The following is a 57,333-nucleotide window of genomic DNA, read 5'->3' on the forward strand; positions in this document are numbered from 1 at the left end:
AGCTGCTGAACAAGCTCGCGTACAACAGGAACAACAAAAAGCACAGCAAACTCAAACACAACCGGCTGCTGGAAGCAATAGTAATACATATTTCAAAAATTGTACTGAAGTTAAAAATGCTGGGAAAGCCCCATTATATAGAGACCAACCAGGATATAGCTCTAAACTTGATCGTGATGGCGATGGAGTTGCGTGTGAAAGATAGTAATAAAAAAGAAGCTTCTACTAAGCTTCTTTTTTTATTATCCTAAAGTATTGCGACGAATTACGCTTCCTCTTACTTAAATAAAACTCCTTTTATTATTCTCAAAAATGACACATAATAAGTGATTTAAATCACCACATTGATTTTAATTTATCGCTATTCTTGATTTAGATATTACATTTAAACTTTATGGAGGTCTTCATATGGAACATACATTTACTGAAACTTCAATTATCGGTGAGATTGTAACACAATTTCCGAAAGCTAGTGATCTTTTTAAATCATATAGAATAGATTTTTGTTGTGGTGGAAATAGACCACTTATTGATGCAATTAATGAAAGAAATTTATCAGCATCAGAGGTAATCACAGAGTTAAATACGCTTTATCATAAAACGAAACTATTAAACGAATCTGAAATTGATTGGAAAAATGCTTCTTATCAAGAATTGATTGATTATGTTATAAATAAGCATCATCGCTATTTAAATGAAGAATTGCCACAGTTAAGCCCATATGTGACGAAAGTATTACGCGTTCATGGGGCTAGTCAGCCTCATTTAGCTCAAATTCATAAGCTATTTCATGAACTTAAAATTGAATTAGAACAGCATTTAATTAAAGAAGAAACCGAAGATTTTCCATTAATTTTAGAATTCGAGCAAAATCCAACTGATGAAAACTATACAAAGTTACGTAAAGTAGTAGATGAGTTGGAGAATGAACATAGCCACGCTGGCAATATTATTAAAGAACTTCGTAAGGTGACAAATGACTTTACTCCTCCAGAAGGAGCTTGCGGCACTTATCGTCTTGTTTACCAGCGCCTTGAAGCTCTTGAATCTGACTTGTTTGAACATATTCATTTAGAAAATAACATTTTATTTCCACGTGCTATCGCAAAAGCTTAATTACGGCGCAGGACATGAGCATTTTTACTCATGTCCTGCTTTTCATTTTGTAAAAAATATTCACACGTTCCCCCACCGTTTCACTGGACAGCTTGATATAATTTAATTTATCGAAGGAATATATCAGGTAGCATTAAGGCGTTGTATTTATGAAAGAAAAAATGATTTAAAAACATTTACGAGAGTTCTTCCTCTTTAAAGAACTTTCAGAAGAAGAACTACAGCTTGTTATGGAGGGTTCTTCATTCCCAACGGATTATTCCTCCTTCCTCTCTTCTTTAATCTCACTAAAAAACAAGTCCTCTCATAAAGTAAAACTTCTAATTTGCGGGGTTTTGTTCATTGCCCGCAGACTATTAAGCGTCCCTCTCTCCTTTCACTTCCACTACAATCTAGTTATCTGCCCACATAACCAAATATCTCTTTCGCTTCTCCCTTCACATAAACCCGAATTTTAACAATTTGTGAATCATTATAAATATGTGATAAATATCACATCTCCCTCTTTTTTAATTTTCTATAATGGAAATATAATTCTTTGTTCAACTTTTCACATAGAAAGGGAAATGAATATGAAAAAACGTTTAGTTATGATCGGGAATGGTATGGCTGGCATACGCTGTATGGAAGAAATATTAAAACATGATAGTGATTTATATAATATTACTATTTTTGGAGATGAACCACATCCAAACTACAATCGCATTATGCTCTCTCATGTTCTGCAGGGAAAAACAAATATGCAAGATATCATTATGAACGAATATAGTTGGTACGAAGAAAATGAAATAACTTTATATACAAACGAGAGAGTTCAAAGTATTGACCGAGAAGAAAAAGTCATTGTCACAGAAAAAAATCGTACTCTTACATATGACAAACTCATTATCGCAACAGGATCTAGTGCTTTTATATTACCTGTTGAAGGTTCCACCCTTCCTGGTGTGACTGGATTCCGAACAATTGAAGATACACAATTTATGATTAATACTGCTAAAGATAAGAAAAAGGCCGTTGTCATTGGTGGTGGATTACTTGGTTTAGAAGCCGCAAGAGGTCTTATTGACTTAGGAATGGACGTACATATTGTTCATTTAATGCCGAGCTTAATGGAGCAACAATTAGATGCCAAAGCTGCTTCTCTATTGCGTGAAGATTTAGAAGCGCAAGGCATGAAATTTCTAATGGAAAAGAAAACTGTGAAGATTCTTGGTACCGATCATGTTGAGGGTATTCAATTTGAAGATGGTGAAATTGTAAATTGTGATTTAATCGTAATGGCTGTCGGAATACGTCCAAATACTCAAATAGCAAAAGATGCTGACTTAATTGTAAATCGCGGCATTGTAGTCAACGACTATATGCAAACAAATGATGAATCCATTTATGCAGTTGGAGAATGTGCAGAACATGATGGTATCGCATATGGACTTGTTGCTCCTCTTTATGAACAAGGTGCAATATTAGCAAAACAAATAACGAATTTACAAACGGATGGATATACAGGCAGTATCGTCGGTACGCAATTAAAAGTTGCAGGTTGTGATTTATTCTCTGCTGGCCAAATTTATGAAGATGATATAACGAAAGCAATATCAATCTTTGATGAATGTAAACGTTCCTATAAAAAAGTATTAATTCGTGACAATAAAGTCGTTGGTATCGTTTTATATGGTGATACTGCTGATGGTACACGCCTCTTTAGCATGTTAAAGAAAGAAGAAGACATACAAGAATATACAGCCGCTTCCCTTCTTCACAAAGCTGGTGAAGAAAGTGAACTTAACGTAGCTACTATGAGTGCGGATGACACTATTTGCGGATGTAATGGTGTTACAAAAGGTACAATCGTTCATGCCATTTTAGAGCAAGAGTTAACTACTTTTGAAGAAGTTAAAGGATGTACGAAAGCTGCGGGGTCTTGTGGTAAATGTCGTCCGCTTGTTGAACAAATTTTATCTCATACACTTGGAGATGCTTTTGATGCCTCAACGCAATCTGCCGGTATGTGTGGATGTACAACTTTATCACGTGATGAAGTCGTAGCGGCAATTCACGAGAAATGTTTAAAATCTCCAAAAGAAGTACGAAATGTCCTTGGTTTTGCACATGAAGACGGCTGTTCGAAATGTCGCCCTGCTTTAAACTACTATTTACGTATGGCGATTCCAGAAGAATATGCAGATGATAAATCATCCCGTTACGTTAATGAAAGAATGAATGGTAACATCCAACATGATGGTACATTTTCTGTTATTCCACGTATGTATGGAGGCGTTACAACCGCAGATGATTTAATGAAGATTGCTGAGGTTGCGAAAAAATATGACGTCCCTCTCGTAAAAATTACAGGTGCGAGTCGAATCGGCTTATATGGTGTTAAGAAACAAGATTTACCTAACGTATGGGCTGACTTACATATGACTTCTGGATATGCGTACTCAAAATCGCTTCGTAATGTAAAATCATGTGTTGGTTCTCGCTTCTGTCGGTTCGGTACGAAAGATTCATTAGGACTTGGTATGCTCCTTGAACAATCATTAGAAATGGTAGATACACCTCATAAAATGAAGATGGGTGTAACGGGCTGTCCACGTAACTGTGCGGAAGTACTTACGAAAGATTTCGGTGTTGTGTGTGTTGAAAATGGATTCCAACTTTATATCGGCGGAAATGGTGGTACAGAAGTACGTGAAGCTGATTTTGTAATGATCGTCCCTACTGAAGATGATGTCCTTCGCATCGCAACAGCTTACATGCAATATTATCGTGAAACTGGTATTTATGGGGAACGTACTGCCTACTGGACAGAACGGTTAGGCTTCGATCACATAAAAGAAATACTACAGGATACAAGTATGGTCACGATGTTAAATGAGCGTTTCCAAACAGCTCGTAGCACATATACGGAAGCTTGGGGACAGGCACTAGAAACGAAATCATTAAAAGCTATGTATGAAGTAGAAACTGTGAAATAAGGAGCTGTGAACCATATGTTACAAACGAAAGAGAAAATAAAAGTTATGCGTGCGGAAGACCTTCCTATTCAAATTGGTAAAGAAGTGCAAATGAAAGACATTTCTATTGCCCTATTTCGTCTCTCAAATGGCGATATTCGAGCTGTAGAAAATCGTTGCCCTCATAAAAATGGACCATTAGCAGAAGGTATTGTATCTGGAGAATTCGTCTTTTGCCCACTACATGATTGGAAAATTTCATTACTAACAGGTGAAGTTCAAAAACCGGATGACGGCTGTATTCAAACGTACGAAGTAGAAGTTATCGACGGAGATATTTATATATATATGTAATTTACAAAAGGAAGCCTCCCCTGGCTTCCTTTTAAATAAAAACAAACGAGGTGCGAATATGAACGGATATGTATATTTAGTTGGTGCAGGACCAGGTGATGAAGGGCTTATTACAAAAAAAGCGATAGATTGCTTAAAGCGTGCAGATATTGTCTTATATGACCGCTTATTGAACCCTACTTTTCTTAGTTATACAAAGCAAACTTGTGAACTTATTTATTGCGGTAAAATGCCTAAGAATCATACTATGCGACAAGAAATGATTAACGCCCACCTCCTTCAATTTGCGAAAGAAGGGAAAATCGTTGTCCGCTTAAAAGGCGGAGATCCATCTATTTTCGGCAGAGTTGGTGAAGAAGCAGAAACTTTAGCGGCAGCAAACATTCCATACGAGATTGTGCCAGGTATTACAGCTAGCATCGCCGCTAGTAGTTATGCAGGTATCCCCCTCACCCACCGCAACTACAGTAATAGTGTAACTTTACTAACTGGACATTCAAAAGGTCCTTTAACCGATCATGGAAAATACAATTCATCCCACAATAGCGACACGATCGCCTACTATATGGGTATAAAAAACTTACCTACCATTTGTCAAAACTTACTACAAGCAGGAAAAAAAGAAGATACACCTGTAGCAGTCATTGAATGGGGTACAACTGGTAAACAGCGCGTTGTCACAGGAACACTTTCAACCATTGTTCCTATCGTCAAAAACGAAAATATTTCTAATCCATCAATGACAATTGTTGGTGATGTCGTTTCCTTACGTAATCAAATCGCTTGGAAAGAACGTAAACCATTACATGGTAAAAAAGTATTATTTTCAGCTGCTACAAATAAAGAAAGTTCAATAAAACAAATGTTACAAGAATGCGGTGCAGAAATATATCAAATTCCAACTTTCAAAAAGAAAGAATACACATTAACCTCTGAACAAATCAATGAAATTTTCAACGTTGATCGCCTTGTATTTTGTTCAGCTGAGAGTGTAGAGATTTTGATACAATCATGCAGTAAGCGCCATAAAGATATTCGTTCCTTACAGGCAGAACTGCAATATATGAACCTTCCTGTTCAAGAAAAGCTTATGCAGTATGGATTGTTAAGTAAACCTGCAGCGTTTTCTTCTAATACAACTATTTATTTAGGCCGAAATATTAATCGAATTGCTTTCATTCAAGAAAAAATTGGTGCAGGCTCCTATATGATGACTCATGAGTATACAATCGATAATCGCTTCGATGAAATTCATTCACGTATGCTTTCTGAATTCTCATGGGATAGTATTGTATTTGAAGGGCGCGCTTCAATTGATACGTTTCTATCAGAAGTAAAGCGTCTTGGCTTTATGCATGTTCTTACTCTTCCATTCTCGTATACCGACGTTCCAACTTTACACTATGCGAATAAAGTCGGGTTACATAACATTGATCATCAATTACAAGACATTATTATGAAGAAGGATATGGTGGCAAGATGAAAGGAATTGTATATGTTGGACACGGGAGCCGGCTCCAAGAAGGGAACGAACAATTCACTCACTTTATTCAATCAGTTATGACAGAGCGTAACGAAAGGATTCAAAAAATAGCTTTTCTTGAACTAACAACACCTACCATTCAAGATGCAGTTACAGAAACAATAATAGAAGGAGCAACTGAAATAATGATAGTTCCTGTTTTATTATTTGCAGCAGCTCACTATAAACGTGATATTCCTTTTGAGATAGAGCAAATGCAAAAGAAATATCCACATATAAATTTTTCAGTTGCACCACCTTTTAGTACGCATCCACATATGGTTGAACTTGTAGTTAAAAGAATACGTGAAACAATGCCAATGCAAGACAGTAGAATTATACTCGTCGGTCGAGGTAGTAGTGACCCTCAGCCGATATATGAATTACAACAAATTGGAGCAGCTGCCGGACGAAAACTCGGTATGCCAGTATCTTGTTCCTTTTTAACAAAAGGAACTCCCTCTTTTACTGCTGAGCTCAAAAATATAACACAGGCTGCGTCACATGTATATGTCATGCCGTACCTTCTCTTTACCGGATTATTGCTTCAAAAAATTAAATTACATACAAAAAAGTATGATCACGTTACAACTTGCAACTGCCTTCAGTTTGATACATACATGAAGTTAACATTATTAGAACGAATGGAGGAATGTGTGTATGTATAACCTGTACCCTCTTATGTTTAATCTAAATCAAAAAGTGGTCGTTATCATTGGTGGTGGTAAAATTGCATATCGAAAAGCGTCTGGATTAAAGGATACAGGCGCTTTTGTCACGGTTGTCAGCCCGGAAATTTGCGAGGAAATGAAGGAGCTTCCTTATGTTACATGGAAGCAAAAAACTTTTACTAATGATGATATTAAAGATGCCCATCTTATTTATGCCGCAACAAATCAACATACTGTAAATATGATGGTCAAGCAAGCTGCTCATGATTTCCAATGGGTTAACGTTGTAAGTGATGGTACAGCATCATCATTTCACACACCTGGTGTCATACGAAATGATGAATTTGTTGTCAGTATTTCAACTTCAGGTAAAGATCCATCGTTTACAAAACGTATGAAGCAGGAACTAACCTCTATACTTCCTAAGCTTATAAAAAAACTTTCCCGTACACATAAATCGGAATCTATCTCTTAGCTAGCATATGAATTTACTTTGGACAAACGTTTTTAGAGACGTTTGTTCTTTTTTATGAAACAAGTAAAATATCGTTATCTATAGAACGATATTGATACAACCATTCATCCCCTCTCGTGTTCAAGTATAAAAAAAGGATGCCTCTACTAGGCACCCTTTTTCTCTATTAATTATTCTTTAACATCACTAACAGCTTCTCTTGACTATACATCCACACTGTAATGATTAAACAAGCAAGCGCTACTTCTGATAATGCCATAAATCCAATTGCATAATGACCTGTTAGTTGGAATAGTAGTGTTAAAATTAATGGTGGGAAGAACCCTCCTAGTCCACCTAAAGCTGACACAACCCCATTTACAATCCCTGCTTGTTCAGAGAAGTACATTGGAACAAGTTTAAAGATTGTACCATTTCCAATACCTGCACAGAATGCGACTAGTAAGCAACCAAATGTATACACGTTCATACTAGGCATAAATGATAAAATAATACCTGAAAGTGTTAAGCCGATAAATACGAAGATTAATATTTTAAATGGATTAAACTTATCACCGAGCCAGCCACCAATTGGGCGCATCATTGTTGCTAATACGATAAATCCCGCTGTCCGCATACCCGCATCTACTTTCTCTAATCCGAAGTGAGATACTAAAAAGTTTGGTAAATATACTGTGAATGCGACAAATGATCCGAAAGTTAAAAAGTAAAAGATACATAAAAACCAAAGTTTTTCATTTTTATATACACCTTTTATTTGTTCCATTAATGGTGTATTCACCTTTTTCTCCTTACGATCGCCTAATAAAAAGTTCATAAGTGCAAATGCTGCCAGTAAAACTAAATAACACTGTACTGTTGTTCTCCAGCCAACCGAAGTTGCAATGACAGGTGCTAAAAACGAAGTAATTGCTGTTCCGGCGTTACCGACACCATAAATACCATTTACAAAACCGTGACTCTCTTTCGGAAAGTATTTCGGTAAAGAAGTTACTCCTACAGAGAATACAGCACCACCGATTCCTACGAATAAGCCACCAATAATTAAATCCATCATAGAATTGGCAACGCTAATATAAAAGACAGGGAATAATAGAAGAATAAAACTCACAAAAAACAATTTTCTTGCTCCGTAACGATTTGTCCAATAACCAATTGGAATGCGAAGAATAGAACCTAAAATAACCGGTACTGCTGTGACCATAGAAATTTGTCCTGCAGTTAATGGTATATCCGCTTTAATATAAGGCATTAATGATGATAATATTACCCATACCATAAAACCAATAACTAGATTAGAAGTTTGTAAACTTAATTGAAAATTAGGACTTTTCATCCTGTTCCCTCCTATGTATGCATAGTTATATTAATTCCCTCCAGTCTAATCACGTACTAACATGATTAGACTGAAAAGAATCAACCACCACTTACTGGCGGAATCATCGCTACAACATCGCCAGTTTGAATGATGTCATCCTCATTTGCGTATTCTTCATTTACAGCGACCATAATCTGGTTTGAAATTGTTATGTTGTATTCTTTAACAAGAATATCTTTTAGCTCAGTAACAGTAATATTTCCATAATCTATTTGCAACGCTGACTTACTTGCTTCTTCTTGCAAATTTGCAAATAATAATACTTCAATCATCTTCTCATCTCCTTTTCAGGCTCCCCACTTAAATATGCTGTTTTCTCTAACTGATCTCCTATCCATGACTCACCATCTTCCCAAAACTCTTTCTTCCAAATCGGAACAATTTGTTTAATTCGTTCCATAATATATTCATTCGCCTCATAGGCTGCTTTCCGGTGCGGTGTAGCCACAGCTACTACAACAGCAAGGTCAGAAATTTGCAATGTACCAATGCGATGTGTAATTGCCACATATGTCCCCGGCCATTTCCCTTCTACTTCGGTACCAATTTTCGCAAGCTGCTTTTCTGCCATTGCTTTATAAGCTACATACTCTAAATATAACGTACGACGCCCTTTCGTAAATTCTCTGACAGTACCAATAAAAGTTGTAACTGCACCGCACTCACGCCGAATTACTTTACTTGTAACTTCTTCAATTGCAATAGGTGTATCAATTACTTCAAAATACGTATGTGTCATCTTGCACCTCTTATCTTTGTCTAAATCATTTCTTATACAGATCTAATCTGCGGAAAATCTCTCAATCTATTTTTCTATTACTTATATGATCGAAGTGGTTCTTCCCATGGCCACTCGCTTCCTAAGTTTGATTCTAATAACAGTACCGAAACAGTTATTCCTGCTTCAAATCCTCTCGTTCCTCCCGGTAGGACGATAAATGCATTCGCTTCTGCAAGTGAAGAAATTGCACTAGATTTATCTAAACCAACTGGTGTAACCTGTAATTGGCCATCTACAAGTTCTACCTTCCCTCTTACAAAACGCGTAAACGGATTTGCTTTCGGAAAGTCTTTCTGTAAAATCGCCTCTGCACGATATACGTGCGGATCTTTCCTATGCAAGTATGTTCCAATGACTGGTCGAACATATAATTCACACCCAACATAACAAGCAGAAGGGTTACCGGATAGACCAAATAATAGTTTTCCTTCTAACTCAGCTACAGTTGTCACACTTCCTGGTCGCATCGCTATTTTATTGAAAAGTACATTAGCTTGTAATCTCTCATAAATAGCAGGTAAATAATCGTAGTCTCCTACTGAAACGCCACCAGTTGTAATTAAAATATCGACTTCTTTCATTGCTCTTTTTACGGTCTCATAACACGTCTCTAAATCGTCAACGAATTGTCCATAATACTGTACAAATCCGCCCGCTCGTTCAACTTGAGCAGCTATCATATAGGAGTTACTATTTCGAATCTTCCCTTGTTTCAGTTGTTCATGTACTTCGAGCAGTTCACTTCCTGTCGTTACAATTCCAATAACCGGCTGTCTTACAACATGTACGGAACTATAACCAAACGTAGCAAGAAGCGCTGCTACTCCAGGGTTAATAGAAGTCCCTTTTTTCACAAGTATGGCATTTTGTTTTACATCTTCTCCTTTAAAAGAAATGTTATCACCAGAGGCGAAAGGACGTTTTAATTTCATATAAGTCTTTTCGTTTTCTTCAAACGCTTCCGTTAGCTCTAACATAACGACAGCATTACACCCCACTGGAATTGCGGCTCCTGTCATAATACGTACAGCTTGAAATGCTTTCACCTCTTCTGTAAAAACAAAACCTGCTCCAATTTCACCAATCACTTCAAACAGAATGGGATTACTACTACTGGCTTTTTTTGTATCTTCTGCTCGAATCGCAAATCCGTCGTATGGAGAGCGATTAAAATGAGGGACATCATGATCTGCAATAACATCTTCTCCAAGAATTCTTCCGTAACTTTCTATAAGAGAAACCTCTTCTGTTTCACCTTGACGAGCATATTCCATTACACGTGTAACTGCTTCTGCCACTGGAATTGATATACGTTTTTGTAACATTCCTTTTTCACCTCGTTTTGATAAGGAGAAACGCTCTTTCTATTCACCCTATATATTTTGCGTATAATCGTTTTGCCATTTTCATATCATTAGTCCCATGAATAAACGCCCTACCGTCTGTAAATAAAACAAAACGATAGTCATCCATTAGAAACGATAGTAAATATGGTGTTTTTTTGACATTCACACTTTTTTGTAAGCGCTTTTGAATTTCTTCTAAATTAAGAATCCCCTTTACTCCCGGACGGATTTGAACCGTATTCCGCCCGCATAACACTTCTGTTTTCATCTGTGATTCAAACGTTAAACTTGGATACGTGCGTACATTTCCACAAGATGGACATGTACTTTTTTTCTGCCTATTTACTTTTAATGAGAGGTATTGATTATTCCAAATATCAAATGATAACATTGTCCCTCGTAACGACTCATAATCATCCACCAATATTTTCATCGCTTCTGTTATTTGATTAGCAACGACCATTTGTACAGCTGGCTGAATGATCCCTGCTGTATCGCATGTTGCTCCGCCCATAGGATGATCCATCAGACAGCGAAAACATGGTGTTTTCCCAGGAAGAATTGTATACGTTACACCGTAACTTCCAATGCATCCACCGTATATCCAAGGTATATTTTCTTTTTGCGAAATGTCATTTATAAGTAGGCGCGTATCGAAATTGTCAGTCGCATCTAATATGAGATCCACTTTTTTTGTTAACACTTCCATCTCTTGCATTGTGACGTCCGTTACAATTGGTACAATTTCTACTTTAGAATTAATCTTCCCTAAATGTTCTGCAGCTGCAATTGCTTTTGGTTTACACTGCTGTGCATCTTCTTCTGTATATAACTGTTGCCGCTGTAAATTACTCCATTCGACGTAGTCACGGTCAGCAATTGTCAATTTCCTAATTCCCATTCTAACGAGCGCTTCCGCGTTTGCAGCGCCAAGTGCACCCGCACCGATTAAGAGCACATGCTTTTCTCTTATTTTTCTTTGGCCCATTTCACCAATTCCAGAAAATAAAACTTGCCTTGAATAACGCTCTTCCATGCAGAATCCTCCTTTCGTTATCCACCAATATAAGACATTTCAATTTTAGGACGATTTTTTGTACTTTCTGCCGTTCGTTCATCTGAATACCGATCTTTTCTGTACTCCCATACACCTTTTAGAATTTTTAATAATGATGCATCAGAAATATTTTCCCGAAGAAGCGTTCGTAAATCTGTTCCATCTGCTCTGAATAAGCACGTGAAAAATTTACCATCTGCCGAAATACGAGCTCTCGTACAAGAAGAACAGAATGACTCAGAAACAGAAGTAATAAATCCAACTTCTGTATCGCTCCCTACATACCGATACAATTTCGCTACTTCTCCAAAATAACGGGGCTTAATGGGCTCAATAGGATATACACGATTAATTTTTTCTATTAACTCTTCCTTCGTAATTACTTGTTCAAAGTTCCATCCGTTCGTACTACCAACATCCATAAACTCGATAAAACGGAGCTGAATTCCCTGCTTTTTAAAATAACCTGCCATCAGAAGAATTTGACTATCATTCATCCCTTTTTTTACGACCATATTTACCTTTACTTCTAGTCCTGCTGCCTTTGCTGCCTCAATTCCCTTTAATATAGGCTTCGTACTTACATTACGACCATTAATTTTTTGAAAGATATGATCCTCTATCGCATCTAGACTAATATTTACACGTTGTAATCCTGCTTCTTTTAATAGCTTAGCTTGTTTTGCTAAATGAATACCGTTTGTTGTGAGTCCAATATCCGTTAAGCCATCTAACTTTGCAAGTCTTGCAATCAACTTCGGTAAGTCTTTACGTAATAAAGGTTCCCCGCCTGTAATCCTAATTTTTTTCACTCCCATGCTAATAAATAATTTCGCTAACCTTTCAATTTCATCGAATGTTAGTAAACACTCTTCCTGTAAAAAAGCATAATCAGGTCCGAACACTTCAGCCGGCATACAGTATGTGCACCTAAAATTACAACGGTCAATAACTGAAATACGTAAATCTTGAAGTGGTCGCTCTAAAGAATCTTTCATCTTCCCTTGCATCTATATCCCTTCTTTTCTACTTAAATCCTTAGTAAGTTTTCAATTTTTCATTTGCCTTCATTATAAAAAAGAAGCTACATATTCAATGTGACTTTTCTCACATTACTTTCCCCATTTAAAAAATCTTCACAAATCCGTTCGAATTTTGTTCACATCTCTAGTCCCATTCTCTTTACATACTAAAATTTCTTAAACTAAAAAACTTATATTCGCATAATATAATCCCTTACTATAAGTAGCTTTTTAGACATTTAAAGTCGTTTTTCCTTACGGTCATTGAAATTTCACTTTATTTTCAAAAATATCTCTTGCAATTTCATCATGATTACATCCAAAATAAGAAATATACTGCTTATAAGAAGAAAGGTGATTGCTGTGGCAAACAGTACGGCATTATCCAAAGATTTAAAGGAGTTACTTTCATCTGTTGAATATAAAATGCAAATCAATAAGGGGAGTTTTATTTTTCAAGAAGGTATGGAAGCAACAGAAATTTATATCATTCACTCTGGAAAAGTGCAAATCAGTAAACTTAGTGCTGACGGACAAGAATTAACACTTCGCATTTGTTCACAAAATGATATTATTGGGGAATTAACATTGTTCACGGAAAATGCAAGGTATTTATTAAATTCGAAATGCCTTGAAGATGTTGAAGTAGGGGTTATTAAACGTGCAGCCTTAGAAATAGCATTACTTCAAAAGCCTGCACTTGTATTTGAATTTATGAGATGGATTAGCGAGCATTTAAGAAGAATGCAAACAAAATTCCGAGATCTAGTATTACACGGTAAAAAAGGTGCCCTGTATTCTACACTCATTCGAATGACAAATAGTTATGGTATTTTAAAAGAAAATGGGATTCTCATCGATTTACCTTTAACGAATCAAGAACTTGCGAATTTCTGTGCAACTTCCCGTGAAAGCGTAAATCGGATGTTAAGTGATTTAAAAAAACAAGGGACAATTTCTATTTACAAAGGTAAGATTACAATTCATGATTTACAATTCTTAAAATGTGAAATTGCTTGTGAGGATTGTTCTGCCTCAATTTGTAGTATTGAGTAGCATCTTATTTAGATGCTACTCTTTTTTCATATTAAGTTACTGGTTATTTTCCTTGTTGCTATCCCCTATATCAAGAAAGACGAGGGGTTCAATTAAACCTCGTCTTTCTTGATATATTACTAAATAGGTATAACGGCATTATTTTTTCAATTCATTAGGAATACGTCTTCTGTAAATAACGTAACTACGGCTTAAATATTTAATCGGAGCACTAAAAACATGGACAAGTCTTGTAAACGGCCATACTGCGAAAAGCCCCATCCCTGCAATAATATGAATTTTAAACCATACAGGTACTTCCATCATATATTCAACTTTCGGTTGGAAAATAAAGAGACTACGGAACCATGGACCGATTGTTGTACGATAATCAAATCCTTTTGAGTCAATATTTAAAAAGGTTGAAGTCAATCCCGCCAGCATCACAATAAGCAATAAGATAAGCGCAACATAATCTCCTGTTGTACTCGTTGCAATGATGCGTTTTACTGTTAAACGGCGATACGTTAATATAATTAATCCAATAATAGAGGCAATCCCTGCCGGAAGTCCGAAGCTAATCGCTACTATATGATACATATGCTCAGAAATACCTATTGAGCGGTATATGGCCTCTGGAATTAATATCCCCATAACATGACCGCCAATTACGAACATTATCCCAAAGTGGAATAATAGACTTCCGATCCGGAGCATTTTCTTCTCTAATAGTTCGCTAGATTTTGATGTCCAGCCAAATTGATCATAGTTGTATCTGAAAATGTGTCCACCAATAAAGATTGCAAAAATGATATAGGGAAACAGCACCCATAAAAATTGATCCATCATTTTGACAACACTCCTTTCTAATTCGTCTGTACTCCCCATGCATCGATAGCTAGGAGAACGGCTGTAAGAATTGGTTCGTGCATACAGTTTGCTTCTTTTAATTGCCCGTGCAGTGCTTGTATATTTTCCGTGTATTTACTCATAATTGGTTCGCTATCTTTTTCATTCGCGTTTGCAAGAAACTCAAGTAAAAGCGGTAAATAATCAGGTAGTTCTTTATCTGTTACGTTAAAACCAGATTTTTGATAATGCTGTTTTAACTCTAATAATTCAATTCCACGCTCTCTTTGTTCACCTGTTTTCATGTAGGTAAGATACATATTTGTCTTCTTTCCAAAGTCGAATGTATAGACGTAAGAATCAATAAGTTGATTGTCTGTTTTATCTAGCGCTGCTTTTATAAATGTTGTAAGTGATGCTCTGATTTCTTCCTGTTCAATTTCTTGAATCTCTTCCTGTAATTCTAGTAAAGCTTCTCTCCAACCTAGTTCAGGATAGGAGAGAAGAAAAGAAGAACAAGAAAAAGCGGTTTGTAAACTTTGTTTCATATTTGTCTGCCCCCTTTATTTAAGAAATTGTCATACAAGAGCCTGGGCCACCTGTGAAGGAAAGACCACAGCTTCCTTGTTCACTATATAAATCTGCAACTTGTTCGCGGTGAGAGGCCGGAATGACGAAGCGATCTTTATATTTCGCAATGGCAAGAAGACGATACATATCTTCTACATCCTCTTTCGTTAAACCAATTTCTTTTAATACTGCTTCATTTGGTTCCTTATTAATTTGCAGTGCTCTCATATGTGTTCGCATGACAGCCATTTTTTTCAATGTAAGACGAATGTGTGATTCATCTCCTGCAGTGAGTAAATTCGCTAAATATTGAATTGGAATACGCATATTATCAATAGCAGGGAAAATCTCTTCTGCTTGCCAGTTACTTCCTTTCCCCTCCACCATATTCATAATCGGGCTAAGCGGCGGGATATACCAAACCATCGGCATTGTACGGTACTCTGGATGAAGAGGAAGAGCAATTTTCCAATCAATAATCATTTTATAAATAGGTGACTCCTGTGCCGCTTTCATCCATTCATCAGGAATTCCTTGTTTTTTTGCTTCAGCTATTACTTCTGGATCATTTGGATCTAGGAAAACAGTAAGCTGAGATTCATATAAATCTTTTTCATTTTCAACAGAAGCTGCTTCTTTTACTTTGTCAGCGTCATATAGCATTACCCCTATATAGCGAATACGTCCTACACATGTTTCAGAGCAAATTGTTGGCATACCAGCTTCAATACGCGGGAAACACATTGTGCATTTTTCTGCTTTATTTGTTTGCCAGTTAAAATACACTTTTTTATACGGACAAGACGATACACAAAATCTCCAAGCACGACATGCATTTTGATCAACAAGGACAATCCCATCTTCTTCACGTTTATACATCGCACCAGATGGACAAGACGAAACGCAAGATGGATTCATACAATGTTCGCATATGCGTGGTAAATACATCATAAAGACATTTTCAAAATCCGTTTTAATTCCTTCTTCCATTTTCTTGACGTTCGGATCTTGTAATCCTGTTATATGTCCACCTGCTAAATCATCTTCCCAGTTTGGACCCCATTCAATTTTGTCGATAAATTCGCCCGTAATTGCTGATTTTGGACGAGCAACTGGTTGATGCTTACGCTGCGGGCTGTTTGTTAACGTTTCATAATCATAATTCCAAGGTTCAAAGTAATCATCGATTGTTGGTTGATCTGGATTGTGGAAAATGTTCATAAGACGCTTCATTTTCGAACCGGATTTCAGCTGAATTTCACCATTTTTTAATTCCCAGCCACCTTTGTATTTCTCCTGATCTTCCCATTGTTTCGGATAACCAATTCCAGGTTTCGTTTCTACGTTATTGAAGTACATATATTCAGCACCTGGACGATTTGTCCAGGTGTTTTTGCATGTTACGCTACAAGTGTGGCAGCCGATGCATTTATCTAGGTTCATTACCATTCCGACTTGCGCTTTAATCTTCAAGCCAATCTACCTCCTTCAGTTTACGGATTACGACATTTAAGTCACGCTGGTTCCCCGTCGGACCATAGTAGTTAAATCCATAGCTTAATTGGCCATATCCACCAATCATATGTGTTGGTTTAACGTGAATACGGGTTGGACTATTATGTGTTCCCCCGCGGGTGCTTGTTAATTTCGTACCAGGCACGTTAATGTGACGATCTTGTGCATGGTGCATAAATGCCATTCCCCTCGGTATACGGTGCGTTACAACAGCACGTGCTACGACAACGCCGTTACGATTAAAACATTCAATCCAATCATTATCGGCAACTCCAGCTTCATTCGCGTCATCTTTGTTCATCCAAACAGTTGGACCGCCTCTAAACAGCGTTAACATCGGCAATGAATCGAAGTACATACTATGAATCGACCACTTATTATGCGGTGTTAAATAGTTTAGTGTAATTTCTTTCCCTTCTACTTCAGGTCGTGATTTACGAAACGGTTTATGTTGCAGAATTGGTTTAAATGTTGCCATCGTTTCACCAAATTCTTTCATCATGTCGTGATCTAAGTAGAAAGATTGTCGACCGGTTATCGTTCTCCAAGGGATGAGACGCTCAACATTGGTTGTAAATGGTGAGTAACGTCGTCCACCTTTTTCAGAACCCGTAAAGGCCGGAGAAGTAATTACTGTTTTAGGCTGCGCTGTAATTTGTTCAAATGTGAAGCATTCTTCTTCACGTTCTTCTGCTAAATCACGTAGTTTTAAATCGGTTTGTTTTTCAAGTGCTTCCCATGCTTTTACAGCCATATGACCGTTTGTTGTAGAAGAAAGTGTTAATACCGCCTCAGCAGCATTGATTGCTTCTTTTATGTCTGGGCACCCTTTCGCAATAGAATCCGTTCGAATAACTCCTAATCGACTCTTTAATTGCTCATATTCTTTTTCTGCTGACCAAGAAATCCCTTTCGTACCAATCGGTTGTTTTCCGGTATTTGGTCCAAGCGCTGTCATCTTGTCATAAATCGTTTTGTAATCCCGTTCAACAACATGAATTTGCGGCATTGTTTTACCTGGGATCGGTTCACACTCACCTTTGCTCCAATCTTTAATCTTGCCAAGTGGTTGCGCTAATTCTTGCGGTGTATCGTGAAGAAGTGGTGTTGCAACAACTTCTTTCATTGGCTCAAGATCAATTTTCTTCGCTAAATCCGACACAGCTTTAGAAAGAGCGGTGAAAATATCCCAGTCAGAGCGTGCTTCCCACGGTGAACCGATTGCTGGATTAAATGGATGTACAAATGGATGCATATCTGTACTACTTAAATCATGTTTTTCATACCAAGTTGAAGCAGGTAAGACGATATCAGAATAAAGCGCCGTTCCAGCCATACGGAAATCTAAATTAATGAGTAAATCTAACTTCCCTTCAGGTGCATCTTCATGCCACTTAATTTCTTCTGGTCGTAATGAATCACTATCGTCATTCATTAATCCGTTTGTTGTACCTAATAAATGTTTTAAGAAATATTCGTGACCTTTACCGGAACTTGAAATTAAGTTTGCACGCCATACGAATAAGTTACGCGGGAAGTTGTTTTTATTATCTGGATCTTCAATTGCAAATTTCAGTTCTTTTTCTTTTAATTTTTGTGCAACGTATTTTCCGATTTCTTCTTGCGTTGTTGCACCAGCAGCAACAGCTTCTTTATATAATTCAATTCCATTCTTCTCGAATGTTGGATACGAAGGTAACCAGCCAAGTCGTGCCGCTAATACATTGTAATCACCGTGATGTTGATAACGTGAGTTGCCCTCAACCGGTGATGCTAAATGTCCAACAGGTGTATCTTCATAGCGCCATTGATCTGTTACGAAATAGAAGAATGACGTACCGTTTTGTAATTTCGGTGGCCCTTGCCAATCTTTTGCCATTGCGATTGTTTGCCACCCTTCTGCTGGTCGCAGCTTTTCTTGACCAACATAATGTGCCCAACCGCCGCCGTTGACACCTTGTGCCCCGACGAGAAGAACAAGATTTAAAACTGCGCGATAAATCGTATCAGAATTAAACCAATGGTTAATACCAGCTCCGACAATAATCATCGAGCGACCATTCGTATCAACTGCATTTTGTGCGAACTCACGAGCAATTTGAATAATAAGTTCTCGCTTTACTCCAGTCATCTTCTCTTGCCATGCAGGTGTAAACGGTACATCATCATTGAAATCTTTCGGTTCCTGCCCGCCAAGCCCTCGGTTCACACCGTAATTTGCTAACGTTAAATCGTATACAGTTGTAACGAACACTTCGCCTTCTTCTGTCATAACTTTTTTCACTGGAATTGTACGTTCTAATACTTTGTTTCCATCATCCGAGAAGTACGGGATTTGTACAGTTTCAACAGCATCTTCCATTCCAAGTAAAGAAAGACGTGGATCAATCTTTTCACCTGTTTGTTCATCTTCTAAACGTAAGTTCCATTTCTTTTCGTTATCCCAACGTGACCCCATAGTTCCCTGAGGTGTTGCAAAATCTTTCGTGTTCTCGTTCCAAAGAACAGGTTTCCATTCACCTAACTTAGTTTCGCGTCCAATATCAGATGCGTTTAAGAAACGATCAGCAACGAATTGGTCTCCTTTTTGTTTCAGTGTGACAAAGAAAGGAAAATCAGTATATTGCTTCGCATACTTTGTGAAGTATTCCACTTGATTATCTACGTAAAATTCTTGTAAGATCACATGCCCCATTGCCATCGCAAGGGCACCGTCTGTACCTTGCTTCACACTAATCCAATCATCAGCAAACTTTGTAGACTCGGCAAAATCAGGACTTACAGAAACGACTTTCGTCCCCTTATAACGAACTTCTGCTAAGAAATGAGCATCTGGCGTTCTCGTCATCGGTACATTTGAACCCCATGTCATAATGTAACCAGAGTTATACCAGTCACTACTTTCTGGCACATCCGTTTGATCACCCCAAATTTGTGGAGAAGCTGGTGGTAAATCAGCGTACCAATCATAGAAGCTTAGCATCGGCCCACCCATAAGTTGCATAAAACGGCTACCAGCAGCGTGACTTAACATCGACATAGCTGGAATTGGTGAAAAACCAACATTGCGGTCTGGACCGTATTTAATTATTGTATAAAGTAAAGAAGCTGAAACAAGTTGTAATACTTCATCCCAATTCGCTCGGATGAATCCGCCTTTACCACGCGCCTGCTTATACTTACGTGCCTTTTCAGGGTTTTCCACAATGCTTTTCCAAGCATCTAATGGTGACTCGTTATTTTGTAGTTCTTCTTGCCACATTTCCCAAAGCACACCACGTACATATGGATATTTCACACGAAGTGGACTATAAATGTACCAAGAAAAGCTCGCTCCACGCGGACATCCTCGTGGTTCAAAATCAGGCATATCAGGACCTGTTGTTGGATAGTTAAGCTCTTGCCCTTCCCATGTTACAATTCCATCTTTCACATAAATGTTCCAACTACACGAACCAGTACAGTTCACACCGTGTGTAGAACGGATTACTTTATCATGCTGCCAACGTTTTCTGTACACATTTTCCCATTCACGATCTTCATATGTTTCTTGTGTATGATTATCGTTATAACGATCTATTGGTGAAAAATATTTTAAACGTCTCATTAGTGCTGAAGGTTTCTTCTTCATAGTGTTCACTCCTTTAATACGTCTCTCTTACATACCCTTACTATAAAAGAGGTTGTAAAATACAGATGTGACATTTCGCACAGTTCAAGAGATTGTCATAAATTCCAGTGAAAATATGAAAAAATGAAAATCTAATCATTGTGGGGTTCACATCCTTCACTGACTGTTAAATTTGATATACTTAAATCGTTAGATGTGTTTTTAAATGAAAATGCAATACTTTATATCCACTAAACCAAGGGCAACTGTCCTGAAAATAGTTGACCCAACAACGCCAAGAATGGCAGGATTATAAAGTAATAATAAAAGGAGGATATTATGATATTAGAACCACTTTATGCAGAAAACATTGTAGTAGCCGTCATATATAATAATGAATTTAGATGGTATGTAACAGATAAAGAACTATGGTTTTTAGATTATAATAAATTAGATAATGCATATAAAAATTTAGGTGTAAGCACTGAAGATAATTACGAAACGGAAGAAAGAAATGGAATAAAAGTATTAGATAATGAAAATATAGAGGTGTTTTTACAAAGGATTAATAAATATAACGTACCTAAAGAGGAATTAAATTATTTATTACTTGAAAATATTAAAAGTAAAAATGCAGGAGAAGATCTATTAGATTTCAGTCCAGTGTTATTAATTAACTTTGATGATACAATACTATATTCGATGTTTCCGGAACCAGCATCATATGAAGAATATGTACCAAAAGATTGGATAGGTAAATATGAAGGTTTCACTGAATTAATACCTGAATCAGAGAATTATTGGGTAGATGAGTTTCATAATAATCTACTTTTTCTATAATTTAAATAGGACAAGAGTGATGCTAGTATAAAGGAGTAGAATAGTAATGAAATATCCATATAGTTTTGAAGTACTTAACAATAGAGATTTAGTTATGAGACTTCCTCAAGAAATTAAACTTGTTGAAACTTTTTTAGGAGTTGAAGTTTCTGCTTTTGAAGATTGGATTTTAGAAGAAATACATAGTGTTTTAAACGGAGAAAAAAATTACGGAGTAGTAAATGGCAACATTTGCGGTTTAGAAATTCGGAACGACACAACTACTGTGCTAGACAATTTAGCCGAAGATGGTAAAGGTGAATATTGTGAGATAGAAACAATGGAATTGGTAGAATTAATTCATATTTGGTTAGCTAAACGAAAAGAATTAAAAAAAGAGAAAAATAAAGAATTGTAATAATTTAAGTGGCTGGCCTCTACATGCAGTCGGCTTTATTTATTATTTCATATAAATTTTAATCACAAGACATATGATATATGTATCTAACCTTTACGCGTAGGGATTTCTACGCTATTTATTTTGGTCACCAAGGTCATCCTTTCCTTCCCTCCTCTTCTTTACCGACAATACTCTCGATAACCCATGATTATATATAAATAATAAATATTCGTCACCTTCTGACACGGATTATCCTATTGTTTTATTGTACGTAAGGAATTTATTTTTCTTCAACGCTACTATTTTATATCAAGACATATTTTATATAAAACTACAAATCATTATTTACTGTATTGCCCTTAGTTATGGAAACAATTATACTAGTTGTAATCGGGATAAATAATCTGAATATTCTCAGAATTTAAAATGAGAGTTTTACTACCCGCAAATAGAGGGATAAATTCTATTGTCCTCTAAATAGATTAGAAAATGATAATAAAATTAGGAGGATTACGATGCCCCAGCTTGATTCATTACATCCCATTGTAGAAAAAATAATCAACAATATTGAAAAATTAATGGTCGGAAAACGAAAAGAAACGATCTTAGTCTTGACAGCTCTCTTAGCTGAAGGTCATGTACTATTAGAAGATGTTCCCGGTGTCGGGAAAACAATGCTAGTACGTGCTCTTTCTAAATCAATTGATGCCGATTACAAGCGGATTCAATTCACACCTGATTTACTGCCGTCAGATGTAACAGGTGTTTCTATTTACAATCCAAAAGAGCTCCAATTTGAGTTTAAGCCTGGACCAATTATGGGGAATTTTGTACTTGCTGATGAAATTAATCGTACATCTCCAAAGACGCAATCTGCCTTACTTGAAAGTATGGAAGAAGGCACTATCACAATAGATGGCATTACAAGACCGTTACCAAAACCGTTCTTTGTAATGGCTACACAAAATCCGGTCGAATATGAGGGAACATACCCTTTACCAGAAGCTCAGCTCGATCGTTTCTTGTTGAAGCTAAGAATGGGATATCCTACACCAGAAGAAGAATTTGAAATTTTAAACCGGATGGAAAAAACAAATCCACTCTCCCATTTACAAGCTATTACTACAATAAAAGAATTACTTTATTTACAACAAAGCGTACGGGAAGTAAGCATGGACAAAGCAATCAAGCATTACATTATAAAGCTTGTTAATCAGACTCGTTCTTATAGTTCTATACAGCTAGGTGCAAGTCCACGCGGCTCAATTGCTTTAATGAAAGCTTCACAGGCTTATGCATTCATCCATGGTAGAAATTATATTATTCCAGACGATGTTAAATTTTTAGCTCCTTACGTTTTAGCACACAGACTCATTCTAAAAATGGAAGCAAGATTTGAAGGAATAACAGGAGAAAAAGTTATCGCCAAAATCGTTGCACGAACTACCGTGCCAACTCAAAGGACGACGAACCTTTGATGAAACGACTACTACGAGCACTATATCACGTTACCAAGTTATCGCTAATCCCTTTATGCCTAGTCTTAACATTTGTGTACGCTATGCTTCAAGGAGGATTTGTAAGTTGGTTTTTGTTTTACAGTACGATTCCTATTGGTCTTTATTCACTACTACTCCCCTTCTACGCTTTACGGGATGCTGAAGTAAAACGAATAACAAACCAAAACGAATATGTAGCAGGAGAACAATTTTCAAGCACTATTACAATAAAAAGAAAATTTCCTTTTCCCTTACTTTATTTAGTTATAGAAGATGAACTGCCATCACAATTTACAAGTTGTATACAAACAAAGATGAATAAGGTAATACTCTTTCCAGGATTAAAACGAAATATTTCGTTTCAATATGTGATTGACACACTCCCTAGAGGAGAGCACACTTTTTCAAGCGTACGTGTCAAAACTGGCGATCTATTCGGTATGATGGAGAAAGAAGTAACTTTTTCAGTTCCAGATACATTTTTAATCTATCCCCAGTACGTAGATATAACGTATCGACAATTGGAAAATCATTTCGAACAAGGAGCGCTTTCAGCAAATATAAATTTAGCAAAAGACTCTACAGTCTCTGTCGGTGTCAGAGACTATAAACCTGGTGACCGCTTTTCATGGATTGATTGGAAAGCAACTGCACGAACAAACAATATTATGACGAAAGAGTTTGAACAACAGCGCAGCCATAATATCATGATATTCATGGACAGAACTGAGTCCCCTCTATTCGAATCAGTCGTAACGTTTACTGCCTCTATTGTGAGGGCTGTCTTGAAGCAAAATTCACCAGCGTCATTCGTGTCTGTCGGAAAAGAACAAACTATTTTCCCTTTAGACAATGGAGATACTCAGTTGCAGCAAATCTTTTGTCATTTAGCGAAAGTACAAGCAGACAGTGTATTCCCGCTCTCCCAGAGTGTAGAAATGGAATTAAGAAAAATTTATGAGCCCGTAACGATTATACTCGTGACAAGCGATCTTTCTCCCGATATTCAAAAGGCGGCTGACTGTGCTGCTATAAAAAACAGAAAATTAATGGTGTTTGTCGTGAAAGAAAAAGCGAATCAACTCTCACAGCGAGAACTCAGTATACTAGAAACTCTACAAAAACGAAAAATATTTGTAAACGCGGTTTATGAAAACCGGTATACAAACGTGTTTTTTGAGGTGAGTAAATGATAACATTACAAACAAAATACCAATGGGATATGAGCAGATTCTTCATGCATGTATGTGCACTTCTTCTTTTACTAGAATGGCTAAGACCCCTTATAGGTATTACAAACGTAGGTAGATTAGATATTTTTGTAATATTTATAGGAATTTGCTTCACTCTCTCTTTTTTTCAAACAAGGTGGCAGATTCCAATAAAGATCGTCACGATATTATTCATCATTCATTTCCTGTATTATAAAAATACTTTTGTAAATCCATCTTGGTTAACGAAATTTTTTACTGATATTTCTCGAAATTCCTCCCTGTTTTTCCAAGGGAATTTGCTAGATATTTCTCCAGTTTTTCCAACACTTTTATTTTTTTTATCATTTTGGTTTTTGAGTGCCTTCATCTCTTTTTGGATGATTCATAAAAAACGTGGATTGTTATTTCTTGTATTGACTATTATTTATATCACAACTTTTCATAACTTACATTTATACAATGCAAACTACGCTATTATTCGTACTGTTGTCATCGGCTTTTTTATGCTTAGTCTTCTTCACATAGAACGAATAAAAGAGATGGAACACTTACAAAATTATGCTAGAGTAATCTCAAAATTACTTAGACCTCTTACAATATTTATTGTATTGTCAGCAATCATCGCATACTTTGCTCCAAAATTTGGTCCTCAATGGCCAAACCCAATGAATTTTTTAAAATTCAACACATCCGAAGCAAGTAAAGAACAAGAAGTTTCTAAAATTGGGTATGGTTTAGATGACTCCCGATTAGGCGGTCCTTTTAAGGCGGATCCTACAATTGTTTTCACAGCACAAACACAAAACAAACAATATTGGAGAGTAGAAACAAAAGATTTTTATACAGGAAAAGGCTGGGAAGTTTCTGAAAATCAAAAAAAGGTTTCTTTTAAACATAAAAACGACGTCGTGAGCTGGTACGAACAAAATACAAAAACGGAGATAACTGAGGCAACAATCACCATGCAAAAAAGTTATCCTCACCTTACCTATCCAGCAGGATTAGTATCAGTTGAGGCTTCTTCTGATGTATCATACAGCGTTGACCCATTTTCAGAAAAAATCTATACGATGCACGGAGACTCTTCTACTACTTTAAATTCGTATAAAGTAACGTATGAGATTCCGGAGTTTTCCATAGAAAACTTGAAAGCTGCAAAAACGAATGAAGGTCAAGAAACAAGTTCTTATTTCATGACAAAGTACACACAACTTCCCGAATCATTACCGCAGCGAGTAAAAGACTTGGCTGTCAATCTTACAAATGATAAAGACAGCCGGTATGATAAAGTATTAGCTATTGAAAATTACTTCACAGACAACTCTTTTGTATACGAAACAACGAATGTCTTATTCCCTGCCAAAAACCAAGATTATGTAGATCAATTCCTTTTCGATACAAAAAGCGGCTACTGTAATAATTTTTCGACGTCTATGATTGTACTACTTCGTTCTGCCGGGATTCCCGCCCGCTGGGTAAAAGGATTTACAGAAGGAACTCTTGAGAATACAATTGCTGGTGCTGAAGGTGAGAATGTTTATAAAATCGCGAACAATAACGCACACTCTTGGGTCGAAGTATATTTTCCAGAATACGGATGGATTCCATTCGAACCAACAAAAGGGTTTACCAATCCCTATAATTTTATAAATAATACTCCTGCTTCTACTTCACAAAATAGCGAAGAAACTAATTCTAATAGCGGGCAAATACACCAACGGAACAATGAAGCGAAGCTCAAAAGTTTAATAGAAAATACAGAAGAAGCCTCTACTAAAAAGATTACAAATTCTAAAAATAGGATTTCTTGGTGGTACGTATTCCTCTCTACGATACCGATTAGTATCATCGGATACATTCTCTTCACTACTAGAATGAAATGGATTACATTTTTTATTATTCTTTTCTATAAATACCGAAAAGATGATGCTGTTTATCAAAAAGCTTACAGTGCACTTTTAAAACAATTTGCGAGAATTGGCATACCACGGGGGGAAAGTCAAACATTCCGAGAGTATGCTCTCCAGATCGATACACTTTACAACTCGGCCGATATGCAACAACTTACTTTCAGTTATGAGAACTCTATGTATCAAAAGGGACAGGCCGCAGCCGAATGGAAGAAATCCGTACACTTATGGGAAGTGCTTATGAAAAAAGCAACTTCTCTGCCTAAATCAAATGACTTCGATACAATGATTTAATCTTGATAATGTGAGTTTAAAGAAAACACCTCAAAGAACTACTTTGTTCTTTGAGGTGTTATTTAATAAACATAATAAAAGATAGCTAACTCCTAATTATTCCCCAAGCACCTTCTCAATCTCAACCTCTAAATCCACCGGCTTCGTTTGCGGTGCAAAACGCCCTACTACTTTCCCGTCTTTTCCAATTAAAAACTTAGTAAAGTTCCATTTCACAGCTTTCATACCAAGTAAACCTGGTGCTTGTTCTGTCATGTATGTATAAAGAGGATGAGCCTTATCACCTTTCACATCAATCTTTGCAAACATCGGGAAGTTTACACCGTAGTTCAATTCACAAAAGCTTGTAATATCCGTTTCTGTACCAGGTTCTTGTCCCCCGAATTGATTACAAGGGAAACCGAGTATCTCTAGTCCTTGTTCTTTATATTTATCATATACTTCTTGTAATCCTTTATACTGTGGTGTGAATCCGCACTTACTAGCTACATTTACAATAAGTAGTGTTTTGCCTTCGTAATCTTTTAACGATTTTTCTTCTCCTGTTATTGTTTTCGCAGAAAAATCATATACTGTCATTTTCTCTATCCCTCTCTTCGCTATCATTCTATGTTTATACTATACTACATAAGTGAACAGACAGCTCTTTTTACATACTTACACGTTAAAATGGAAACGCTTTATTTTTGTTCGAAAATTCGACACAAACTACTAGACTTTAATGATGGAAAGTTTTACAATTGAATTGTGAACAAAATGTGACAGTTTGCATTATAAATTGTGACATTTTCAATTCCATTATAAAAGAAAAGGATGGTGTTGATTATGAAAACTGCACAACGTGAAATGATTTCAAATCGTGAGTTTTATTTCGTACTATATATGATGTTATTGTATGTTACTGGTTGGGTAATTGATGTAAATGGCTTATTCCTAAGTTCCTACTTTAATTTAGCAGGAGAGATTATTCTTCCCTTAGTTGGCGGCATTGTTGGACTGTTCGTTATGTTTATCAATAAAGAACAAACTAAATAACAACATTACATAAAGGCAGAAGACGAAATTTTCGTTTTCTGCCTTTTTCTTTTTTAGCGTATAATAAAAAACATGCAAGTATATAAGGAGTGGTAAGTATGAAAAAAGTAGAACAACTATCTTCTCATCTATATCTTATTGATGATTATGACTTACAACATGATGAACGCACAGGTACATACGTTTTATTAGGTGACGATATTACTTTAATTGAAACTTGTGCGGCCCCTTCTCTTCCCTATATTTTAGACGGCTTACAGCAATTACATATTAATTTAAATGATGTAAAAAACATTATCGTTACACATGTTCATTTAGATCACGCAGGCGCAGCAGGGTTAATGATGGAAAAGTGCCCAAATGCTACTCTATTTGTGCATCCGCGCGGGGCTCGTCATATGATTGATCCAACAAAACTAATTCTTGGCGCAAAAGCTGTGTACAAAGAAGATTTTGATAAACTTTTTGATCCAATTCTTCCAATTGAAGAAGAACGTGTTCATATTGTACAAAATGGTGATACATTAAAAATTGCAGAAGACCGTACACTTACATTTTATGATACACCGGGACATGCGAAGCACCATATTAGCATTCACGATTCAAAAACAAACGGCATTTTCACTGGTGATACGATTGGAATTTATTATAGGGAACTAGCTGATCTTGGTGTAGAATTATATCTACCATCAACGTCCCCTTCACAATTCCAGCCAGATGCGATGATTGCCTCTAAAAATCACATTCAAAGTATGAATGTAGATACTATTTATTTCGGTCATTACGGCGCATCTGCCAATGTTACAGAAGTATATAGCCAACTTGAACATTGGTTACCTATTTTCGTTAATACTGGTAAAGATGTCTTTGAAAAATGTAATGATTTCGATGAGGCAACCAAAGCATTACAAACTTTATTAATGGATAAAATCTCTTCTCACCTTACAAAATTAAACGTCCCATCAAATCATTCCGTTTATAACATTTTACATCTAGATATAGAAATTAGCGCCATGGGCATTATTGATTATTTCACAAAGCAAGAAAAAACAAATTCCACTATTAAATAACGGCAAAAAAAGAGATATACAACAGTAGTTATTGTATATCTCTTCTTTCTTTGAATATATTTTTAGTAAAGGATGGTGGAATGCAATGCAAAAAGTGATGCTATACCTCTGCTTTACATTATTTATCGTCTTATTATTATTTGTCGGAGTAAAAATTCAATTTTATTTAGATACAGATGCGCAAGTGAACTTTAACCTTTATCCAAGGTTATTCTACTTTACACTCTTCCCTCTTTTAGTCGGCATTTTATTACGATTCCTACAATCCATTAATCGCGAAACGAGCAAACAAAACTGGAACTTTCAGCTGGATAAATTTATCGCTATTACGTTGCCTACACTATTCATTTCCTTTTCTCCAGCTCTACTCTTTTCACCACTTGGCGAATACCTACCTTATTTAACTAATATTATTCTTGTGAATACAACTTTCGTTACCATTATTAGTTTAATAGCTGGTTATTCACTATTAGATTGTTTTATACAAAAAGACAAGGATAATAGTAAGGAATATAACTAAGTGATTTCCCACTTTCACTTTATTAAGCAAATCAAGATAATTCTGCCCCTGACTTGTATGCAAAAGAACCTAATGTTCAATTTTTAAGTGTCGTTGGTTATGGTGGTTTATTTATAAGTGCAATACTCCTTGTAAGAGTTGCTATACATGCGGTAAGGAAATTTAAGTAATAACAAAACGAGTATGAAATCGCATAGATTTTATACTCGTTTTTTATTGTTCATATATTTAATTGATAATAGGAAATTTATGTTAAACTAAAGAAAGTCGTGCACTAAATCAAAATACATTTCAATCAAGGGAGACTTATTATGAAATTAGGAACTTTCTCGTTTCTAACGTTTATCGCAAGTATATGTTCTTTCTTTATTTTAAGAGGACCTAATGCAAATTTAACTTTGATTATTGCGATTCTAGGCATACTTTCATTACTCGGTATTATTTTTGCGATAGCATCAAAAAATTGGTTATTCGGAATACTTGGTACTGCATTAAATGGAGTAATACTGGTAGTTGTATATTTCCTATTGATAGCAAAAGGAATAGGTGGTTAATATATTTACATTTCAATAAGGAAAGCTAAAGCTATGAGCTTTTTACTTATCTCACCTTTTCATCTACATACTCCATAAACTGTTCTGCTTTAATAAATTTTTCTTTGTACGCCTCAGGTACTTCGTCTGCTGTTATTCCGCCACTCGATTTTGTTTTTACTAATACGGTTTGATATGCCATTAATGCTTCCATATATTGTTCATACTCTTCAGGGGTTAATACTTCTTTACTAGATTTATGGCCGTTTAATTTATCAAAATACGGCTGAAGCTCCATTTCTACCTTTTTCAATTCCACTTTTTTAGCTGGCGATAATTGATCATAATCAATATTACCATTCGAATCCCCGTACTCAAGCTTTGCATTCGTTAATTTCTTTAGTTCTTTTGTAAACTCTTCATATTCTTTTGCACCCATTTCATCTTTCGCTTGAGATAACTTTGCATTAAAACGCATGTATCCTTCTAATGTTATAGCTCCGGCATGCTTCTTTAAATTTTCAAACGACCCGTATATACCATCTGCCATAATAGATTGATAAGCAAAACCAGTTGTCGGAATTAAAAATGCGGCTGCAAGCACTCCTGCGATAAGGCGCTTCTTCCTTTTACTTCCACCGCGCTTCATTTTAATTTGAACGATTACTTTTTCTTTTAACTCTGGCGGGGCTATAATCCCTTTCGCTTCTTCTTGTATTGATTCCCTAACTCTACAATCTAAACTCATTTCACATTCCCTACCTCTCCTAAAAAGATTTCTTCTACTTGCTCTTTTTGACGTAGTTTCTTTAGTGCTGCATGAATTCTGGACTTCACGGTACCGATTGGAGTATGTAATATATGTGCTACTTCTTCTTGTGAGTAATCATGTAAGTATCTTAAGATAATAACTTGTTTCAATTTATATGGTAATTTATGAATGAGTTCAATTAATTTTTGGTTTGATATTTTACTTACAACATCGCTAGAAAAATCAATTTGTACTGGTTTTCTTTGCTCTTCTGCTTTTTTTACAATTCGCAGTCGCATCCACCTCTTTCTTCTATAAGAATGAATTTGTTTAATCACAAGTCCAATTAACCATGGACGAAATGGCTTCTCACTATCATATTTACGAAGCGATTCATATAGCTGTATGTATATTTCCTGAACGACATCATCTATATCTGCTTTATCCTCTATTAAAAAATGTGCTGTCTTATATACTTCTTGAATCGTTTTATCATACAACTCACTATACGCTTCTTTATTGCCTGATAAAGTTAATTGGATTAGTTCTGTGTATACTGTTTCATCCTTCATATACCATCCCTCCTTTGTCCTACACTATATATTGGCAAGCAAACGATATTTCGTTCGATTTCTTTCAAATATTTTTCAAATAAATTAATATAAGGATGCAATGGCTTCATAAGCTTCACTTATAACCCTGCATAACAATTATATAATTTTCCAATTCCTAATGAAGATTTAAAATAATATTTATAGTCAAATTTAGGAGGATGTATATGAAAGCTATCGTTGTAACTTCATTCGGTGGTCCTGAAGTGTTGAAATATACGGACATGGATATTCCTGCAATTTCAGATAATCAAGTTTTAATTCGCGTTGTTGCTACTAGTATTAATTTCGCCGATATTAAATCACGTTATGGCAAAAAAGGAAACAAATCCTTACCTTTTATCCCAGGAATAGATGCAGCTGGTATTGTAGAACGCGTAGGTTCTCATGTAACAAACATTTATCCTGGCCAGCGTGTCATTGCTTTCCCTCAAAATGGCTCTTACGCTGAATATGTTGTCGCGAACGAAAATCTTACTTTTGTATTACCTGATGAAGTTGATTTCCAAACTGCAGCTGCCTGCCCTATCGTATCTTTTACAAGCTACAATTTACTTGCAAATGTTGCAAGACTTCAGCAAGGTGAATCTGTTCTAATTCATGCCGCTGCTGGAGGAATTGGTACTACTGCGATTCAACTCGCAAAATTATTAGGGGCTAAAAAAGTAATCGGGACTGTCGGAAGTGAAGCAAAAAGAAAAATTGCTTTAGATGCTGGCGCTGATTATGTTATTTGTCATCAAGATGAAGATTTTGTAGAGAGGGTAGATCAGCTTACAAACGGAGAAGGCGTTAATATTGTTTTAGATTCTATTTCTGGTACTGTGTCCGAAAGAAGTTTAGACTGCCTTGCTTATTACGGTCGTCTCGTCCATTTCGGCAATGCTAGCGGAGAAGTTGGTAGTTTTCAAACGAAAGATTTACACGCAAGTTGCCGTTCTATACTCGGCTTCAGCTTTGGCACTACACGAAAAAAACGTCCTGAATTGCTTCAAGAAACTGCGAATCAAGTTTTCCGTTATTTACGCGATGGAAGTTTACAAATTAAAACTACGAAATCTTTTCCTCTTCAAGATGCAGGGAAAGCACATGAATGGGTCGAAAGTAGACAAAGTACAGGGAAAGTAATACTACACGTTCAAACAGCTCCCTAAAATGAATACATGAAATAGAGGTGTTATTCATGGGATCACGAATTATGCATATCATTATCGCTAACGGTATTACTGAGAAACTTTCTATTCAAGATAAAACCTCTTTCTTACTTGGTGGTGTAGCTCCTGATGCTGTTCATTCAAAAGAAGAAAAAGGAACTTCACATTTTTACGCTGGTACAACGAAAAACTATACGAGAAGAATAGATTATGATTCATTTATTCATAAATATGAAGATCATATGGATTCCTCTTATATTTTAGGTTATTATACCCACCTCATTGCCGATGATAATTGGCTAAGTGGATTTTTTCTACCTTGGCTAAAAAACAGAATTGAGAACGACGAAACTATCGTGCCTATGTACTATAACGATTTTAAATTATTGAACGCACAATTGTTGCATCATTACGATAAAGAACAACAGCTCTTCGCCCTACTTAATCAAGAGGCTAACATTGTGAATATCGAGGAGATTTCTAGAGAGAATGTTTTAGCTTTTCGGCAATATATTTTTGAAGATATGCTGTACCCCGAGCAACATTTGTATGAAGACCTACAGGTGTTTACATTTGATCAAATCGTTGGTTATATTGAGACAGCTATTGAAAAAGGAACATTTTTTATCAAACAACTCTCGAATGAAAAATCCACTTCAAACATTTAATCCCCCTCATTATATATGAGGGGGATTTTGACATAACAATATCATTATTTGTTCTTTTCCATAACCGCAAAATAATTCCCTTCACTATCAGCAAAGTTAAACACTTTACCCGAAGGCATTGTTACCATTTCGCCAACTGTAACATTTTTATTTGTTAAATCTGTATATAGTTGTTCCAGATTTTCTGAGAAGAACATTAAAGACGGTGTACCAAGATTCAATTCTGGACTCATTTTGGAGATAACCTCTTTATTATGTAATATGATACTCGTCTCAGCATCATTAGTTGGAGCGATTTCAATCCATCTCATTCCTTGATTGTTATCTTCCTCTGCGATTACATGAAACCCTACTTTTTCTGTCCAAAAATTTAATGCCTCATCTTGATTATTTACATATAACATAATTTGTCCGACTTTATGAATCATTTCATTTCCCCCTAATGGTTTTTATATTCTATGTAGCTTTCTATAGGTGCTCTTATTAACCCTTTTATTTTATATGTATCTCTTCACGAAATTTATCGACTGACTCATTTCATTCAATGCACATACAAAATTAGAAACTAACACTATTGCCGTGTTTTGTCGATAAATCGATATTCCCTATAGAATCGTTGATATATTTGAAATTACTATTTAATAACTTATAAACAAAAAAGACGTAACTACGCATAGTTACGTCTTTCCATTCATTTATCTAGGCTTTTTCTTACCAGTAAAAGCTGGTTTCTTTTTCTTTGGTGCTGGTGGTTTCGATTCTACAAATGTTCCTTTGAACATTTCTTGTTTCGTAAACACGATACCTAATTTTTTCGCGAATTGAAGTAATTTACGCTCTTCTTGTTCTGTTACAAGAGAAACGACTGTTCCTTCTTTGCCCATACGTCCAGTACGTCCTGAGCGGTGAATATATTGGTCTACTGTGTCTGGTAACTCTAAGTGGATTACGTGTGTTAAATCATCGATATCTAATCCACGTGCTGCAATATCAGTAGCAAGTAGAATCTCTAATTTCCCGCTGCGGAAAGCGCGCATCGTTACTTCACGCTCTTGTTTGCTTGCCTCTGCATGAAGAGCTGCCGCTTTCATTTTACGGAATTTTAGTTTTTGAGTAATTTCATCTAAACGGAATGGATCATTTAAGAAGGCAACTGCTTTTACATTTCCCATATGCATAACTCTTCTAATATAATCATTTTTTTCACGACGTTCACAAACGATATACGTATGTTCAACTAGGCTCTGTGCCTCTGAGCGTGTTACACGTACTAATTGTGGTTCAACTGTCAAATCACGTGCCGCATCTTCTGCAGCTTTTGTTATTGTCGCCGAGCAGAATACTAATTGACGATCACGCATCGTTGATTTAATTACATCAAGTACAGCACCCATCATCTTTTGTTTTACAATTTGATCAAACTCATCAAATACAATCGTTTTCACTTCATGCATCTTTAATTTTTTCATACGAATCAATTCTAAAATACGTCCTGGTGAACCGACAATAACTCTTGGGTGTTTCTTTAATTTTTCAACTTGGCGCTTAATATCCGCACCACCAATTAAAGACGCACCTGAAATATCAGTTCCTGCTGTAAACTTTTGAACCTCTTCATGAATTTGCATAACAAGTTCACGAGTTGGCGCTAAAATTACAACTTGAGGTTGTTTAATTTCAGGATTAATTTTATGTAAAAGTGGTAATAAGTACGCTAATGTTTTTCCTGTTCCAGTTGGAGATTCAGCTATAACGTCTTGTCCTTCTAAAATAGTTGGAATCGCTTGTTTTTGAATTTCAGTAAACTCTTTAAAACCAGCCTTTTCCCAAGCTTGTTGTAAAAATGGTTGCATATCTTTTATCATTTGTTTTTCTCCTTTATCTCTATTTTTGAAGAAAATGTTGTATTGTTCGCACCGTTTCTATCATGTGTGAAATAACAGCTATTAAATCATCAACATGGTCTTCTGTAATCGCTTTTTGAAATAGAACCTCTACCTTATTATGATATGAAATCGCTTGCTTATTATATTCGTATGAAATTTTCTGTGTAATCATTCGCTCTTTTCCCCAAATAGATTGCAATAAAGCTTCAATTTCTTGACATCCTATCTCTGGCTGTTCCATTTCGAACGAGAACGCTAACTTCATTTCACAACCTGGTATAAACTGAGGTACTTCTAATATTTCACCTGATAAATTCTTCGCATCAACAGATAGTGAAAATGTCGCCTCTACCAGCGTTTTAAATGTTTCTGTTAGTTGAAATGAAATACTATACATACGACTTAATGAAGCAAGATCCATCACATCTTTTCGATCTGTTACGAGAATATCACCGTGTAAATCGAAATCATAGACAGCTCCTTCCACAATTACCTTTAAATTTTCAAAAGCAGTTGGATCAAACATAATTTCCTCCAAAAAACAGGCGCCTTTCTATGGAAAGGCGCCACTTGATGTATATATAGTTTACAGATAAACGAGATGAATTACAACCTTTTAGAATAAACCTACTGCTTTTCCATCTTCATTTACATCCATTTGAAGCGCAGCTGGCTGTTTAGGAAGACCAGGCATTGTTAACATTGTTCCTGTTAACGCAACGATAAACCCTGCACCGATAGATGGTTTCAATTCACGAATTGTAACGATAAAGTCAGATGGGCGACCTAATTTTGTTGCATCATCAGAAAGAGAGTATTGTGTTTTCGCCATACAAATTGGTAGGTTACTCCAACCTTCTCCTTCATATTGAGCTAGTTGCTTACGTGCTTTCGGAGCAAATTCAATATCTTTTGCGCCGTACACTTTTTGAGCAATTGTACGAATCTTTTCTTCTAATGGTAATTCTAATTCATAAAGTGGTGCGTAGTTGTTTTCACCTTTTTCAATTTCTTTTAACACTTTCTCAGCAAGGTCAACTCCGCCTTGGCCACCTTTCTCCCAAACTTCTGTTAAGGATACTGCATAGCCACGCTCATTGCACCATTCTTGTAAGTATGTAACTTCTGCATCTGTATCAGTAATGAATTTGTTAATGGCAATTACGAATGGAACACCGAAGCTTTGAATTGTTTCAACATGTTTCTGTAAGTTTTCCATTCCTTTTGCTAACGCATCTACATTTTCTTCTTTTAATTGATCTTTCGCCACGCCACCGTGCATTTTAAGCGCACGAATAGTCGCAACAATAACTACCGCTTCTGGTTTAATACCAGCTGCACGTGCTTTAATGTCTAAAAACTTCTCAGCACCTAAATCTGCACCGAATCCAGCTTCTGTAATAACATAATCACCTAATTTTGCTGCCATCGTCGTAGCGATAACACTGTTACAACCGTGAGCGATATTCGCAAATGGTCCGCCATGAATGATAGCTGGTGTATTTTCTAATGTTTGTACTAAGTTCGGTTTTAATGCATCTTTTAATAGAAGTGTTAACGCACCTTCTACGCCTAAATCTTTAACTGTTACAGGTTGATTTGAAAAATTATAAGCGACAACAATGCGAGATAGACGAGCTTTTAAATCTTGAATATCTGTTGCAAGGCAGAATACGGCCATAATTTCAGATGCTACTGTAATATCAAAACCGTCTTCACGTGGCACACCTTGAACCGGTCCACCAAGGCCAATTACTACGTTACGAAGGGCACGATCATTTAAGTCAACACAGCGTTTCCAAACGATTTTACGCGTATCAATTCCAAGTGCGTTTCCTTGTTGGATATGATTATCAATGAACGCCGCTAATGCGTTATTGGCAGTTGTAATCGCATGAATATCTCCAGTAAAGTGAAGGTTAATATCTTCCATTGGTACTACTTGAGAATAACCGCCACCTGCTGCTCCGCCTTTTAATCCCATTGTTGGTCCAAGAGATGGTTCGCGAAGTGCAATTACTGTTTTCTTACCAATTTTATTAAAAGCTTGACCTAAACCAACTGTTACTGTTGATTTACCTTCTCCTGCTGGAGTTGGGTTAATCGCTGTTACTAAAACAACTTTACCGTCTTTCTCATCTTGTAAACGCTTAAAAATATCAAGAGATAACTTGCCTTTATAATGTCCGTATGGCTCTAGTTCTTCTTCTAAAATATTTAAATTAGCTGCAATTTCTTGAATCTTCTTCATACTTGCTTCTTGTGCGATTTCAATATCGGATTTAACTGTTGTAGTAGTTGTCATATACCCTAGTCCCCCTTTAATTGGTTCTGATGATATTGTATCAGTTTTTTGTATTTTCTGCACTTTTTTACCTCCTAAAATTTTTTTGATTTCGTTATACGTTTTTTAACATAAATACCCATAAGAACGTTAACGATTGTTGTAACTCTGTAGGTAGTTGACCTAACATCTTCTCATTTACTCCGCGCTTATATACGCCGGTGCCATCTACAACTTCAAATCCTTGTTCTTTCGCTAACTGTTCAAATTCCCAAGGCATCATCGTATTGCAAACAACATCTTTGCCGTATAGACGCGGATAACTATTCTCTCTCGGTTTTGCTGTCGGTCCTAAAATTGCAATACATGCGTATCCATCTTTCTTTAAAACACGCTTTATTTCATTTAATGCTCGCAATGGCTCCTCGGTCCATTCTAAAGAATTAATTGCCATAATTGCTTCAAATTTCTCATTTTCAAATGGTAATGAAGAAAGATCACCTTTTATAAAAGATAAGTTTGGGCCTTCTCCGCGTTCCTTACCCTTTTGAATCATAACTTCCGATAAGTCCACCCCAACCGCTTTGTACCCAGTAAGACTTAATTTATATGTACCATACCCATCACCACAGCCAACATCTAGCACTTGTACTTCCTTTTCCACGTACTGCTCAAAAAATGGAATGATTGTACTCCTGCTCCCGCTATCCCACATTTCTTGACTATTTTGATTCCAAAACTCTGCATTGTTATCCCATTTTTTCTCTGCCGATTCATGCCAATTAAACCTCGTCATACATTCCCCTACCTTCAGTTATTATCATTCATTTCATTCTACATCATTTTCCAAAATTCCTGTTTTTCCCGCATTAACGGGCAATAGAATTCGGCGAATGCGAGGAAGTTAGGTGGGAGATAACTGCCCGTAAAAGCCCGATTGGTGAGGACTAATAATCAGTGGGGGATGGACAAAACCCCCACTGATTAAAGTTTCACTTTATCTTCATAAGGAGATGAACAGGATAACAACGAAATCTATTTTCTCCAATTTTTGCTTTACTTGGGTTTAACTCATACTCATGTTCTGTTCCTTATGAAAGATACTATAGATACACCCAATTGAAAGAGAGGGATGTACATGCGAAGAAAGAGAAATCATCATTTTAAAAGTGGTGAAAAAAACGAAGAGTATGCAGCTGAAATATCTCCAGCTGGTATTCCGATTAGACATGAGCGCAAAGAAATTGCAAATGAAATAGAAGGTACAAATACCGGTGCAATGATCGGCTATGTCGCATTATTTCTTTCGTTATTCTCCATTGCTTTTTATCCTGTTACACTCGGCTCCCTAGCTATTTTAGTTGGTTTATTAGCTGTCAATTTTGGAGCGAGAACACTTGGATATACCGCAATTGGTTTTGGCAGTTTTTCTGTTTTATTTACTTTACTATATCCGCTTGCTTTATCAGCGTTTTAAAAAAAACACACCAAGTTATACTTGGTGTGTTCATTCATGATACAACATGATATGACCGCATCCACAACAATGCTTCGCTGTAATTTCTTGAAAAACCGGATAATTTTCTTCATCTCTATGCTCAATAAACACCTTTTCAAATCGGTACATGTTTGGCGCATATGCCCAATCTTGTTTCGTACGTGCATATAATGTCGAAGAAAAAAACTCCTCACCACCACAAACGATACATCCCTTCTTCATCAATACCCCTCCTATGCTTGTCTTACTTCATCTATATGAACATAAGCATAAAAAAAAGACCTTCTATTACTAGAAAGTCTTCTCTGAAACAAAAAGAAATGTACCGAATATACCTACTCCGCTATATTCTTTCGTAACACCAGCTTCTGTTTTATACGTTTGCTTTACAGTCATAAAGAAAACACCATTTCGTGCATCAATACTTTCAAACTGTAATTTCTCTTTTTTTTCATCTACATTTTGCGTGCATTCAAAGCTACTCTCGTCACATTTCAATGCATACTTATCCTCTAAATACAATTTAAAATCTGATTCTTTCGGACAAGTTATAAGTAATATCGCCACGAGAATAATACTTACAATACCCACAAGTGTATAATATTTCTTCATTTGTTCTCCTTTCAAAAGACAAGAAAACTTGACTTCATGCGCCAAGTTTTCTTAGTCCACAACCCATTGCCACTCTTGTTCTTTCTTATCAAAAATGAGCCAACCCGTTTCTGTTGCTTCCGCTTTCAATTCATCGATATTATCTAGTACCTCATCCGTACTTTCGAATGATCCTACTACATATACCGGAATTTCAAGACCTCTTCTCGACTCAATTTTCCCCGCTAAATCAATGTATAACCCATCTTCCATTAACGGCATAAGCCCAAGGATAACTTCCTTTGAAATTGCTGGGAAAATTTTTGATTTTTGGAAGAAAGTAAAACGTTTCTTTCCAAACGAACCGAGTTTATATGGAATCACTTTACTTAGCATTCCTACAAAATCACCGATTCTACGGTAATACACTTTGTTGTACCAACCGTCATCATGTGAAAAATAAACGAATCTATTTTTCAACAACGGGAAGAACGTTCTTCCAAGTGGTTCTTTTTTGTGAGCCAAATATAATAATTCTGCAATTTCTTTTGGCTCTAACTCATCTAAATCGCTTGCATCATCGAAATCTACCCAACAAAATTCATCAAATTCATCAATCTCTGCTTGAATGAGTTTATGTATGTTTTCTTCCTCAACATATTCAAATAAAGTATGATAATGAAAATCTGTCCACTCAAAATTATGCTTTAAAAGCAATACTTGATGAAGCGGTGAAGGGATGTTACTTGCAAACTCTTTAAACGTAATTCCAGATGTAATAAAACAATGACCCCGACGATTACCATTAATATATATCATATTGTTTACTTGGTCAGATCCTCCAGACAAAGCACCTAGCCACCTTCGTTTTATATGTTTCAATTCTATAGCATATTTTAACATGAAAAATTTTAGAAACATAGAAAAAACTTCAAAAACTATTTACAATTTCATGTGTTTTATTACATAATGATTACAAGAAAAAACGCCTGCTTATGAGCAGGCGTTTTTAAAGGATATCATCTGGGTTTTGAGGGTAATGATTTCCCTCTTTCTTTTCTTCTTTTTGGAACATCGATTGAATTTTATCAATTGTTTGCGGAGCTAATTCAATTATTTTTTCTGCTAAATGTGTCGCATTTTGTAAATGAAGAATATTTACCCCATCTTTATTCACGACTAGAAATGCTACTGGTGTAATTGACACACCACCCGCACTACCGCCACCAAATGCAGGATTACCATTCGCTCTTTGTCCATCATTCGTCTGGAAATCAGAACCTCCTGCTCCAAAACCGAACGCTACTTTAGAAACTGTTAACACTACACCACCGTCAGCCGTTTGAACAGGCTCTCCAACAATCGTATTTACATCGACCATTTCCTTCAAATTTTCCATTGCCGCTTTCATTAATCCTTGAATTGGATGATCCACCGTTCATAACCTCCTTTGTCATATCTTTCCTAGTTTTTCCGAAAGTTGGTGAACTAAACATAAAATTTTATATTGATTTCAAAAAACTTAAGTTGTAATATTTAGAAAAATAAAAAAGAGGTCGATTCTTTATGATGAGAAAATTAACAAAGAAAGATCATGAACAAGTATTCGCTTACCTAAAAGAAGAAGCAGCCCTTAACTTGTTTATTATTGGGGATTTAGAAGCTTTCGGTTATGAAACAGACTTCCAAGAATTATGGGGCGTATTTAAAGAGAATGGAACATTAAAATCGATTTTACTCCGCTTCCATGATGCATTCATACCCTATAGTAAAGAAGAATTTGTTACCACTGATTATGAGGCACTTCTTTCCGCATATAAGCCGCTTAAACTCTCTGGCAAATCAACTATTGTAGAAAGATTTGAAGCTTCTCCTACTATACAACTAGGTGCCAAAAATGAAATGTATTTTTGTGAATGTCTAAATGACAACAACTTACCTAGCACATCCATTCATGAAACAATTAAACTTGCCTCACTCGATGATATAGAACGAATTATGCAATTACGAAATAACATCGCTGAATTCCCGACTGCTAATGAATCAGAAAAAATGTTAAGGCAAGCTATTGAAACAAATACAGGACGTACATATTATATTGAAAAAGACGGTGCAATCATCGCATCCGCCTCTACTTCCGCTGAAAATTCATTATCCGCTATGGTAGGACAGGCGAGTTAATTCATCCGAGGCAGGACAAGCCTCACAAGGTTTAGCTGAATGGTTATCTATGATAGAAACGATATTCTCACAAGAGACCACTTTCTAGGTTACTCACAAGTAGCCTATGGAGGTGGTCTTTTGTGCGTACTCAAGGAGGAAACTGAATGGCACTACTTAGATTTATGATTAAGGATTACCTAGAGGATAAAGAACTCAGTGGACTCGCACCGAGAACGATACAGAGCTATCGAGATACGCTTAATGAGTTTTCTCGCTGGCTCACTACCGAGAGGGAGATCGTTAACATTGAGGACATTACTCCACCAGTTATTAAGAGCTACCTCCTCTACTGTTCCAAGGAGAGAGGAAACTCGGTGGTGACTCGTAATGGTAAGCTCCAGCACTTGAAGACATTCTTTAGGTACCTAGAGGATGAGGACATTATAGAGATCCGTAGCAATCCTACCAACAAGATTAAGCCTGCTAAGACGGACAAGATTATCAAGGTGTACTCCGATGAACAGATAAAGCAGATGCTTAGATACTACAGGAGGATGCGCTCTCGAGAAAACACGTTGTATAGCTACAGAGGGCATACCGTAATAGTCGTCCTCGCTGGTACAGGCATAAGACTAGGCGAGCTGGTGTCCATGAGGTGGGACTCCGTGGATCTACTCAATAAGACTATCACTATCTTTGGGAAGAATCGTAAGAGCCTGTCTACTCCGTTAACGGATAAGGTGGCTCGAGAGTTGTACGAGTGGAGATTATTCTGCGAGAAGCACTACATTAAGCTGCCTGCTCATGTGTTTAATGACCACAGAGGTAACCCACTCACAGTGAACGCTGTCAAGTTAATGTTCACCAGGTTATCTTTACGCATGGGTTTCAAAACTACAGCTCACATGTTTAGGCATACCTATGCGAGCAACTGTTTAAGAGCTGGCATGGATATATACACCTTGAGTAAGCTGATGCATCACTCCCAGATAAGAACTACTGAGGTTTATCTACATGCTTTCGGTAACTCGTTAGCTGAATCCAACGATAAGTATAACCCTCTCAATAGGTTCGACCTATAAGTAAACACAAAAGAGCCCTGCTCTAGTTTGGCGGCCAGACAGGACTCTTTCACAAAATAACTATGGAGCTATTTGCTTATATTGTACTACCCTAAGATACACTCTGCAAGTGGCTCCTATTAAGGAGAATATACAATATGAAGGAACTACGAAAATATCAATCTTTTAATTCAATTACTGAGATGGACAATTCTATTAGTGAATACCTGTCAGTGTACAAACTTAAAGAATCAGAATACACAGTACTATGGAAGCTTGCTTGTTACTCATGCAAATTCATAGGAGTCAGTTACCTCAAAGTAGACTCTTTAGCTGACCTAACAGGATACTCTAAACGCACTATACAGCGTGCTCTCAAGGTTTTATCTGAGCTAAGAATCATTACTCGCATCAATCAATTCAAGCCTGTTAAAGGTGGCTATAGCGCTTCAATAACAGTGATTAATCCCTATGAGAGTCACCTCGCTAAGTCACCTTGCGAGGAAGCTGTAGAGCCTACTCCTGATTGTGCTGAGGAGCCTCCATCTCATACAGATACAATTAATTACAAAACTAAAAGCTCTAAAGATAATACATACGTATTAGACGAGTTAGGAATAAACCACTTAGTAGCTGCTGGTGTTCCTATTGACTTCGCTAGCTTGGCTATCTCCTACTTTGATGCAACTAAGGTGTACAAACTATGGAGTCGTGTTCAATTGGCTGCTCGAAAGTATGCACCTGATCTAGTTGATACTGCAGAGGTGGCCATCTCAGGTTTACTAGCTAGTGTGCTTGCTAGCAAGGCTAAACGTGTACGTGATTTCAATGGTTACTTCTATGGAGTTCTGGCTCAGAAGTTATCTACTGCTCAGCGATCTCTTAAGTGCAAACTTTTCAACTTTCTTCAGTAGCATTACCGTAGGTAATAATCCCTGCTATCTGGTTGCTGTCCTATAGTTCTTTAACACAGGGGGTATCTCTATTTAGCTATGCCCGATTGGTTACCAGGGGTGGCATTGCATCTGGTTCTTGTACGATTATCCAATTTAGGATAGTCCTCGGTAGGTTGTATCTGCAGAGCAGGCAACTGATTAGGTATATGCTCGATGGAATGCCATATGATGTAAAAATAACACCTCCATTTCCGAGTCGCCCACAAAACAATGCTCCAGATTCCCCTGTGTGGAGTTTTATCAGTCTCCTTATTATGTTTGCACCTAAACAAGTTATACCGCGTGTGATGAACTTGTATGAACTCTAGGAAGTTTTCCACTTATGCAGGCTTTCTTAGGTAATCAAAAGAGGAAGTAGCCAAAATAGTTGGTGGTAAGGATAAACTATGGGGTAAAGAAAGGGATTAAAAAAAGTTTTTAAAAAGTATTGACGGTTCTAGAACTTTTAATTAATATGTAATTAAGCCACTCAGGGAATGAGGTGAACATGGCAATTGGAAAGTAAGCAACAAAAGTTTTACGGTAAAGTCAAAGACTTCTATGAGCTGGAGTCCATCGAGGATGCTAAGAGGTTTTATACAGCTTTTAATCAACTCAACAAGATCAACACTGTAGATAAAGCTAATAAGATCGATAAAATGTTAACTCGTATGTATGCTGGTAAGAAGTTAACTGACTAACCTAAAACTACACAAAACAAAATAGCCCTACTCGGTAGTTATACTTTGGCGAGTATACCGAACAAGGCTACGCAATTCAGTCGAACCTATAAGGCTCTTTCCTCCCTATAGTATCACGAGCAGGAATAGCTGTAAAGGTTCGACCTCACAGGAGGCGAATAAGTTGAAACTTAAAGATTGGGTTATGTCGACCTTGGTAGCTGGCTGCAGTATAAGCTTTCTTTACGCAGTCGGTTACATCGTTTCACTCATGATTGTACACCTGTAAGTATTACCTATCTCATGTAAACAAATAAAAACTAAAGGGAGAGATTTTTTATGACAACAAATACTATTCAACCAACTAATTTAGATATCGCTATGGAGGAGATTGACACTCTAGTATCCAACTTCCAAGACTCACTATCTCGTATTACTAATAAAGTTTGCAAAGTAGATACATTTCAACTAGGCCTGACGTATGTAGTTATCTTACGAGCTGGCAAAATCTCTAAAACTCTTAGTTTTAATTTAAATGAATTAACTGAGGAGGAATACCAATGAAAAAGCGAATAGTTGTTTTCCTGTCCAGCATTATCCTGTTGAGTGCCTGCAACAGTTCTACGATCTCCGAAGAGGAATACAACTCCCTAGAGGAAGGGATGACACTCTCAGAGGTTGCCGACCTCGTGGGTGGCAAAGGAGATCGCTCAGGAGATGGCGAAATGACTAACGTAACCTATGATGGTGAAGGAGAGGAAACTGGGGAGATCAACTTTGCAGTAATGATATTCGAGAAGGGTAAGCTGCTGGGTTGGGATCGACAAGATAATAACTAAGGGGGAAAAACTAAAAACTCTAGGACACTTCCCCCCTCGAGCTGGCTCCCTGAGTCGGCTCTTTTGTTTTCCTCCTCAGGGTTACCATTACGGTAATTGAAATTATAGCTTGTGCACTCGTTGAAACCAATCAGATAACTCTTGAACTTGCTGTTTATCTAACAGAAACCCCCTATCCATCCCCTTCGATTCAATTTCAATACCAAGATAACCATCTTTCAGAGGGCGAATTCTCAATAAATCTCCACCAACATCTAACACCTCAGCCATCTCTCCATTACTTAATATTCCCATAAACTCACGAGCTCTGTTTCCTGAGAATACACAATGGACAAAGCTTCCGTATTCATCATCTTTAAGTATAAAGTACATTGAACCTAAGATAAGCTCTACTTTTAGAGTTTGATTTGAACTACCTTTGTATTTCAGCATGGGTATCATCTTATCACCACCTTTCTTGCTTGATTATAGAGTAGTCAATCCCTCGTGTGAATACCTTTTGTGAGATTGGTCTACTGGGGTAATACTCGATGTTACCAATACGTATTTTCTATGTAAGGCTACACCCTATGCAGGCACCCTCCCTACCCTCCGTAATATCTAGAAATCAGAGGAGAGTTCGCTCCCATCGAGTATCCCTCCGAGTTAAAACATGAGCTAGCACAACTAAACAGCCATATCTTTCAGGAGTTGTCCCTTGAGGATTAACTCCTCTTTGGCGTCCTCATAAGCATAAAAAAAGGTAGCCCAGTTAGGCTACCTCTACAGTTACATCTATTAATCGACCATCTATCGTATGTCTAAAGTGGCGTTGATACTGCTTGATAATATCATGCTGCAAAGATCCACTACTGAGCTCGGTCTCTACAGTAAACCTCTGAATGTGTTTCTTGCCACCGTGATAGAACTCGACTATACAAGCGTACTTCACAAGCATTCCCCCTCAGATGGTTTAGTTATTAAATAATATTGATGGATCAAACGTGTTAGGATTCTCAATATTACCCTTAGACAAGCGGTACTTACGAGATAATCCTAACTCGTCTATTAACCTAATATAGCGACTCTCAAAGTCTGCCATACTCACCTTCTCATTGACTGCATACTCCATGTTAACATTCTTACGTCTAGCCTTAATTAGGTTAATCAGAGCTAGGTCAAGTGTTTCTAAATCTAGCTTGTCCAACTCGTATTTCTCTTGATAGTGTTCGAACGTTTCTTTATACCATTGGTTCTCTTCCTCAGTTAGATCTGCTTTAAAGTCCTTCAGATACAACCCGTGAATGTAGTTACCTGGAGTTAGATTCTTGAGTGCCTTTGCTTTCCCCTCAGGAGTGCGTGGCCCTCCAGTGGGATTATGAGGTCTAGCCATATTAATTTCCCTCCTTAGTTACACTGAATAGTAATACAGATACATTCGTTAGATTAATCTCCCTGTGCTTGTCTACCTCTATAGTAAACAATTGAGAAGACTCACTCTCGAGCCACTCCTTGAACTCCTGCAACTTAATAACTGAGAGCTGGACTTCTAGAGTGCCACCTGATGAGGTTACGATCTTTACTTTATTCATTTAGCCTACCTCCTATTTGATTCCTAATGATTTAACATACTGTTCGTATTCTTCATTAAAGGATTTCTCTTCCTGAGCTATTGCCTCCATAGTCACCGAGAAGGCTTTGTATACTTCTTGAGGGTTATACTTGAGAGGTTGTTCCTGCTCGGAGAACAGTTGAGCACCTTTTAGTTGTGGGAATGCTACAAGGCTTACTTCTCGGATCCGTGAGGGGTTGCCTTTCTGGTCAGTGTAGAATGAGATAGACACCTTCTTGGCTAATCCCTTTTGAACACGCTGTTTAATGGCGTCCTCGATAATACGAACGGTTCCCATCAGCTTTTCACCTACTACCTTCACGCTCTCGAGTAGTCCAACGGTATCTTTTGCACTCTCACTGTGGTCTAACTGGATTGGTATCATGTCCTCTTTGTTAAACGAGCTAGCCAAAGCATGCAAGTCCTTACTTGTGTAGTTTCGTCCTCTGTGTTTACCTGTGGAGAATAACTCTGCATCCTTCAGTAGGTCTTGTCCTTCCTCGGAGAACGACTCCGTTAAATGACCTGTATTGTTAAACTTCATAAGTTGCATATATTTCACCTCATTAGTTTAAATAAAAATAGGGAGCAACCCATAATGGCTACTCCCTCTTAGGTTGTACTAGGCAATAATATTTTTAAGTAAGTATACGCCTTTAGGATCCGTCACGTATGACTCTGTGAAGCGTAACGCTCTCACAACTGTAGTCATGTCCTCATCTTGGTTATACTGGCTCGTAGATAATGGAACTGCATCAGCAATATCTCCGATAGCTCCACGTTGAACTAACAGTACATCCTTATCAGCGAACATTTCATCTACAATTAGGTCTAAACCTAAGAAGTTACCACGGTAGCCAGCTAATTGTTTTAAGTCCTGATTGATGTATTCTGGAGAAGCATCACTATTGTTAGAGATGATTCCAAAAGTAGCTGGAGAGACAACCATCGTGTCTAACACGTAGCCAAACTTTGCAGCTTCAACCTGTGCAGTCGTTAAATCACTACGAATAGCGATAGCACCCTTAGTGGTTTGTCCTTTAGCTGATTGACCAGCAGTTACATCACTCCAGTATAAATCCGTACCAGTACCTACTTTAGTACGCTTGTTAATATTTTCATCATTAAGGATTCGATCGTAAGTCATTGCGTTAACCATGTTACTAACCGAGTTAGCAAGCTTATTGAACACTCGCTCAAAGTAACTGTTAGCACCAAAACGTTGTTGCTCGTATGAGATCGCACTCTCTAAGCCGTACTTACGGATTAAAGCAAGTTGTGCCTTCTCGCTGATACCAATACGTTTGAATCCTGAGCCTTCACCTACTTCGGGTACTTCTTCGTAAGCATAACGACCATTAGTATCTGCATCAGCATCTTTGAAGAATTTAACTGATAGAGCATCAACTGAGGTTTTAGTCATCAGTAAATCAGCAATCATCTTGCGACCTGCTAAGTCCTTGATTCGTGTGTCTACAAATTGTTTCTTTAATAGGGGGTGTTGTCCTAAAATAATATCACTCATGTGTTTCCTCCTCGTTCCGTCTCTATGAGACAGAATCCATTAGTTATGGTAATAGTGTAGTAAGTGCTACTCAGTAGCTAAACTATTCTAGAAGAAACAAGCAAGGAAAACCCCTGTTTATTCCCTCTAGAATAGCCACGAGCCAGAAGAACTCCCCTGTTAGTCTGACAGGTTCAGCGTTCATCCACCTCGTGAGTGCTATTGATTTCTTTTTACCCTAGAAGGCTCCTATTCCTCGACAGTCAAGCTATCGTGAATACAACCCATATAGAATTGCAAATGCTCGCAAGACTGTGCTGAGAAGTCAAATGAGCCAGCAAGCCACTTTTGGATAATACACCTACTAAAGCCTACTCTCACAGCGAATGCGCTGTTGGTGCATCCTACTCGTTCTTTGTAAGCTAAATAGCGTTCTCGTGTAGCTTCGTTCATATCTCTCTTAATATCTACTTCTGTCTCAGTTAATTTCTTAGGCATACTAATCGACCACCTTTTCAGTTTTATACTCATCTATTTGTCTATAACAGTTGTAATTAAAGAAGACTCCACCAGCGTACCAGTGGAGTGTGCCTATGTAGGTGATCCCCATCACCAACCCTCAGGAGGTTATATACATATGGCTGATTTAATCTAGGACATGGAGATTAACTCTCCGTAGTACTATCGAGGAAGTGAATGTTCTCCGGAGGAGACTCGGTAGTACTACGCAAAGCTAAAAAGGTGCGGTATCCTCTTTGTTCCCCTACATATATAGAGTAGTAAAACAACTACCATGTTAATATCTTCTTTTACCCCCACTGTTTGGCGATTGGCTTACGGGAAATCATTAACAACTCGTATATTCCGTCCTCGGTGAGGAACCATTGCTTATGGCTACTTCCGTCCCCTCTATATATTGTATATAGTGCCTTTTCATCTTCGTCCTTCATTTTGAAACCATCTAGTCTAGGCGTAATATTTAGGGAGGGTACATCTTGTCCCCGTCCTTAGACAAACCAAAAAAAGCCAGCTCTCAGTGAGCCAGCCAAGTATAAATATTATCCTTTTTAGTCATTTTCCTTGGTTGTATTTTTATTGGTGTAACCTGAGCCAGTGCATTATCGAGAGAACCAAATTCAGACTCGATAGCTACAAATAACTGGGGACGATCTCTTTTGAATCCTACTTCGCTTATATTTTTACCGTAGTATTTCAATTCAGCTAATACCTCTAGAGTTAATTCCCTTGAGTACATCATCGGTTAATCACTCCTTCTAAGTAGTCAACAATCTTCTTAAGCTCTTTGTGTTCCATACTAGTTTTATTACCTAACCAATCAGTCAACCGAGGACGTTTTATTTTCACCTGCTCAGCTATCTCATTAATAATATTGCTGGTGATACCTGCCGAGGTGATAACCCTCCACAGTAGATCCTTGAGGTCGTTCTCTGCAAGTACATCGTACTCATCTAATTCAGCTAACTCGTTAATTAATTCTCCAATACTTGCTTGTTCTATCATTGTGCCACCCCCATAGTTTGTCCAAGGTAAGATTCCATAACTTGTGAGAAGTTATTTCTAAAACTAAAACTAGTTTGTCCAAACTTACTAGTATCATAAGTTATTTCAGGGATAATCTGAGAAGGTAAAACAGCTTTATTAGTAGGTCTTCCGTCTTTGTCTGCATGGATAATCTTGTTTCCTTTGTTTGCGTAACCTAGTGGAATGTAGTCTTCATATTCATCTATCTCAGTGTTATCTGTACGGTTAACATCTTTTACGTCTAGTGTTAATCCATCTATGATATCAAAAACAGTTACCTGCTTGTCCTCCTTAGGAGCTGGCGTACTAACTTCCTCACTAGTCCAATCCTCACTAGGTGTGTTTTCCCAGTCGGCACACTCTGTATTGTCTAGCTCAAGGTGTTGGCTGCTAAAGAAATTCCATTGTAATTCACTGATAGATATATCCTTCTTCCCCTGAGATCGCAACTTTTGAATCATACGAGTTGCATACTGTTTCATCTTTAGAGGTGACTGTCTCTCAGCAAATACTCTTACGCATATTCCACTAGCTTTTCCTTTTCCATGATTGACTACTACTAGGTACCCTACCTCGATTAATTCTTTGAAAGCTTTGTCTACAATTTTTCTACTGAATAGATCGTACATGTGGTATTTTCTGAAAGTCCACTTCTTAGGTCTTGAAATCATCCAGCAGAACACTGTAAATGTAGATGCTGAGATTAACCCTTCCTCAACTAGTCTCATTTGGTCAAACGTAAAGTAGCCATACTGCTGAGATTTAAACGTCTTGTTGACTGACACCACCTCAGATACATTATGGTTAGCTCCTATTTGTGCTACAAATTCCTTTCTATCCATTTGACATTCCTCCTCAATTTTAACTTGACTAGGCATTTATCTTTGTGTTATTATTATCAGTTACCTCTGTCTCTACTTATAATTTTATTAAGTTTCAAAATAAGACACAAGATATATGTATAAATTCTTTCTTTATTTAACTTTTATAGTCATCCTCTAATGTGTACAAAACGTACTACTATATAACTATAAAAAGAGAACCTGTTTAGGTTTCCATCTCTAGGCACAACAAAAGGAGGCAACCTTTATTGGCTACCTCTATCAGACTATTAACTTCTCAAAACAATAAATACAAAACCTGAGACGGAGAATCTACAGAAGAATATTTCAAAGGCTTGTCCTACTCGTTTACGAGAAAGTAGATCCTTGAAGATAATCTCTGTAGTTGCCATCTCCTATAGTTCTTTATTTCTTAAATCTTTAAATACCTAATACCTATATGAGCTGGCATCTCTTAGTTTATCCTATCAGGGTTATTCTATCCGATTCATCGGATAGTTACTACTTGATAGGTTACTCTTAGAGCTACTCCTCTTATAGACCTTTTTTATTTTTCTTTCTCTATGATTACCTATTGGTTATTCCTAATTAGGTATTTCTATCAAGTGGTACCTATCGAGTTAACTCTTTTTAGATATTGTAGTAAAACAACTACCTCAGGGGGCGTATCCTGTGCATTTCACTCCTATACATCAACACTTTAGGTAGATTATATGGTAACTTAGGAGTTAATTTCTACACCTTACTGGGTTTGTCTCATCTCACAAGTTAACTAGGAGTTGAAATGAAATGACAACATAGTTGATACGAGGTAGCAAAACTAACTCTCCGTTTAACGGATACTTCAAGTAGGTTGCCGACTCTAGGGGTTACTATCTCATATATGAATATATTTAAATACCTTATGAGGACGACCTATGTTGAGCATAGTCCCTGAGTAATACCTGAGGTAGCCGATCTCTGTAGGTGAAACTTAGGGGGGGTGCTACTGGGGACTGACTCTGGAGGTTCAACTTTGGGAGATAAATATTTTATAAAACCCTGTAGGTATCCTGTTAGAAAGTAACAAAATGTTACCATCTAAGGTTCGATGTTGGGAGATTAACTTTTTAAATTTACTGCTGAGGTGGAAAACTCTAGGGTGCTGGCTCACTAGTAACTAACTGGGAGCCGATTTTCCTAATAAATTTCTACTACATATGTTTACATGCGTATACGTACCCCCCCCTATGCCTCCTGATTATGGGGTACCCACTGAGCACACCACCAGAGGAGCTACTGACAGTCAGCCAACGAGAAAGTGACCAACAGGAGTAACCCTGAGAATATCCAGATTGCCCTGTGAGATACTTTACCCCTAGATGTGGTACAAATGGGTTACTGACTCCACAGAGAATCTCACAGGCGTTACTGCTCGTCCATCCTCTCCACTGTTACATCTAACAAGTATACGCACTCTAGTTAACATAATACTGATTATACAAAGCTAACTATGAGTAGACTAAAGAGGTGTCAGCCTTAGAGCCATCTACTCTCAGTGTACCTACCTGGGTATATACTGTATAATTATCTGTATGGTATCTATGAGTACCTGCTGTATAGATATACATAGGAGATAGCGGTCTCGCAGGGAATAGGGTAGGTATTATGCAGTATTCTATACAGTGTTACTAGGGAGGGTTTACTGGAACGATAGTGACTGTTCACTGCAGAGGAAGCAGCTAGATAGTTATACTTTCATAACTGTTCGATATTGCAACTTGGGAGAAACGACCACATCGAGGGGTGCGTGAAACTATTTAGTGTGAAGCATTATAGCTGGATGCGTTAGTATCGCTCTCGTGTCTTTAACACTTGGAGGCTACCTCCCAGTTGCTACTTTATAAGTTGTTCTCTTGTAACTACTTACATGAAACACCCTAAATCGTATATTCGTTCCAGTTAATTTATTTTCAACATATAGAGTTTCGTATTTCTTATTAAAGTTAGCTATAAAGTTCATTGCATCAGCACCTATGAGAACGACTCTATCGTCACCGATATAAAACTCAATAGCTGCCTGATCTAGATTATCGTGCCAGTTACCCCACTTCTTAAACCACTTAAACATTTTATATTCCTCCTCTTAGTTTTCATAAATAGTTATTCTATTTATTCCCAATTTTTCCCTATCAATACCACCTGAGCTAGCCTATTTAGTCACCCTCTTTTTGTCGAATACTAACTCACAAGTTCCAACTGAATAGTTATTGACTCACAAGCCTGTAACCTCTATAATTTTCCTAAACGAATAACTAAAAGAGTGGTCACTCATAGATAACACCTCATCAGGCTTAACTTCCGCCTCTACTTCCGCTGAAAATTCATTATCCGCAATGGTAGTTGGTGTATGTACACACCCGAATTACCGCGGAAGCGGATACGCTTCACTCATATTACAAAAAATGATTCAAGACTTTACGAATGAAGGCCGAACACTTTGTTTATTTTATAACAATCCAGCTGCTGGACGAATTTACAAACGACTAGGTTTTAAAGATATTGGAATGTGGACGATGTATCGATAATAAGGGGTACTCTAAAAGCGGAAATAGTTGTAACTTAGCAATAAAAACAGATTATACAAAATCTTCACACCGTTATTATGAAGAGGAAGAAACTACTTACGGAGCGATGACTCTAACTAAAAAATGTTATGCATTCAAACTAAATTTAAACAGATAAACGCCCCAATTGTTGCATCCACTCCAGCAATTGGGGCTACATTTTTATTCTCAAATTCTTTCCACTACAAATAGAAATATTTATGAAACATTCATCACACTTATGTCGCTATTATGATAGTAATCATTTTAGAAACCCTTTTTTTGTTCATTTCATCATCACACTACACTCTCTATATTTTCGATCAGATAATCTCCTAATCACTTTAATCACCTTACATAAGTAAATTTTCTTTTCGTAGTTCAAATACTCTCCTATAAATTATTACTTTTTCATCATCAAAACTTACAATACACACTTTCTTTATGCCTTACGTTTCGATTTACTTTTTTTATTTTTCTTTTGATATCTTGGAGTTTCTCTTTTATGTTGCTCCCATGTTTTATTAAATGACGGAAATTTAAACCTACAATAAGCTAATAATTGAAATTCCGCTGCACCAATAGCCACTGCATACATTAAAATATTCCCTACTACACCCCCCATTATAAAATCGTCTAAGGCAAAATCATTACGAAAATAACTCAAAATAAGTAGAATTAGTACGTATATTGTGGCCACCTTCATCATAGTTCCTTTTGTATTACTAAAAAATGAAGTGGATCTCTCATCCATACTAAATGCACCTTTACTCGCTTGTTTAAATGTATCGATTGTTGCCATAATATGGACAATAACTGCTCCTATAAATAATAACCCTGCATATATTAATGCAATCTGGTCAATTGAAGAATTAGCTATTTCAAAAACAATAAAAACAGTGAACCCTATAGTCCCTAATTGAAATGCATACAATAATACGACAAATGTTTGTAACTTTTGAAATTTAAATTGAGCTTTTGGAAATAAATATAGAATAAAAAAGATTATTTGCAGAGCATATAACAACACTTCTAGCTTAACAATTTCAATATCATTGAAAAGAGCTATGCAGTAATCCCAACCAGCTGATAAAACAATAGAAAAAATAGCTATTGAACTATACAGTATTCCTCCAAACATAAACACCGTTGCACCCTCAGGACTTAAACGATCTTTACATGTCATCCTAAACTTATCTAAATCTTCTTCTTTTATATCCCACATCCTGACTCTTCACCCTCTATACAGTTTAAATAATTTTCATTCACTTCAATTCTATTTCACTCTTATTTACTTTTCGATTTGGATTTTGTATTTCGCTTTCGAATTCTCCCACGCATTCTCTCATTCTCTTCCCACGTTATATTAAATGGCGGACATTTAAATTTATTCTGCCAATTTCCTTTACACCTTACGTTTTGATTTACCTTTTTTATTTTTCTTTTGATATCTCGGAGTCTCTCTTCTATGTTGCTCCCATGTTTTATTAAATGACGGAAATTTAAACCTGCAATATGTTAATAGCTGAAATTCCGCTGCTCCGATAGCTATCGTATACATTAAAAAGGTCCCTACTACATACATACCTAAAGTATCAAATCCATAATCGTTATGAAAATATAGAAAAATAAGAATAGTTACTGCGTATAATGTAGCCCACTTCATCATCTTTCCTTTTGCTTTACTAAAAAAGGAAGCGGATCTTTCATCCATACTAAATGCACCTTCACTTGCCTGTTTAAACGTATCAATTGTTGTCAAAATATGAAAAATTACTGCTCCTAAAAATAATAATCCTGCATACAGTAATGTAATCTGATCAATTGAATTATTAGCCATTTTAGTACCAATCAAAACTACGAGTAATATTGTTGCCATTTGAAATGCATTTAATAATACAACAATTGTTTGTAGCTTTTGAAATTTAAATTGAGCTTTTGGAAATAAATATAGAATGAAAAAAATTACTTGCAGAGCATATAACAACACTTCCAGCTTAACAATTCCTATATTAAGGAGAACCATACAGTAATCCCAATCACCTGATACAATAATAGAAAAAACGGCTATTGAACTATAAAGTATTCCTCCAAACATAAATCCTGTAGCACCCTCAGGACTTAAACGATCATTACATGTCATCCTAAACTTATCTAAATCTTCTTCTTTTATATTCCACATTCAGTTTTTCACCTTCTATACGTTTCAATTATTTTTCGAACACTAAAATTCTATTAATATATTATTTATTTTTCGTTTTGAATTTCTTATTTTGTTTTCGAAATCTCCCACGCATTCTCTCATTCTCTTCCCATGTCATATTAAATGACTTGAATTTGAATCTACAGTACGCCAATAGTTGGAATTCTGCCGCTCCAATTGCAACCGCATACATTAAAACAGTTCCTACTCCATACATAACAAAAAAATCAATCGAATAATCATTTTGAAAATACATCAAAATAATTAGTATTAATACATATATTATAGCTCCCTTTATCATAGCTCCTTTTGTCTTACTAAAAAATGAAGTGGATCTTTCATCACTACTAAACGCACCTTCACTTGCTTGTTTAAATGTATCCATTGTCGCCACAATATGTACTATGACTGCCCCTAAAAATAATAGCCCTGTATATATCCTAGCAATTGAATTATCAGCCATTTCAGAAACAACCGAAACCGAAAATAATATTGTTCCAAGTTAAAATGCATATAATAATATGATTAGCGTTTGTAACTTTTGAAATTTAAAACAAACTTTCGGAAATAGATATATAATTAAAAATATAATTTGTACAATGTATAATACAGTTTCAGTTTTAACAATTATTCTATCAAAAAGATTGTTATAGTAATCCAAACCTCCTACAAAAATAACGAACATAAATATCGAAATATAAAATATCGTTCCAAGCATAAACCCCGTCGCACCTTCAGGACTTAAACGACTTTGACATGTCACCCTAAATTTATCTAAATCCTCTTCTTTTATATTCCACATTCAGCTTTTTCACCTTCTATACGTTTCAATTATTTTTCGAACACTAAGTTTCTATTAATATATTATTTATTTTTCGTTTTAAATTTCTTATTTTGTTTCCGAAATCTCCCACACATTCTCTCATTCTCTTCCCACGTCATATTAAATGACTTGAATTTGAATCTACAGTACACTAATAGCTGGAATTCTGCTGCTCCGATTGCTACTGTATACAGTAAAACAATACCTACCGCATAAAGAACTAAAACATCAATTCCATAATCATTATGAAAACATATCAAAATAAACAGGATTAGCGCATATATTGTAGCCCACTTCATCACATCTCCTTTTCTTTTACTAAAAAATGAGATGGATCTTTCATCCTTACTAAACGCACCTTCACTCGCTTGTTTAAACGTATCGATAGTTGTCACAATGTGAACAATGACTGCTCCTAGGAATAACATACCTACATATATTAATGTAATTCTGTCAATTGAATCCTCAGAAATTCCAGGAAGAATCAACGCTGTAAATGTTATTGTACCTAATTGAAATGCATATAATAATACAACGAGCGTTTGTAACTTTTGAAATTTATAACGTGCTTTTGGAAATGAATATAGAATTAAAAAGATGAATTGTAAGCTATATAAAACAATTTCAGTTTTAACAATTGTTTTATCAAAATAAGTATGATAATAATCCAATCCCCCCATAAAAATAAAAAACATAAATACTGAAGTATAAACTATCCCTCCAATAAAGAAAACCATAGCACCCTCAGGACTTAAACGATCATTACATGTCATCCTAAACTTATATAAATCTTCTTCTTTTATATCCCACATCCTGGCTCTTCACCTTCTATACAGTTTAAATAATTTTCATTCACTTCAATTCTATTTCCCTCTTATTTACTTTTCGATTTGGATTTTGTATTTCGCTTTCGAATTCTCCCACGCATTCTCTCATTCTCTTCCCATGACATATTAAATGACTTGAATTTAAATCTACAGTACGCCAATAATTGGAATTCTGCCGCTCCGATTGCAACCGCATACATTAAAACAGTTCCTACTCCATACATAACAAAAAAATCAATTGAATAATCATTTTGAAAATACATCAGAAGAAGTAGTATTAATATATATATTATAGCCCCCTTTATCACAGCTCCTTTTGTCTTACTAAAAAACGAGGTGGATCTTTCATCACTACTAAATGCACCTTCACTTGCTTGTTTAAATGTATCTAGCGTTGCTGCAATATGGATAATAACTGCTCCTACAACTAGTAGCCCGGTATACATCCTACCAATTGAATTATCAGCCATTTCAGAAACAATCGAAACTACAAATAATATCGTTCCAAGTTGAAACGCATATAGTAATACGATTAGCGTTTGTAACTTTTGAAATTTAAAACATGCTTTCGGAAATAGATATATAATTAAAAATATAATTTGAATACTAAATAACACAATTTCAGTTTTAACAATTGTTCTATCAAAAAAATTGTTGTAGTAATTCAAATCACCTACAAAAATAATAAACATAAATATTGAAATATAAAATATTGTTCCAAGCATAAAACCCGTAGCACCTTC

Annotated in this window: 63 protein-coding genes and 3 pseudogenes (1 of these 66 running past the window's edge); 27 read left to right on the top strand and 39 right to left on the bottom strand. The window is 36.5% G+C overall.

Going from position 1 to position 57,333, the window contains the following annotated elements; genetic code table 11:
• The 7 genes from V7038_RS20500 to V7038_RS20530 all read left to right on the top strand — a co-directional run.
• Positions 1 to 205: excalibur calcium-binding domain-containing protein (locus V7038_RS20500; RefSeq protein ID WP_335695576.1), on the top strand; the 205-nt coding region annotated here is incomplete at its 5' end.
• A 203-nt stretch (positions 206 to 408) separates the two neighbouring features.
• Positions 409 to 1,116, top strand: a complete 708-nt coding sequence (ric, locus tag V7038_RS20505) for an iron-sulfur cluster repair di-iron protein (RefSeq protein WP_002202194.1) — start codon at positions 409 to 411, stop codon at positions 1,114 to 1,116.
• Between the two features lie 572 nt (positions 1,117 to 1,688).
• Positions 1,689 to 4,094, top strand: a complete 2,406-nt coding sequence (nirB, locus tag V7038_RS20510) for an NADPH-nitrite reductase large subunit (RefSeq protein WP_335695577.1) — start codon at positions 1,689 to 1,691, stop codon at positions 4,092 to 4,094.
• A gap of 15 nt (positions 4,095 to 4,109) precedes the next feature.
• The gene (gene nirD / locus V7038_RS20515; RefSeq protein WP_335695578.1) at positions 4,110 to 4,427 is read left to right on the top strand and encodes a nitrite reductase small subunit NirD; all 318 of its coding nucleotides are present in this window, start codon (positions 4,110 to 4,112) and stop codon (positions 4,425 to 4,427) included.
• Positions 4,428 to 4,485: 58 nt separating this feature from the next.
• Positions 4,486 to 5,910, top strand: a complete 1,425-nt coding sequence (locus V7038_RS20520) for a uroporphyrin-III C-methyltransferase (RefSeq protein ID WP_335695579.1) — start codon at positions 4,486 to 4,488, stop codon at positions 5,908 to 5,910.
• Positions 5,907 to 6,617, top strand: a complete 711-nt coding sequence (locus V7038_RS20525; protein ID WP_070139216.1) for a sirohydrochlorin chelatase — start codon at positions 5,907 to 5,909, stop codon at positions 6,615 to 6,617. Before V7038_RS20520 ends, V7038_RS20525 begins: the two co-directional genes overlap by 4 nt.
• Positions 6,610 to 7,095 (top strand): precorrin-2 dehydrogenase, encoded by a 486-nt coding sequence (locus V7038_RS20530; protein ID WP_002202198.1) that lies wholly within the window; start codon positions 6,610 to 6,612, stop codon positions 7,093 to 7,095. The genes V7038_RS20525 and V7038_RS20530 overlap by 8 nt, the downstream gene beginning before the upstream one ends.
• A 166-nt stretch (positions 7,096 to 7,261) precedes the next feature.
• Here the strand turns inward: V7038_RS20530 and narK are convergent, their stop codons facing one another.
• The 6 genes from narK to moaA all read right to left on the bottom strand — a co-directional run bounded on the left by narK (position 7,262) and on the right by moaA (position 12,667).
• Positions 7,262 to 8,431, bottom strand: a complete 1,170-nt coding sequence (gene narK / locus V7038_RS20535) for a nitrate transporter NarK (RefSeq protein WP_002202199.1) — start codon at positions 8,429 to 8,431, stop codon at positions 7,262 to 7,264.
• 80 nt (positions 8,432 to 8,511) lie between these two features.
• Positions 8,512 to 8,745 carry a molybdopterin converting factor subunit 1 gene (gene moaD / locus V7038_RS20540; RefSeq protein ID WP_070139214.1) on the bottom strand — a complete coding sequence of 78 codons (234 nt, stop codon included), beginning with the start codon at positions 8,743 to 8,745 and terminating at the stop codon, positions 8,512 to 8,514.
• Complete coding sequence (locus V7038_RS20545; protein WP_070139213.1) at positions 8,742 to 9,212, bottom strand: molybdenum cofactor biosynthesis protein MoaE; 471 nt, start codon at positions 9,210 to 9,212, stop codon at positions 8,742 to 8,744. Before V7038_RS20545 ends, moaD begins: the two co-directional genes overlap by 4 nt.
• A 77-nt stretch (positions 9,213 to 9,289) precedes the next feature.
• Positions 9,290 to 10,579, bottom strand: a complete 1,290-nt coding sequence (locus tag V7038_RS20550) for a molybdopterin molybdotransferase MoeA (RefSeq protein WP_002202202.1) — start codon at positions 10,577 to 10,579, stop codon at positions 9,290 to 9,292.
• A 43-nt stretch (positions 10,580 to 10,622) separates the two neighbouring features.
• Positions 10,623 to 11,636, bottom strand: a complete 1,014-nt coding sequence (locus V7038_RS20555) for a molybdopterin-synthase adenylyltransferase MoeB (RefSeq protein WP_335695580.1) — start codon at positions 11,634 to 11,636, stop codon at positions 10,623 to 10,625.
• Positions 11,637 to 11,653: 17 nt separating this feature from the next.
• Positions 11,654 to 12,667 carry a GTP 3',8-cyclase MoaA gene (gene moaA, locus V7038_RS20560; RefSeq protein ID WP_002148399.1) on the bottom strand — a complete coding sequence of 338 codons (1,014 nt, stop codon included), beginning with the start codon at positions 12,665 to 12,667 and terminating at the stop codon, positions 11,654 to 11,656.
• 375 nt (positions 12,668 to 13,042) lie between these two features.
• On the opposite strand from moaA, the gene V7038_RS20565 reads away from it, so the two are divergent.
• Positions 13,043 to 13,735, top strand: coding sequence for a Crp/Fnr family transcriptional regulator (locus V7038_RS20565; RefSeq protein ID WP_002158081.1), 693 nt, complete (start codon positions 13,043 to 13,045; stop codon positions 13,733 to 13,735).
• Between the two features lie 138 nt (positions 13,736 to 13,873).
• Here the strand turns inward: V7038_RS20565 and narI are convergent, their stop codons facing one another.
• From narI to V7038_RS20585, 4 genes are read right to left on the bottom strand one after another with little or no spacing between them, the layout of a single operon-like run.
• Complete coding sequence (gene narI / locus V7038_RS20570; protein ID WP_335695581.1) at positions 13,874 to 14,563, bottom strand: respiratory nitrate reductase subunit gamma; 690 nt, start codon at positions 14,561 to 14,563, stop codon at positions 13,874 to 13,876.
• A gap of 17 nt (positions 14,564 to 14,580) precedes the next feature.
• Positions 14,581 to 15,111: a nitrate reductase molybdenum cofactor assembly chaperone gene (narJ, locus tag V7038_RS20575; RefSeq protein WP_131231136.1), complete on the bottom strand. Its 531-nt coding sequence runs from the start codon at positions 15,109 to 15,111 to the stop codon at positions 14,581 to 14,583.
• Between the two features lie 19 nt (positions 15,112 to 15,130).
• Positions 15,131 to 16,606, bottom strand: coding sequence for a nitrate reductase subunit beta (narH, locus tag V7038_RS20580; RefSeq protein WP_002202205.1), 1,476 nt, complete (start codon positions 16,604 to 16,606; stop codon positions 15,131 to 15,133).
• The gene (locus tag V7038_RS20585; RefSeq protein WP_335695582.1) at positions 16,596 to 20,279 is read right to left on the bottom strand and encodes a nitrate reductase subunit alpha; all 3,684 of its coding nucleotides are present in this window, start codon (positions 20,277 to 20,279) and stop codon (positions 16,596 to 16,598) included. The genes narH and V7038_RS20585 overlap by 11 nt, the downstream gene beginning before the upstream one ends.
• 318 nt (positions 20,280 to 20,597) lie before the next feature.
• Between V7038_RS20585 and V7038_RS20590 the strand changes: the two genes are divergently transcribed.
• From V7038_RS20590 to V7038_RS20610, 5 genes are all read left to right on the top strand, one after another.
• The gene (locus tag V7038_RS20590; RefSeq protein WP_070128287.1) at positions 20,598 to 21,098 is read left to right on the top strand and encodes a hypothetical protein; all 501 of its coding nucleotides are present in this window, start codon (positions 20,598 to 20,600) and stop codon (positions 21,096 to 21,098) included.
• A gap of 46 nt (positions 21,099 to 21,144) precedes the next feature.
• Entirely contained in the window at positions 21,145 to 21,495 is a 351-nt protein-coding gene (locus V7038_RS20595) for a hypothetical protein (protein ID WP_070128286.1), read from the top strand.
• Positions 21,496 to 21,992: 497 nt separating this feature from the next.
• Complete coding sequence (locus V7038_RS20600) at positions 21,993 to 22,955, top strand: AAA family ATPase (RefSeq protein WP_070139206.1); 963 nt, start codon at positions 21,993 to 21,995, stop codon at positions 22,953 to 22,955.
• Entirely contained in the window at positions 22,955 to 24,169 is a 1,215-nt protein-coding gene (locus V7038_RS20605; protein WP_002202210.1) for a DUF58 domain-containing protein, read from the top strand. The genes V7038_RS20600 and V7038_RS20605 overlap by 1 nt, the downstream gene beginning before the upstream one ends.
• Positions 24,166 to 26,394, top strand: coding sequence for a transglutaminase TgpA family protein (locus V7038_RS20610; RefSeq protein ID WP_335695583.1), 2,229 nt, complete (start codon positions 24,166 to 24,168; stop codon positions 26,392 to 26,394). Before V7038_RS20605 ends, V7038_RS20610 begins: the two co-directional genes overlap by 4 nt.
• Positions 26,395 to 26,490: 96 nt before the next feature.
• Here the strand turns inward: V7038_RS20610 and bsaA are convergent, their stop codons facing one another.
• A complete protein-coding gene (gene bsaA, locus V7038_RS20615) occupies positions 26,491 to 26,973 on the bottom strand; it encodes a glutathione peroxidase (RefSeq protein WP_070139204.1) in 483 nt (160 codons plus the stop codon).
• A gap of 246 nt (positions 26,974 to 27,219) precedes the next feature.
• Between bsaA and V7038_RS20620 the strand changes: the two genes are divergently transcribed.
• From V7038_RS20620 to V7038_RS20635, 4 genes are all read left to right on the top strand, one after another.
• The gene (locus tag V7038_RS20620; RefSeq protein WP_070128281.1) at positions 27,220 to 27,429 is read left to right on the top strand and encodes a DUF3925 family protein; all 210 of its coding nucleotides are present in this window, start codon (positions 27,220 to 27,222) and stop codon (positions 27,427 to 27,429) included.
• A gap of 98 nt (positions 27,430 to 27,527) precedes the next feature.
• Positions 27,528 to 28,499, top strand: coding sequence for an MBL fold metallo-hydrolase (locus V7038_RS20625; RefSeq protein WP_070139203.1), 972 nt, complete (start codon positions 27,528 to 27,530; stop codon positions 28,497 to 28,499).
• Positions 28,500 to 28,584: 85 nt separating this feature from the next.
• Positions 28,585 to 29,019, top strand: coding sequence for a hypothetical protein (locus tag V7038_RS20630; RefSeq protein ID WP_070128279.1), 435 nt, complete (start codon positions 28,585 to 28,587; stop codon positions 29,017 to 29,019).
• A 311-nt stretch (positions 29,020 to 29,330) separates the two neighbouring features.
• Positions 29,331 to 29,573, top strand: a complete 243-nt coding sequence (locus tag V7038_RS20635; RefSeq protein ID WP_002202215.1) for a hypothetical protein — start codon at positions 29,331 to 29,333, stop codon at positions 29,571 to 29,573.
• Between the two features lie 46 nt (positions 29,574 to 29,619).
• On the opposite strand, the gene V7038_RS20640 is transcribed toward V7038_RS20635, so the two are convergent.
• Positions 29,620 to 30,300: a DUF3600 domain-containing protein gene (locus V7038_RS20640; protein ID WP_070139202.1), complete on the bottom strand. Its 681-nt coding sequence runs from the start codon at positions 30,298 to 30,300 to the stop codon at positions 29,620 to 29,622.
• Entirely contained in the window at positions 30,297 to 30,875 is a 579-nt protein-coding gene (locus V7038_RS20645) for a sigma-70 family RNA polymerase sigma factor (RefSeq protein ID WP_070146459.1), read from the bottom strand. Before V7038_RS20645 ends, V7038_RS20640 begins: the two co-directional genes overlap by 4 nt.
• Before the next feature lie 206 nt (positions 30,876 to 31,081).
• Between V7038_RS20645 and V7038_RS20650 the strand changes: the two genes are divergently transcribed.
• Together V7038_RS20650 and V7038_RS20655 are read left to right on the top strand one after the other, a co-directional pair.
• Positions 31,082 to 32,068 (top strand): quinone oxidoreductase family protein, encoded by a 987-nt coding sequence (locus V7038_RS20650; protein WP_335695584.1) that lies wholly within the window; start codon positions 31,082 to 31,084, stop codon positions 32,066 to 32,068.
• Positions 32,069 to 32,097: 29 nt separating this feature from the next.
• Positions 32,098 to 32,736, top strand: a complete 639-nt coding sequence (locus V7038_RS20655) for a zinc dependent phospholipase C family protein (protein WP_335695585.1) — start codon at positions 32,098 to 32,100, stop codon at positions 32,734 to 32,736.
• A gap of 44 nt (positions 32,737 to 32,780) precedes the next feature.
• On the opposite strand, the gene V7038_RS20660 is transcribed toward V7038_RS20655, so the two are convergent.
• From V7038_RS20660 to V7038_RS20680, 5 genes are all read right to left on the bottom strand, one after another.
• On the bottom strand, positions 32,781 to 33,164 hold the full coding sequence (locus V7038_RS20660) for a VOC family protein (RefSeq protein ID WP_070128275.1): 384 nt from the start codon (positions 33,162 to 33,164) through the stop codon (positions 32,781 to 32,783).
• Positions 33,165 to 33,431: 267 nt separating this feature from the next.
• On the bottom strand, positions 33,432 to 34,601 hold the full coding sequence (locus tag V7038_RS20665; protein WP_002158100.1) for a DEAD/DEAH box helicase: 1,170 nt from the start codon (positions 34,599 to 34,601) through the stop codon (positions 33,432 to 33,434).
• A 19-nt stretch (positions 34,602 to 34,620) separates the two neighbouring features.
• Positions 34,621 to 35,148: a hypothetical protein gene (locus V7038_RS20670; protein WP_002158102.1), complete on the bottom strand. Its 528-nt coding sequence runs from the start codon at positions 35,146 to 35,148 to the stop codon at positions 34,621 to 34,623.
• 90 nt (positions 35,149 to 35,238) lie between these two features.
• Entirely contained in the window at positions 35,239 to 36,927 is a 1,689-nt protein-coding gene (locus tag V7038_RS20675; RefSeq protein WP_071151223.1) for a formate--tetrahydrofolate ligase, read from the bottom strand.
• 94 nt (positions 36,928 to 37,021) lie between these two features.
• Positions 37,022 to 37,702 (bottom strand): class I SAM-dependent methyltransferase, encoded by a 681-nt coding sequence (locus V7038_RS20680; RefSeq protein ID WP_002158104.1) that lies wholly within the window; start codon positions 37,700 to 37,702, stop codon positions 37,022 to 37,024.
• 342 nt (positions 37,703 to 38,044) lie between these two features.
• Between V7038_RS20680 and V7038_RS20685 the strand changes: the two genes are divergently transcribed.
• Positions 38,045 to 38,383: a hypothetical protein gene (locus tag V7038_RS20685; protein WP_001253195.1), complete on the top strand. Its 339-nt coding sequence runs from the start codon at positions 38,045 to 38,047 to the stop codon at positions 38,381 to 38,383.
• Between the two features lie 30 nt (positions 38,384 to 38,413).
• Here V7038_RS20685 and V7038_RS20690 read toward each other — a convergent pair whose 3' ends face one another.
• The 4 genes from V7038_RS20690 to ytfJ form a co-directional block, all read right to left on the bottom strand.
• Positions 38,414 to 38,626, bottom strand: a complete 213-nt coding sequence (locus V7038_RS20690; RefSeq protein WP_002012518.1) for a hypothetical protein — start codon at positions 38,624 to 38,626, stop codon at positions 38,414 to 38,416.
• Positions 38,627 to 38,695: 69 nt separating this feature from the next.
• Positions 38,696 to 39,016 carry a hypothetical protein gene (locus V7038_RS20695; RefSeq protein ID WP_002202222.1) on the bottom strand — a complete coding sequence of 107 codons (321 nt, stop codon included), beginning with the start codon at positions 39,014 to 39,016 and terminating at the stop codon, positions 38,696 to 38,698.
• Positions 39,017 to 39,067: 51 nt separating this feature from the next.
• On the bottom strand, positions 39,068 to 39,844 hold the full coding sequence (locus V7038_RS20700; protein ID WP_002085994.1) for a hypothetical protein: 777 nt from the start codon (positions 39,842 to 39,844) through the stop codon (positions 39,068 to 39,070).
• A gap of 160 nt (positions 39,845 to 40,004) precedes the next feature.
• On the bottom strand, positions 40,005 to 40,430 hold the full coding sequence (ytfJ, locus tag V7038_RS20705; RefSeq protein WP_070170072.1) for a GerW family sporulation protein: 426 nt from the start codon (positions 40,428 to 40,430) through the stop codon (positions 40,005 to 40,007).
• 131 nt (positions 40,431 to 40,561) lie between these two features.
• On the opposite strand from ytfJ, the pseudogene V7038_RS20710 reads away from it, so the two are divergent.
• The 6 genes and pseudogenes from V7038_RS20710 to V7038_RS20735 all read left to right on the top strand — a co-directional run.
• Positions 40,562 to 41,161, top strand: a pseudogene (locus V7038_RS20710) (GNAT family N-acetyltransferase); the annotation flags it as partial.
• A gap of 161 nt (positions 41,162 to 41,322) precedes the next feature.
• Positions 41,323 to 42,240: a tyrosine-type recombinase/integrase gene (locus V7038_RS20715; protein ID WP_335695586.1), complete on the top strand. Its 918-nt coding sequence runs from the start codon at positions 41,323 to 41,325 to the stop codon at positions 42,238 to 42,240.
• Between the two features lie 137 nt (positions 42,241 to 42,377).
• Complete coding sequence (locus tag V7038_RS20720) at positions 42,378 to 43,133, top strand: helix-turn-helix domain-containing protein (protein ID WP_335695587.1); 756 nt, start codon at positions 42,378 to 42,380, stop codon at positions 43,131 to 43,133.
• Between the two features lie 536 nt (positions 43,134 to 43,669).
• Positions 43,670 to 43,855 (top strand): hypothetical protein, encoded by a 186-nt coding sequence (locus V7038_RS20725; RefSeq protein ID WP_000444252.1) that lies wholly within the window; start codon positions 43,670 to 43,672, stop codon positions 43,853 to 43,855.
• Positions 43,856 to 44,173: 318 nt separating this feature from the next.
• The gene (locus V7038_RS20730) at positions 44,174 to 44,398 is read left to right on the top strand and encodes a hypothetical protein (protein ID WP_000210745.1); all 225 of its coding nucleotides are present in this window, start codon (positions 44,174 to 44,176) and stop codon (positions 44,396 to 44,398) included.
• Entirely contained in the window at positions 44,395 to 44,673 is a 279-nt protein-coding gene (locus V7038_RS20735; RefSeq protein WP_335695588.1) for a hypothetical protein, read from the top strand. Before V7038_RS20730 ends, V7038_RS20735 begins: the two co-directional genes overlap by 4 nt.
• Positions 44,674 to 44,775: 102 nt before the next feature.
• On the opposite strand, the gene V7038_RS20740 is transcribed toward V7038_RS20735, so the two are convergent.
• From V7038_RS20740 to V7038_RS20795, 12 genes are all read right to left on the bottom strand, one after another.
• On the bottom strand, positions 44,776 to 45,114 hold the full coding sequence (locus V7038_RS20740; RefSeq protein WP_335695589.1) for a hypothetical protein: 339 nt from the start codon (positions 45,112 to 45,114) through the stop codon (positions 44,776 to 44,778).
• Positions 45,115 to 45,424: 310 nt separating this feature from the next.
• Positions 45,425 to 45,604, bottom strand: a complete 180-nt coding sequence (locus tag V7038_RS20745) for a hypothetical protein (RefSeq protein WP_286099306.1) — start codon at positions 45,602 to 45,604, stop codon at positions 45,425 to 45,427.
• A gap of 21 nt (positions 45,605 to 45,625) precedes the next feature.
• Positions 45,626 to 46,045 carry a hypothetical protein gene (locus tag V7038_RS20750; protein WP_335695590.1) on the bottom strand — a complete coding sequence of 140 codons (420 nt, stop codon included), beginning with the start codon at positions 46,043 to 46,045 and terminating at the stop codon, positions 45,626 to 45,628.
• Between the two features lies 1 nt (position 46,046).
• Complete coding sequence (locus V7038_RS20755) at positions 46,047 to 46,244, bottom strand: hypothetical protein (RefSeq protein ID WP_335695591.1); 198 nt, start codon at positions 46,242 to 46,244, stop codon at positions 46,047 to 46,049.
• A 12-nt stretch (positions 46,245 to 46,256) separates the two neighbouring features.
• Positions 46,257 to 46,817, bottom strand: a complete 561-nt coding sequence (locus V7038_RS20760) for a hypothetical protein (protein ID WP_335695592.1) — start codon at positions 46,815 to 46,817, stop codon at positions 46,257 to 46,259.
• A gap of 69 nt (positions 46,818 to 46,886) precedes the next feature.
• Positions 46,887 to 47,789: a phage major capsid protein gene (locus V7038_RS20765; protein WP_335695593.1), complete on the bottom strand. Its 903-nt coding sequence runs from the start codon at positions 47,787 to 47,789 to the stop codon at positions 46,887 to 46,889.
• Between the two features lie 228 nt (positions 47,790 to 48,017).
• Positions 48,018 to 48,266 (bottom strand): hypothetical protein, encoded by a 249-nt coding sequence (locus tag V7038_RS20770; RefSeq protein WP_002158809.1) that lies wholly within the window; start codon positions 48,264 to 48,266, stop codon positions 48,018 to 48,020.
• A gap of 311 nt (positions 48,267 to 48,577) precedes the next feature.
• Positions 48,578 to 48,718, bottom strand: coding sequence for a hypothetical protein (locus V7038_RS20775; RefSeq protein ID WP_335695594.1), 141 nt, complete (start codon positions 48,716 to 48,718; stop codon positions 48,578 to 48,580).
• A gap of 83 nt (positions 48,719 to 48,801) precedes the next feature.
• Positions 48,802 to 49,026 (bottom strand): hypothetical protein, encoded by a 225-nt coding sequence (locus V7038_RS20780; RefSeq protein WP_335695595.1) that lies wholly within the window; start codon positions 49,024 to 49,026, stop codon positions 48,802 to 48,804.
• Positions 49,023 to 49,289, bottom strand: coding sequence for a hypothetical protein (locus tag V7038_RS20785; protein ID WP_335695596.1), 267 nt, complete (start codon positions 49,287 to 49,289; stop codon positions 49,023 to 49,025). Before V7038_RS20785 ends, V7038_RS20780 begins: the two co-directional genes overlap by 4 nt.
• Entirely contained in the window at positions 49,286 to 50,152 is an 867-nt protein-coding gene (locus V7038_RS20790; RefSeq protein ID WP_335695597.1) for a hypothetical protein, read from the bottom strand. The genes V7038_RS20785 and V7038_RS20790 overlap by 4 nt, the downstream gene beginning before the upstream one ends.
• A gap of 1,861 nt (positions 50,153 to 52,013) precedes the next feature.
• Positions 52,014 to 52,262 carry a polyprotein gene (locus V7038_RS20795; RefSeq protein ID WP_335695598.1) on the bottom strand — a complete coding sequence of 83 codons (249 nt, stop codon included), beginning with the start codon at positions 52,260 to 52,262 and terminating at the stop codon, positions 52,014 to 52,016.
• 223 nt (positions 52,263 to 52,485) lie between these two features.
• Between V7038_RS20795 and V7038_RS20800 the strand changes: the two are divergent.
• Positions 52,486 to 52,719 (top strand): annotated as a pseudogene (locus tag V7038_RS20800) (GNAT family N-acetyltransferase); the annotation flags it as partial.
• A 460-nt stretch (positions 52,720 to 53,179) separates the two neighbouring features.
• Here the strand turns inward: V7038_RS20800 and V7038_RS20805 are convergent.
• The 5 genes and pseudogenes from V7038_RS20805 to V7038_RS20825 form a co-directional block, all read right to left on the bottom strand.
• Positions 53,180 to 53,962 carry a hypothetical protein gene (locus tag V7038_RS20805; protein WP_002202225.1) on the bottom strand — a complete coding sequence of 261 codons (783 nt, stop codon included), beginning with the start codon at positions 53,960 to 53,962 and terminating at the stop codon, positions 53,180 to 53,182.
• A gap of 180 nt (positions 53,963 to 54,142) precedes the next feature.
• The gene (locus V7038_RS20810) at positions 54,143 to 54,919 is read right to left on the bottom strand and encodes a hypothetical protein (RefSeq protein ID WP_070128273.1); all 777 of its coding nucleotides are present in this window, start codon (positions 54,917 to 54,919) and stop codon (positions 54,143 to 54,145) included.
• Positions 54,920 to 54,980: 61 nt separating this feature from the next.
• Positions 54,981 to 55,742, bottom strand: a pseudogene (locus V7038_RS20815) (hypothetical protein).
• A gap of 62 nt (positions 55,743 to 55,804) precedes the next feature.
• Positions 55,805 to 56,575: a hypothetical protein gene (locus tag V7038_RS20820; protein ID WP_335695599.1), complete on the bottom strand. Its 771-nt coding sequence runs from the start codon at positions 56,573 to 56,575 to the stop codon at positions 55,805 to 55,807.
• Positions 56,576 to 56,637: 62 nt separating this feature from the next.
• Positions 56,638 to 57,333, bottom strand: partial view of a hypothetical protein gene (locus tag V7038_RS20825; RefSeq protein ID WP_002202228.1) — the 3' portion only. Its footprint extends 66 nt past the window's final position; only the last 696 of its 762 coding nucleotides appear in the window; its start codon lies beyond the right edge, outside the window; it ends in the stop codon at positions 56,638 to 56,640.

Source organism: Bacillus sp. JJ783 (assembly GCF_036963225.1).
GTDB classification, from domain to species: Bacteria; Bacillota; Bacilli; order Bacillales; family Bacillaceae_G; genus Bacillus_A; species Bacillus_A cereus_U.

What these genes read in the sequence shown, in the direction of transcription:
- ric (WP_002202194.1), top strand. Translation starts at nt 409, where the DNA reads ATGGAACATACATTTACTGAAACTTCAATTATCGGTGAGATTGTAACA.
- nirB (WP_335695577.1), top strand. Translation starts at nt 1,689, where the DNA reads ATGAAAAAACGTTTAGTTATGATCGGGAATGGTATGGCTGGCATACGC.
- nirD (WP_335695578.1), top strand. Translation starts at nt 4,110, where the DNA reads ATGTTACAAACGAAAGAGAAAATAAAAGTTATGCGTGCGGAAGACCTT.
- V7038_RS20520 (WP_335695579.1), top strand. Translation starts at nt 4,486, where the DNA reads ATGAACGGATATGTATATTTAGTTGGTGCAGGACCAGGTGATGAAGGG.
- V7038_RS20525 (WP_070139216.1), top strand. Translation starts at nt 5,907, where the DNA reads ATGAAAGGAATTGTATATGTTGGACACGGGAGCCGGCTCCAAGAAGGG.
- V7038_RS20530 (WP_002202198.1), top strand. Translation starts at nt 6,610, where the DNA reads ATGTATAACCTGTACCCTCTTATGTTTAATCTAAATCAAAAAGTGGTC.
- narK (WP_002202199.1), bottom strand. Translation starts at nt 8,431, where the DNA reads ATGAAAAGTCCTAATTTTCAATTAAGTTTACAAACTTCTAATCTAGTT.
- moaD (WP_070139214.1), bottom strand. Translation starts at nt 8,745, where the DNA reads ATGATTGAAGTATTATTATTTGCAAATTTGCAAGAAGAAGCAAGTAAG.
- V7038_RS20545 (WP_070139213.1), bottom strand. Translation starts at nt 9,212, where the DNA reads ATGACACATACGTATTTTGAAGTAATTGATACACCTATTGCAATTGAA.
- V7038_RS20550 (WP_002202202.1), bottom strand. Translation starts at nt 10,579, where the DNA reads ATGTTACAAAAACGTATATCAATTCCAGTGGCAGAAGCAGTTACACGT.
- V7038_RS20555 (WP_335695580.1), bottom strand. Translation starts at nt 11,636, where the DNA reads ATGGAAGAGCGTTATTCAAGGCAAGTTTTATTTTCTGGAATTGGTGAA.
- moaA (WP_002148399.1), bottom strand. Translation starts at nt 12,667, where the DNA reads ATGCAAGGGAAGATGAAAGATTCTTTAGAGCGACCACTTCAAGATTTA.
- narI (WP_335695581.1), bottom strand. Translation starts at nt 14,563, where the DNA reads ATGATGGATCAATTTTTATGGGTGCTGTTTCCCTATATCATTTTTGCA.
- narJ (WP_131231136.1), bottom strand. Translation starts at nt 15,111, where the DNA reads ATGAAACAAAGTTTACAAACCGCTTTTTCTTGTTCTTCTTTTCTTCTC.
- V7038_RS20585 (WP_335695582.1), bottom strand. Translation starts at nt 20,279, where the DNA reads ATGAAGAAGAAACCTTCAGCACTAATGAGACGTTTAAAATATTTTTCA.
- V7038_RS20590 (WP_070128287.1), top strand. Translation starts at nt 20,598, where the DNA reads ATGATATTAGAACCACTTTATGCAGAAAACATTGTAGTAGCCGTCATA.
- V7038_RS20595 (WP_070128286.1), top strand. Translation starts at nt 21,145, where the DNA reads ATGAAATATCCATATAGTTTTGAAGTACTTAACAATAGAGATTTAGTT.
- V7038_RS20600 (WP_070139206.1), top strand. Translation starts at nt 21,993, where the DNA reads ATGCCCCAGCTTGATTCATTACATCCCATTGTAGAAAAAATAATCAAC.
- V7038_RS20605 (WP_002202210.1), top strand. Translation starts at nt 22,955, where the DNA reads ATGAAACGACTACTACGAGCACTATATCACGTTACCAAGTTATCGCTA.
- V7038_RS20610 (WP_335695583.1), top strand. Translation starts at nt 24,166, where the DNA reads ATGATAACATTACAAACAAAATACCAATGGGATATGAGCAGATTCTTC.
- bsaA (WP_070139204.1), bottom strand. Translation starts at nt 26,973, where the DNA reads ATGACAGTATATGATTTTTCTGCGAAAACAATAACAGGAGAAGAAAAA.
- V7038_RS20620 (WP_070128281.1), top strand. Translation starts at nt 27,220, where the DNA reads ATGAAAACTGCACAACGTGAAATGATTTCAAATCGTGAGTTTTATTTC.
- V7038_RS20625 (WP_070139203.1), top strand. Translation starts at nt 27,528, where the DNA reads ATGAAAAAAGTAGAACAACTATCTTCTCATCTATATCTTATTGATGAT.
- V7038_RS20630 (WP_070128279.1), top strand. Translation starts at nt 28,585, where the DNA reads ATGCAAAAAGTGATGCTATACCTCTGCTTTACATTATTTATCGTCTTA.
- V7038_RS20635 (WP_002202215.1), top strand. Translation starts at nt 29,331, where the DNA reads ATGAAATTAGGAACTTTCTCGTTTCTAACGTTTATCGCAAGTATATGT.
- V7038_RS20640 (WP_070139202.1), bottom strand. Translation starts at nt 30,300, where the DNA reads ATGAGTTTAGATTGTAGAGTTAGGGAATCAATACAAGAAGAAGCGAAA.
- V7038_RS20645 (WP_070146459.1), bottom strand. Translation starts at nt 30,875, where the DNA reads ATGAAGGATGAAACAGTATACACAGAACTAATCCAATTAACTTTATCA.
- V7038_RS20650 (WP_335695584.1), top strand. Translation starts at nt 31,082, where the DNA reads ATGAAAGCTATCGTTGTAACTTCATTCGGTGGTCCTGAAGTGTTGAAA.
- V7038_RS20655 (WP_335695585.1), top strand. Translation starts at nt 32,098, where the DNA reads ATGGGATCACGAATTATGCATATCATTATCGCTAACGGTATTACTGAG.
- V7038_RS20660 (WP_070128275.1), bottom strand. Translation starts at nt 33,164, where the DNA reads ATGATTCATAAAGTCGGACAAATTATGTTATATGTAAATAATCAAGAT.
- V7038_RS20665 (WP_002158100.1), bottom strand. Translation starts at nt 34,601, where the DNA reads ATGATAAAAGATATGCAACCATTTTTACAACAAGCTTGGGAAAAGGCT.
- V7038_RS20670 (WP_002158102.1), bottom strand. Translation starts at nt 35,148, where the DNA reads ATGTTTGATCCAACTGCTTTTGAAAATTTAAAGGTAATTGTGGAAGGA.
- V7038_RS20675 (WP_071151223.1), bottom strand. Translation starts at nt 36,927, where the DNA reads ATGACAACTACTACAACAGTTAAATCCGATATTGAAATCGCACAAGAA.
- V7038_RS20680 (WP_002158104.1), bottom strand. Translation starts at nt 37,702, where the DNA reads ATGACGAGGTTTAATTGGCATGAATCGGCAGAGAAAAAATGGGATAAC.
- V7038_RS20685 (WP_001253195.1), top strand. Translation starts at nt 38,045, where the DNA reads ATGCGAAGAAAGAGAAATCATCATTTTAAAAGTGGTGAAAAAAACGAA.
- V7038_RS20690 (WP_002012518.1), bottom strand. Translation starts at nt 38,626, where the DNA reads ATGAAGAAGGGATGTATCGTTTGTGGTGGTGAGGAGTTTTTTTCTTCG.
- V7038_RS20695 (WP_002202222.1), bottom strand. Translation starts at nt 39,016, where the DNA reads ATGAAGAAATATTATACACTTGTGGGTATTGTAAGTATTATTCTCGTG.
- V7038_RS20715 (WP_335695586.1), top strand. Translation starts at nt 41,323, where the DNA reads ATGGCACTACTTAGATTTATGATTAAGGATTACCTAGAGGATAAAGAA.
- V7038_RS20720 (WP_335695587.1), top strand. Translation starts at nt 42,378, where the DNA reads ATGAAGGAACTACGAAAATATCAATCTTTTAATTCAATTACTGAGATG.
- V7038_RS20730 (WP_000210745.1), top strand. Translation starts at nt 44,174, where the DNA reads ATGACAACAAATACTATTCAACCAACTAATTTAGATATCGCTATGGAG.
- V7038_RS20735 (WP_335695588.1), top strand. Translation starts at nt 44,395, where the DNA reads ATGAAAAAGCGAATAGTTGTTTTCCTGTCCAGCATTATCCTGTTGAGT.
- V7038_RS20740 (WP_335695589.1), bottom strand. Translation starts at nt 45,114, where the DNA reads ATGATACCCATGCTGAAATACAAAGGTAGTTCAAATCAAACTCTAAAA.
- V7038_RS20750 (WP_335695590.1), bottom strand. Translation starts at nt 46,045, where the DNA reads ATGGCTAGACCTCATAATCCCACTGGAGGGCCACGCACTCCTGAGGGG.
- V7038_RS20755 (WP_335695591.1), bottom strand. Translation starts at nt 46,244, where the DNA reads ATGAATAAAGTAAAGATCGTAACCTCATCAGGTGGCACTCTAGAAGTC.
- V7038_RS20760 (WP_335695592.1), bottom strand. Translation starts at nt 46,817, where the DNA reads ATGCAACTTATGAAGTTTAACAATACAGGTCATTTAACGGAGTCGTTC.
- V7038_RS20765 (WP_335695593.1), bottom strand. Translation starts at nt 47,789, where the DNA reads ATGAGTGATATTATTTTAGGACAACACCCCCTATTAAAGAAACAATTT.
- V7038_RS20770 (WP_002158809.1), bottom strand. Translation starts at nt 48,266, where the DNA reads ATGCCTAAGAAATTAACTGAGACAGAAGTAGATATTAAGAGAGATATG.
- V7038_RS20775 (WP_335695594.1), bottom strand. Translation starts at nt 48,718, where the DNA reads ATGAAGGACGAAGATGAAAAGGCACTATATACAATATATAGAGGGGAC.
- V7038_RS20780 (WP_335695595.1), bottom strand. Translation starts at nt 49,026, where the DNA reads ATGATGTACTCAAGGGAATTAACTCTAGAGGTATTAGCTGAATTGAAA.
- V7038_RS20785 (WP_335695596.1), bottom strand. Translation starts at nt 49,289, where the DNA reads ATGATAGAACAAGCAAGTATTGGAGAATTAATTAACGAGTTAGCTGAA.
- V7038_RS20790 (WP_335695597.1), bottom strand. Translation starts at nt 50,152, where the DNA reads ATGGATAGAAAGGAATTTGTAGCACAAATAGGAGCTAACCATAATGTA.
- V7038_RS20795 (WP_335695598.1), bottom strand. Translation starts at nt 52,262, where the DNA reads ATGTTTAAGTGGTTTAAGAAGTGGGGTAACTGGCACGATAATCTAGAT.
- V7038_RS20805 (WP_002202225.1), bottom strand. Translation starts at nt 53,962, where the DNA reads ATGTGGGATATAAAAGAAGAAGATTTAGATAAGTTTAGGATGACATGT.
- V7038_RS20810 (WP_070128273.1), bottom strand. Translation starts at nt 54,919, where the DNA reads ATGTGGAATATAAAAGAAGAAGATTTAGATAAGTTTAGGATGACATGT.
- V7038_RS20820 (WP_335695599.1), bottom strand. Translation starts at nt 56,575, where the DNA reads ATGTGGGATATAAAAGAAGAAGATTTATATAAGTTTAGGATGACATGT.